This is a genomic window from Nonomuraea sp. NPDC050478 (assembly GCF_044458265.1).
GTDB lineage: Bacteria > Actinomycetota > Actinomycetes > Streptosporangiales > Streptosporangiaceae > Nonomuraea > Nonomuraea ferruginea.
The window spans coordinates 309,095-364,120 of sequence record NZ_JBITHT010000001.1 but is presented as its reverse complement, the minus strand read 5'-3'; the positions used below and the strand labels follow the sequence as shown (position 1 = coordinate 364,120).

The following is a 55,026-nucleotide window of genomic DNA, read 5'->3' as shown; positions in this document are numbered from 1 at the left end:
TGCCCTCCGCGGGCAGGCGCTAACGCGACCGCCCGAACGGACTCTCCGGAATCGAGTCATTACTCTGCGCATAAGGTTTCGATCGGTTGCTCACGGTCACCGTTGGTAGATACACGACATGGTCAACGAGCGAACGGCCGAGGAGCCCAAGGAGGGAGCCACCGGGGCCCTCCTGCGGATCGGAGACTTCTTCAGCCGGGGCGTCTATTCGGGCGACCTGAGGGACGTGTCCTATCGGGGCGGACGGGCGGGCGAGGTCTTCTACCGCGACCGCTGGTCGCACGACAAGATCGTGCGGTCGACCCACGGGGTGAACTGCACGGGCTCCTGCTCCTGGAAGGTGTACGTCAAGGACGGCATCATCACCTGGGAGACCCAGGAGATCGACTATCCGACGGCCGGCCCCGACCGCCCCGAGTACGAACCCCGGGGCTGCCCGCGCGGAGCGGCGTTCTCCTGGTACACCTACCACCCGACCCGGGTGCGCTACCCGTACGCGCGTGGCGTCCTCGTGGAGATGTACCGCGAGGCCCGCAGGCGGCTCGGCGACCCGGTCCTGGCCTGGGCGGACGTCGTGGGCGACCCGGAGCGGCGGCGCCGCTACCAGCAGGCGCGCGGCAAGGGCGGGCTGGTGCGCACCACCTGGGACGAGGCGCTGGAGATGATCGCCGCCGCCCACGTGCACACCATCAAGGAGCACGGCCCCGACCGGATCGCCGGGTTCACCCCCATCCCCGGACAGTCGATGCTGTCCCACGCGATCGGCACCCGGTTCCTGTCGCTGATCGGCGGCCAGGCGCTGTCGTTCTACGACTGGTACGCCGACCTGCCGGTGGCCTCCCCGCAGGTGTTCGGCGACCAGACCGACGTGCCGGTGTCCGGCGACTGGTGGGACGCGGCCTACCTGATCATGTGGGGCTCCAACGTCCCCGTCACCCGCACGCCCGACGCGCACTGGATGGTCGAGGCACGCTACAACGGCCAGAAGGTGGTCGTGGTCTCCCCCGACTACGCCGACAACAGCAAGTTCGCCGACGACTGGCTGCACCCCCATCCCGGCACCGACGGCGCGCTGGCCCACGCGATGGGCCAGGTGATCCTGCGCGAGTGCTTCGTCGAGCGGCAGGTGCCGTACTTCCTCGACTACGTGCGCCGCTTCACCGACATGCCGTTCCTGGTCCGGCTGGAGGAGAAGGACGGCGCGTACGTACCGGGCCGGTTCCTGCGCGCCGCCGACCTCGGCGGGGAGCACGCCGCGGCCGAGAACGCCGAATGGCGCACCGTGCTGCTGGACGAGGCCACCGGCGACGTGGTCGTCCCCTCCGGCACCGTCGCCGACCGCTGGTCGCACGAGGACGGACGCTGGAACCTCGACCTCGGCGACGTCCTGCCCCGGCTCACCCTGCACGGCCTGCCCGACGCCGTGGGCGCCGAGGTGCTGCTTCCCCGGTTCGACACCGCCGACGGCTCGGGGGCGGTGCTCAAGCGCGGCGTCCCGGCCAGACGGCTGACGCCCGGCGGGCCGCTGGTCACGACCGTATACGACCTGATGCTGGCGCGCTACGGCGTCGGCCGGGACGGCATGCCAGGCGACTGGCCGACCGGCTACGACGACGCGGCCTCGCCCGGAACCCCGGCCTGGCAGGAGACGATCACCTCGGTGCCGGCCGCCGCGGCCATCCGGATCGCCCGCGAGTTCGCCATGACCGCCGAGAGCACCGACGGCCGCTGCATGATCCTCATGGGCGCCGGCACCAACCACTGGTTCCATTCGGAGACCACGTACCGCAACTTCATCACGCTGTTGCTGATCACCGGCTGCATCGGACGCAACGGCGGCGGCTGGGCCCACTACGTCGGCCAGGAGAAGTGCCGCCCGCTCACCGGCTGGACCACGCTGGCCACCGCGAACGACTGGAAACGGCCGAGCCGGCAGATGATCGGCACCGGCTTCTTCTTCCTCAACACCGACCAGTGGCGCTACGACCACTTCCGCGCCGACGCCCTGGCCTCGCCGCTCGGCGAGGGACGCTTCGAAGGGATGACGGCGGTCGACATCCTGGCCCAGTCGGCCCGGCTCGGCTGGATGCCCTCCTATCCCACCTTCGACCGCAACCCGCTGGACCTGGCCGACGAGGCCCGCGCCTCCGGCCGGGACCCTGGCGAGCACGTCGCAGGTGAGCTGGCGGCGGGCCGGCTCAAGTTCTGCGCCGAGGACCCGGACCATCCGGGCAACTGGCCGCGCATCCTCATCGCGTGGCGGGCCAACCTGCTCGGCTCGTCCGCCAAAGGCGCCGAGTACTTCCAGCGCCACCTGCTGGGCACGCTCAGCAACCTGCGGGCCACCGAGGCGCCGGAGGACGTCCGGCCAAGGGACGTGCGCTGGCGCGACCCCGCGCCCGAGGGCAAACTCGACCTGCTGCTCTCGCTGGACTTCCGGATGACGTCCACGACCCTGCTGTCCGACATCGTGCTCCCGGCCGCGACCTGGTACGAGAAGCACGATCTGAACTCGACCGACATGCACCCGTACGTGCACTCGTTCAACCCGGCGGTGGAGCCGCCCTGGCAGGCCCGCACCGACTTCGAGATCTTCAACGACATCGCCGACGGCGTGTCCGAGCTGGCCGGCGAGCATCTGGGCACCCGGTACGACCTGGTGGCCACGCCCTTCCAGCACGACACACCAGGCGAACTGGGCAACCCCACGGGCGCCGCGCGGGACTGGCGGGCCGACGGATCGACCCCGGTCCCCGGCCGGACCATGCCGAGCGTGACCCTCGTCGAGCGGGACTACACGGCGATCGCCGCCCAGCTGCGCGCCCTAGGCCCGCTCGCCGCGTCCGAGGGCGTGCCCTGCAAGGGCGTCACCTATCAGGTGGATCACGAGATCAGGCTGCTGGGTCAGGTGAACGGCGTCGCGCGCGGCGGCCCCGCCGACGGCCTGCCGCTGATCGACACCGGCAAGAAGGCGTGCGAGGCGATCCTGACGCTGTCCGGCTCGACCAACGGACGCCTCGCCGACCAGGGCTTCCGCACCCTGGCCCGGAAGGTGGGCGCCGGCGAAGAGCTGGCAGGCCTGGCCCGCGCCGACGCCGACCGCCGCATCACCTACGCCGCCACCCAGGCGCACCCGCAGACCACCATCACCAGCCCCGAATGGGCGGGCATCGAGACCGCCGAACGCCAGTACAGCGCCTTCACCATCAACACCGAGCACGGCAAGCCCTGGCACACCCTGACCGGGCGCATGCACTTCTTCCTGGACCACGACTGGATCGCCGAGCTCGGCGAGAACCTGCCGACGTACCGGCCGCCGCTGAACATGCACCGGCTGTTCGGCGAGCCCGTCCTCGGCCCGGACGGCGCGCGCGAGGTGACCGTGCGCTACCTCACCCCGCACAACAAGTGGTCCATCCACTCGGAGTACCAGGACAACCTGATCATGCTGTCGCTGTCGCGGGGCGGTCAGGTCATCTGGATCAGCCCGCAGGACGCCGATGCCATCGGCGTCGCCGACAACGACTGGATCGAGGCGGTCAACCGCAACGGCGTGGTGGTCGCCCGCGCCATCGTGTCCTACCGGATGCCGGCCGGGACGGTCTACATGCACCACGCCCAGGACCGCGTCATCGCCGTACCCAAGAGCGAGACCACCGGACGGCGGGGCGGCATCCACAACTCGCTGACCCGCGTGCTCGTCAAACCCACCCATTTCATCGGGGGGTACGCCCAGCTCTCCTTCTTCCCCAACTACATGGGCCCGGTCGGCACCCAGCGTGACGAGATCACGGTGATCCGGCGGCGGGCGCAGAAGGTGGAGTACTGATGCGCGTCATGGCCCAGATCTGCATGGTGATGAACCTGGACAAGTGCATCGGGTGCCACACCTGCTCGGTCACCTGCAAGCAGACGTGGACGAGCCGGCCCGGCGTCGAGTACGTGTGGTTCAACAACGTGGAGACGCGCCCGGGGCAGGGCTATCCGCGCCGCTACGAGGACCAGGAACGCTGGCGGGGCGGCTGGAAGCTGACCGCGCGGGGCCGGCTGGTGCCCAAGGCGGGCGGCCGGATGCGCCGGCTGGCGAGCATCTTCGCCAACCCGCTGCTGCCCAACATCCGCGACTACTACGAGCCGTGGACCTACGACTACAACGCCCTGTTCGACACCCCCGCAGGTGACGACTTCCCGGTGGCGGCGCCCCGCTCGCTCATCAGCGGCCGGCGGATGGACAACATCACCTGGTCGGCCAACTGGGACGACAACCTGGGCGGCATGCCGCAGCACGAGGGCGACGACGTCGTCCTGCAGCGGATCCAGGACAAGGTGCGGATGGAGCTCGAACAGACCTTCATGTTCTACCTGCCGCGCATCTGCGAGCACTGCATCAACCCGTCGTGCGTGGCGTCCTGCCCGTCGGGCGCGCTCTACAAGCGCGTGGAGGACGGGATCGTGCTGGTCGACCAGGACCGCTGCCGCGGCTGGCGGATGTGCGTCACGGGCTGCCCGTACAAGAAGATGTACTTCAACCACCGCACCGGCAAGGCCGAGAAGTGCACCTTCTGCTTCCCGCGCATCGAGGTCGGCCAGCCCACCGTCTGCTCCGAGACCTGCGTCGGCCGGTTGCGCTACATCGGCGTGCTGCTGTACGACGCCGACCGGGCCCCGGCGGCCGCCGCGACCCCGCGCGAGCAGGACCTCTACCCCGCGCAGCTCGACCTGTTCCTGAACCCGCACGACCCGGACGTCCGGCGGGCCGCCGAGGCGGCGGGCATCCCGCACGACTGGATCCAGGCGGCCCGCCGCTCGCCCGTCTACGACCTGATCGCCACCTACGGCGTGGCGCTGCCGCTGCATCCGGAGTACCGCACGCTGCCGATGGTCTGGTACGTGCCTCCGCTGTCGCCCGTGGTGGAGGCGATCACCGCCTCGGGCCACGACGGCGAGGACTACCGGAACCTGTTCGGCGCCATCGACACGCTCCGCATCCCGGTCTCCTACCTGGCCGAGCTCTTCACCGCGGGCGACCCGGCCCCCGTCGAGCTGGCGCTGCGGCGGCTGGCCGCGATGCGCTCCCACCGGCGGCGGATCAACCTCGGCGAGCCGGTCGACCCGGAGATCGCCGCCTCGGTCGGCTTCGACGTCGAGAAACTGGACGCCATGTTCCGGCTGCTCTCCCTGGCGAAGTACGAGGAACGCTACGTCATCCCGACGGCCGCCGCCGGAGACGTACGGAGCCTGGAGGAGACCGCGCTGAGCGGATGCAGCCTCGACTACGAGGGCGGTCCGGGGATGGGCGGCACCGAGTCGTCGGGGCCGTTCGGCGAGGCGTCCGGCCGGCCGGCGCCGCAGGCCGTGGAGACCTTCCACGTCCTGCGGCAGCGCCAGACCTCGGAGTCGGCCGCCGACACCTCCGGCCACGAGGGCCGGATCAACCTGCTCAACTGGGACGGCCGCGGCCTCCCCGAAGGGCTGTTCCCGCCCCGGGCGAAAGGCGGCGCCCGGGGCGGTCAGGTGGACAGGGGCGAGGACCTGGGCGCCGAACCCGGCGAGATCAGCGAGCGGCGCGAGCGCGGAGAGTCGTGATGAAGTCACCCTGGACCTCGCGGCGGCCCCGGCTGTCCGCCGACGGCGTGGCCGTGGTGCGGCGGGCGGCCGGGATGTGCCTGCGCTACCCCGACCGGGCCCTGTTCGACCGGCTGCCGCTGATCAGGGCCGCGCTCGCCGAGACCGGCGCGCATCCGCCGGTGTCCGCCGTCGCCGAGTTCGCCGAGCACCTGGCGGGCCTGGAGCCGCTGCGGGCCGAGGAGCACTACGTGGCGGTCTTCGACGTCCGCAACCGCCGCTCGCTGCACCTGACCTGGTGGACCGACGGCGACACCCGCCGCCGGGGGTTCTCCCTCGCCGCGATCAAGGCGCGCTACCGGGCGCACGGCCTGACGCCTCCGGGCAGGGACGAACTGCCCGACTACCTGCCCGTCGTCCTGGAGTACGCGACCCTGGAGCGCGAGGACGGCACAGAGCTGCTCCAGGAGCACCGGGCCGGGCTCGAACTGCTGAGGTTCGCCCTGGTCAAAGCCGCCACGCCGTACGCGCGACTGCTGGAGGCGGTGTGCGGCACGCTGCCCGGGGCCTCTCCCGGCACCCCCGAGGAGGCCGCCCGGATGGCCCGCCGCCCGATCGGCGGCGGACCCGAACTGGTCGGGCTGGACACCATCGGACTCCCCTCGTCGCTTCCCTTCGCCATCACCGGGGGTCTCAAGTGATCTCACCCGTCGACGTCTTCCTGTGGGGCGCGTTCCCCTACATCGCGGTGGCGATCCTCGTCACCGGCCTCGTCTGGCGATACCGCTACGACAAGTTCGGCTGGACGACCCGCTCGTCCGAGCTGTACGAGTCGCGGCTGCTGCGGTGGGGGAGCCCGATGTTCCACGTCGGGCTGCTCATCGTGCTGATGGGCCACCTGCTCGGCCTGTTCATCCCGGACAGCTGGACGGCCGCGATCGGGGTCAGCGAGACCGTCTACAGCTTCCTGGCGATGTCGCTCGGCGTCGCCGCCGGCGTGCTCACCTACGCCGGCATCGCCCTGCTCGTCTGGCGGCGGCGCACCACCGGGCCGGTCTTCCTGGCCACGACCGTCAACGACAAGTTCATGTACGTCTTCCTGGTCGCGGCGCTGACGCTCGGGCTGGCCACCACGCTGATCAACGCCTCGACGCTGCACTACAACTACCGCGTCGACGTCTCGCCCTGGGTGCGCAGCCTCTTCGTGTTCCAGCCCGAGGTGGCGCTCATGGCGCGCACGCCGATCGAGTACCGCATCCACGCGATCTCCGGGCTGGTGCTGTTCGCGATCGTGCCGTTCACCCGGCTGGTCCACGCGTTCACCGCGCCCGTGCACTACCTGTTCAGGCCGTACATCGTCTACCGGGCCCGCGACCCGCGCAACATCGGCACCGCGGCGCTCCGGCCGGGGTGGAAGCGGAGCGACGTATGACCCGCGAGGCGAAGCCCTACTATCTGGAGTCGCTGGAGGACCGGTATCCCAGGTGGGCGGTGCGTTCGGTCTACACGGGCGTCAACAGCTTCATCTCGATCTTCCTCATGGCGATCATCGCCTACAACACCCACGCCCCGTTCGTCTTCCCGTCACTCGGGCCCACGGCCTTCCTGCTGTTCTACACGCCGCTGGCCGCCGCGTCCGCCCCGCACAACACCCTGGTCGGGCACCTGATCGGCCTGCTGGCCGGGTGGTTCTCGCTGGCGGTGACCGGGCTGCTCGCCGTGCCGCCCGACCTGGAGAAGATCGACTGGCAGCGGATCCTGGCCTGCGCCATCGCGCTCGGCCTGACCTGCGGGCTGATGCCGATCTTCCAGGCGGCGCATCCGCCGGCCGGCGCCACCACCCTGATCGTCTCGCTGGGCCTGATTCGGACCCCGGAACACCTGCTGATCATGATGGTCGCGGTGTTCGTCATCGTCCTGCAGGGCTTCGTCATCAACCGGGCGGCCGGCCTGCCCTATCCGATGTGGCGCAAGCGCGCGCAGAACGCGCCGCCGGACGACTGACAGGCCGGCAGGGACAGCCCAGTCAGTGCTTCTTGTCCCTGGCCTTCCTGATGACGTCCCTGGCACGGTCCATCATCGCCATCGGGGTGCCCACGAGCACGTTCTTGGTCGCCGACTCGGTGCCGGGATGCGGGTGGGTCGGGGCCATGGCCTCGGCGGCCTTGACGCCGGCGCCCAGCGCGCGCCGCTCGGCCTGGGAGGTGTGCTGGACGACCTTCGCGAACTCGTACCGCTCCTCGGCGCGGGCGTGCGCCTCGACGGCGGCGCGCAGCGCCAGGAGGTTGCGCATGAAGTTCGGCGCGTCCGGGCCGGCCTGGTCCATCTCCTGGAGGAGCTTCTTGGCCTCGTGCTCCTCTTCGAGGCGGTCCTGGACGACGCCCGCGCCGCCGTCGAGCTTGGTGCGGGCGTAGGGGTGGAGGATCTCCTCCTCGGCCGTCTCGTGCACGGCCAGCAGCCGCACGAGGCGGGTGAAGGACTCGCCGCGCCGCTCGGGCGGCGCCTGCTCGACTTCGTCGAACAGATTCCTGATCATGCCGTGCTGGGCGATCAGAAGTTCGATGACGTCCGTCTCTTCCATCTTCTCGGGAACTGTCTTCGTCACGGTCCATCTCCTCTCGGATTACGGCGGGTGCCTACCCGTGGTCCGGCTGGTCACGCATGCGCTTGCCGTTTCTGGAGGGACCGGCGGTGAGCTGAGGAGATTGCTCCCGAAAGCCTCGGGTAGGCCCGATTCGGACGTCGCCCACCCCCCGGCGCACGCGAGTCGAGCAGCCGAAGGAGCGCGAAACACATGACCTTCAATCCCTTGCGGGAGCGGGGCATCCCGCTGGACAAGCAGATACGTAACTGGCGTGAGCTGAACGTCATGCCCATCGACCCCGATCACGCGGACCCGTACACACGCTGCCGCGTCATCGCGATGAACGGCATCGAGACCGAGGCGATCTTCTTCAGCCACCACATGGCCCGGCACTGCCCGAGCATCGACATCAAGCAGCAGCTCGCCCGGGTCCGTTACATCGAGGCCCAGCAGCAGAAGGTGGTCAACTGGCTGCTGCCGGGCGTCGCCTCGGTGCTGGAGACCACCATCGCCTACGAGCAGGTCGCCGTCGACCTGACCGCCTGGGTCGCCCGGATGGAGCCCGACCCGTACCTCAAGCAGGCCTACCAGTTCGGTGTCCTGGAGGACTTCGACCACCTCTACAGGTACTCCAACCTGTACGAGATGATCGAGCACCGCAAGGCCGAGAAGATCGTCGACAACCTGACCGAGATCATGCCGGGCAGGCCGACCCCCCTGCACCACCGCGACCCGATGGACAACGTCCGCGACCCGTACGACAGGTCGACCGCGGCGCCCATCTCCAAGCTGCACGCGCTCACCATCATGGCCGCCGAGCAGCAGACGATGAACTTCTACATGAACGTCGGCCCGACCTACATGGAGCCGATCGCCCGCCAGCTCTACCAGGAGATCGGGCTGATCGAGGAGGAGCACGTCACCCACTACGAGTCGCTGGTCGACCCGGGCGAGAGCTGGTGGGAGATGCTGCTCAACCACGAGTACAACGAGTGCTACCTCTACCACTCGTTCATGGAGACCGAGTCCGACCCGAAGGTGAAGAACATCTGGGAGCTCCACCTCAACATGGAGCTGGAGCACCTGCGCCTGGCCGCCGAGCTGTTCAAGACGCACGACGGCCGCGACCCGGAGCAGGTGCTGGCGCCGGAGCTGCCGGCCCCGGTCACGTTCGAGCCGAACAAGGACTACATCCGCGAGCTGCTCGCCACCCAGATCGACTACACCACGCTGGGCACCGGCTACGTCCAGGAGGCCCACGAGCGGTTCGAGAGGATGCAGGAGCAGATCATGGGCGGCGAGCCCGCGCCGTCGCAGGTGGCGATGCAGGAGAACGTGCACAAGTCCGGCGAGGAGTACCGGCTGGAGACCGAAGGTCTCCACCCGGTGCCGAGTCTCAGGCGCCGATGAGGAGACCAGCCACGCTCGGGGCCCGGCTGCGTCGCGGCCGGGTCCTGCACCCGAGGGGCCGCCTGCTGGCCGGCACGCTGGAGGTGACCGGCGCGGGCGAGCTCGGCGTGCCGGTCCTGGACGAGCGCGGACAGTACGAGGTGATCGCCCGGCTGTCGAAGGGCGGCTCGCTGCCCGGCCGCCTGCCCGACGTGCTCGGCCTGGCGGTGCGCCTGCCCGGCCCGGTCGACCTGTTGTTGTCCACCTGCGGGGCGGCGCCGTGGCTGCTGCGGCCCAGGGCCGGGTTCACCGCGGGCCCGTACTCCAGCGTGGTGCCGTACGGCAGCGACGCCGGGCCGGTCTGGCTGGTCGCCGTGCCCGAGGGCGAGGACGTGCCGGCCGATCCCGCCCTGCTGCCCGCGGCGCTCAGGCGCGGCCCGCTGCTGTTCCACCTGCTGGCCGCGCGCCGGGACACGCCCGCCCGGCCGCTGGCGACCCTCAGGGTACGGGCGACGCTGTCGGAGCGCGCGGACCTGTCCTTCGACCCGGTGCGGCACGGGCACCCGTCGCTGCGGATCGAGGGCTCGCTCGCCCGTCTGCGGCGCGGCGCCTACCAGGGCTCCCGGGAGGGACGCCACGCCGAGCTCTGAGCCCGTCAGCCCGGCTTGCGGCCGACTCCGGCGGCGATCCAGGTCTTGACGGCCTCGGCGTCGGACACCGGGGTGTGCGGCCGCCACTGCCTCACGTAGACGAAGCCGGGCTCGATCAGCTCCAGGCCGTCGAAGAAGCGCTTCGCCTCCGCCATGGTGCGGGGGCCGCCCGAGGGGCGCTTGAGCGCGTCGCGGTAGATGTCGGCGACCGCCTCGGCGATGTCGGGCCGCGTGTCGAACACCGCGTGGGTGATCGCGACGTAGCTGCCGGGCGGGAGCCGGTCGCACAGGGCGGCCACGCTCTCGTAAGCGCCGAAGTCGTCGGGGATGTACTGCAGCATGCCGAAGAGCAGCACCATCACCGGCTGGGAGAGGTCGATGAGCCGCCGCGTCACCGGATGGTCGAGGATCGCGTCAGGCTCCAGGATGACGCCCTCCGCCACCCCGGTGCGCTCGTTGGTGGCCAGGAGGGCGCGGGCGTGGTTGAGCGCGACCGGGTCGTCGGCGACGTAGACGGCCCTGGACTCGGGCGCCAGCTCCTGGGCGATCTGGTGGACGTTGCGCTCGACCGGCAGCCAGGCGCCGATCTGCAGGAACTGCCGCACGCCCGCCTCGACCAGGTGGGCGACCACCCGCTGGCGGAACTCCTGGACGTGCTCGCCCATGGCCTTGGCCTCGGGGGCCAGCGCGAGCACCTTCTCCGCCAGCTCGCGGTCGATGGCGAAGTTGTCCTTGCCGCCGGCGAAGTAGTTGTTGATCCGAGCGACACTGGGCGTGCTGGCCGACACGCCGGGGCTCGGCGGCTGAGTGGCATCGCTCATGAGTGATCTCCTGTTCGCGGAGCGCTACGGACAACGGTAGCGGCTTCTCAACGGACGGAAAGGACGATCCGCCCCGAAGGAGCGCCCGCCGCCTGACGTTGCCACGCTTTTTCCGCGTCGTCGAGCGGCATGATCTCATGAACGACCGACAACGCGCCGCGCGCCGCGTGTCCGGCGATCTCGGTGATGGCGGCGGCGCGCTGGGCCGGAGTCAGCTCGTTGTTGGTGTAGCCCAGCAGCCGCAGCGACTTGCCGCGCAGCGTCGAGGAGTCGATCGGGCTGGTCTCGGAGGCGGAGCCGCCGAGGTTGACCAGGCGCCCGCCGGGGCGCAGCACCCGGGTCGCCGCCGCGGCCGGCACTCCGAAGAGCGGGTCGAGCACCAGGTCGGCGGGGCCGTCGAGGGCCGCGGCCAGCCGGGCGGCCAGCTCGCCGGCGTCGTCGCCGTCGAGCGGGACCACCGCGTCGGCCCCGGCCCGCTCGGCGCGCTCCCGCGCGGCGGCGGAACGCGCGGCGGCGACCACCCGCCGGGCGCCGGCCAGCCGGGCGAGCTGCACGGCCGCCTGCCCGACGGTCCCGCCCGCGCCCAGCACGATCACCTGCTCGCCCGGCCTGAGCTCGCCGCGCCAGCCGAGCGCCATGTAGGCGGCCACGGCCGACAGGCCCAGCGCCGCCACGGCCACCGGGTCGGTGCCGGGCGGCAGCTCCACCAGGTCGCTCTCGGACACCGTGGCCAGCTCGGCCATGCTGCCGTCGCCCGGCGCCATCCCCGCCGTGGTGGGGAACCAGACGGTCCGGCCGCCGACGGTGCCCACCCCCTGGACGCCCGGCACGTACGGGGTCGGCGGGGTGCCGAAGTAGGACGTGCCGGTCGCGCAGAGCAGGTCGAGCGGTGTCACCGGGGCGGCGGACACCTCGACGAGCACCTCGCCGGGCCCGGGCGCGGGCGCGGGGCGCTCGGCCACCGCTGGCGGCTCTCCGCAGGTGTGGATCTGGGCGGCGCGCATGGTCAGGTCGCGATGTCCGGGTAGGGCAGGCTCATGTGGGCCAGCTTACGGGCGTACTCCTTCTGGAACCCGAGAGGCTCGTAGTCGCGCTCGAACATGGCGATGAAGAGCGTGAGCGTGAGGAACGGGTGCGCGCCCATCTCGAACAGCCGCACGTAGTCGTGCGCGGCCAGCGCCTCCCGCTCGGCGTCGTCGAAGCGCAGCCAGGTCGACGCCTCGCCGCCGTGGCAGTTGAGCACGAGGTTGGCCCGCGTCGACTCCCACCACTCGACCGTGCCGCGCGGGTCCTCGCGGTAGCGCTCGACCAGCTCGGGGTCGCGGTCGACGGTGAACAGGAACTTGTTCAGCAGATACTTGCTCACGACCGGCCTCCGCGCGGGTACCAGGTGAAGTACGCCTCCATGGTGTGGAACAGATCGTAGGTGTCGACGTAGTCGGCCTTCTGGCCCTCGCCCGCGACGCCCATCATCAGCATGAAGTCCATGAACCCGTGGGTGGCGTTGCCCGGCGCGTGCAGGCTGTCGAGCGTGACCTCCGCCAGGCAGCCCTCGATGTCGCCGCCCGCGATCCACTCGACGGCCTTGGCGTCGAACTCCGGGTCCGGCCCGTGCGGCCCGAACTGGCGCGGCCCGCCCAGCTCCAGCGACAGGTGGCCGGTGCCGATGACGGCGACCCGCTGGTCCGACGGCCACGACTCGACCAGCTGCCGGATCGTGCGGCCCAGGTCCACGAACCGTTTCGGCCGAGGCAGCGGCGGCGCGAAGATGTTGGTGTAGACGGGCACGATCGGCAGGTCGTTCTGCGGGCGCAGGGTGATGATCGGGCACGTGATCGAGTGGTCGATCCGCAGCTCGTTGGAGAAGGCCAGGTCGAAGCCCGCGTCGAGGCCCTCGCGCAGCACGTGGGAGGAGAGGTCCTCCTGGCCGGTGAAGAGCATCCGGGGCAGCCCGAACTCGCGCTCCTCGTTGTACCAGTTCGCGTCGTAGTAGGGCGCCTTGCCGACCAGGAACTGCGGCATGTTGTCGAGCCAGAGCTGATGGAAGTGGTCGGACCCGACCATCACCAGCACGTCGGGCCTGGCCCTGGTGAGGGTCTCACGGAACGCCTCCACCTTGCGCACCCACTCGTCGGCGAACGGCGGCCGGTCCTCACCGGTGGCCGTGCTGGCGCGGTAGTAGAACGGATGGTGGGTGGATGCGATCACGGCGACGAGTTCAGCCATGCGTGCCTCCAGGGGGGTACGGGTCGGGGGCGACGGACCGGTTGTTGAGATCGACCGACAGGAAGATGTCGTTGGCCACCGGGTGGCGCAGCTCCTCGGCGAGCTGGCCGATCAGTCCGGCGGTCCTGGCGAGCAGGGCGAAGCCGCGCAGCAGCTCCAGCGGCAGCCCGAGGTCGGCCAGCGCCGCCCCGCAGACGCCGGCCCCGTTCAGCGGGAGCGTCTTGCCGAGCACCTCGGGGTGGACGCGGCCGATGGCGGCGAACAGCGACAGGTGGGGCCCGTAGAGCCCTTCCTCGGCGGCGATCCGCAGCAGCCGTGGGGTGCGCGGGTCGCCGTTCTTGTGCACGTGGTGGCCGAGCCCGGGGACGAACCTGCCCTCCGCGCGCCGGGCGCGCACGGTCTCCAGGGCGAGCGCGTCCCACCCGGCGTCGTCCTCCGGCGGCTCGCCGGCGGACTCCAGCACGGCGTGCAGGAACCGGCCGCAGTCCTCGGTCACGCCGAGGAACCGGGACCCGCCGCCGAGCAGCCCCGCCGCCAGCGCGCCCTGGATCGAGTCGGGCGCCGACAGGTAGGTGAGCCGGGTGACGATCGCGGTGGGCGTGAACCCGTGGTCGGCCAGCGCGGCGAGCACGGCCTCGAACACGCGCGTCTCGCCGGGTGACGGCCTGCGCTGGGCGGCCAGCCAGAACGCCAGCTCGCCGAAGCCCACCTCGCCCATCACGTCCTCGGCGAGGTCGTGGCCCAGCAGGGTGATCTTCTCGGCCGAGGACGCGCCGAGCGCGGTCGGATACTCCCGGTCAGCCACGACCGCCGCCTTCCCCGCCCGGCTCGGACAGCCAGGCGCGCAGTTCCGCACCGTGCTCGTCCAGCTCGGGCGGCGGCAGCTCGTACGTGAGCGCGCTCTCGGAGAACCGGATCGGGTGCCGCGTCGTCGGCACCGCCCGCTCGCCCTCGCCGACCGCCACGACCGGGTCCAGCCCGAACCGCTCGGCCATCGCGAACCCGCCGTCGACGGTGTTGATCGGCCCGCTCGGCACCCCCGCCTCGACCAGCAGGTCGAACCACTCCACGGCGGTCTTGGCGCGCAGCCGGTCCACGAGGATCGGCCGCAGCTCCTCCCGGTTGGCGGTCCGCCCCGCGTTGCGGGCGAAGCGAGGGTCGTCGGCCACCTCGGGGATGCCGAGCACCTCGCACAGCTTGCGGAACTGGCCGTCGTTCCCGGTCGCCACGATCAGGTCGGTGTCGGCGGCCGGCAGCGGCTCGTACGGGAACACGCTCGGATGCGCGTTGCCCATCCGGAACGGCACCACGCCACCCGCCACGTAGGCGGAGCTCTGGTTGACCATCGCCGTCAGCGCCGACGACAGCAGATTGATCTCGACGTGCTGCCCCCGGCCGGTGGCGTCCCGGTGGCGCAGCGCGGCCAGGATGCCGATGACCGCGTGGTTGCCCGCCATCACGTCGAACACCGAGATGCCGGCCCGGTACGGCGGGCCCTCCGGGTCGCCGGTGAGGCTCATCAGACCGGACATGGCCTGCACCATCAGGTCGTAACCGGGCACCTTGGCCCCAAGGCCGGAGCCGAACCCGCTGATGGACGCGTACACGATGCCCGGGTTCGCCTCCAGCACCGCGTCGAAGCCGAGGCCGTACTTGTCCAGCCCGCCCGGCTTGAAGTTCTCGATCAGCACGTCGGCCCGCCGCGCCAGCTCCCTGGCCAGCCCGGCGTCCTCCTCGTCGCGCAGGTCCAGCGCGATCGACCGCTTCCCCCGGTTGACGCCCAGGTAGTAGGTGGCCGCCTCGCCACGGGCCGGCGGTGTCCACGACCGGGTGTCGTCCCCCTTGGGCCCCTCGACCTTGACCACCTCGGCCCCGAGGTCGGCCAGGAGCATCGTGGCGTACGGGCCCGCCAGCACGCGGGAGAAGTCGGCCACCAGCACACCGGACAGTGGTCCTGCTGTCATCCGGCTCCGCCCTCCATATCCGTTACACGGACAGATGTCCGTGACGCACATTCTCACCATCCAACAGGAGAAGCGTCAACCATTGACAGGCCGCCCGAGCGTCATCAGAGTGTCCCTTAACCAGCGGTGACCGTATGACGGACAGTCGTACGCAGAATTCGGGGTGAGGGAGTCCACCATGACAGAATTCGAGGCCGGACGCCCCGTGGTGCTGCGGGGCGGCACGGTGCTGCCGATGACCGACGGCCACGAGGTGCTCTCCGGCGTCGACGTGCTCGTCGAGGGCGACCGGATCGCCGCCGTGGGGCCGGAGCTCGCGGTGCCTGACGGCACGATCGAGATCGACGCCACCGACGGCATCGTCATGCCCGGCATGATCGACACCCACCGGCACATGTGGCAGACCGCCATGCGCGGCTACGGCGCCGACTGGACGCTGACCCAGTACTTCGTCTGGTACTACCTGGAACACGGCAGGCTGTTCCGCCCCGAGGACGTGCACGCGGGCAACACGCTCGCCGCCATCGAGGCGATCGACGCCGGCGTCACCACGGTCGTCGACTGGTCGCACGGCCTGCAGACCGTCGACCACGCCGACGCCGCCGTGGACGCGCTCCGGTCGGTGCCCGGCCGGTTCGTGCTCGCGTACGGCAACATCCAGGCGCCGCCCGCCGAGTGGACCGCCGCGCCGGAGTTCCGCGACTTCGTGAGCCGCCGCATCACCGGCGACGACATGCTCGGCTTCCAGCTCGCCTTCGACGTGGTGGGCGACCCCGCCTTCCCGGAGAAGCCCGCCTTCGAGGTGGCCCGCGACCTGGGCGTCTCCGTCACCACCCACGCGGGCGTCTGGGGCGCCACCAGTGACGAGGGCATCAGGCAGATGTACGAGCACGGGTTCATGACCCCGGGCACCGTCTACGTGCACGCCGCCACGCTGGAGCCCGACTCCTACCACCGCATCGCCGCCACCGGCGGTTCCATCTCGGTGTCCACCGAGAGCGAGCAGAGCGCCGGCCAGGGCTACCCGCCCACCTGGGCGATCCGCCTGCACGGCATCCCGGTCTCGCTGTCCATGGACACCAGCGTCTGGTGGAGCGGCGACCTGTTCTCCGCCATGCGCACCACGCTCGGCGCCGACCGCTCCCGCGCCCACCTGGAGGCGCACGCCAAGGGCGACACCGTCACGCACTGCGCGCTCCGCGCCGACCAGGTCGTCGAGTGGGCGACCAGGGGCGGCGCGCGGGCGCTCGGCCGCGACGACCTCGGCAGCCTGGAGCCCGGCAAGAAGGCCGACCTGGTGCTCATCAAGAACGACCGGTCGCCGGTGTCGTTCCCGCTGCTCAACCCGTACGGGCACGTCGCCTTCCAGGCGCAGCGCGGCGACGTGCACACGGTGGTCGTCAACGGCCGGGTGGTCAAGCACGAGCACGAGCTGGTCGGCGTCGACCTGGCCGCGGCCCGCCGCCAGGTGGAGTCGACGGTCGAGTACCTGCGCTCCACCATGGGGGAGGAAACCTGGCTGAAGGGCATGAACCCCGACATCCCGGAAACGAAGATCCTCGACAACCCGTACACGTACACCGACTACCGAAGCTCCGCCACGCGCGACCGTTAAAGTCCTACCCGTGAGACCTGCTGAGCGAGGCGTCGATGGCACGCGCTGACACCGGACCCGATTTCATCGAGGCGCTGGCCCGCGGCCTCGACGTGATCAAGGCGTTCCAGCCCGGCCGGCCCGTCATGACGCTGACCGAGGTGGCGACCGCGACCGGGCTGGCCCGGCCGACGGCCCGCCGCATCCTGCTGACGCTGAGCGAGCTCGGCTACGCGCGGGCCGAGCAGGGCGGGTTCGCGCTCACGCCGCGGGTGCTGGAGCTGGGCGTGTCGTACGTGCGCTCGATGGGGCTCTGGGAGGTCGCCAGGCCCCACCTGGAGTGGCTGGTCGCGCGGACGCACGAGTCGTCGTCGATCGCCCAGCTCGACGGGTCCGACATCGTGTACGTGGCGAGGGTGGCGGTCCCCAAGATCGTCACCCTCTCGGTGCAGATCGGCACCCGGTTCCCGGCGCTGCAGACCTCGCTGGGCAAGGTGCTGCTGGCCGCGCTGCCGCCCGCCGAGGTGGAGCGGGTGCTGGCCGAGCCGAGCCGGTCGGGCATCACGCCGCGCTGGCGGCCCGGCCGCGAGGAGCGCGAGAGCGCGCTGCGCGCGGTGCGGGCCAAGGGCTGGGCGCTCACCGACGAGGAGCTGGCGCTCGGCATCAGGTCGGTGGCCGCCCCGCTGCGCGACGGCATGGGCAACGTGATCGCCGCCGTCAACGTCAACGCGCACGCCGCCGAGACCTCGGTGGAGAAGCTCACCGAGGAGCATCTCCCGCTGCTGCTCAAGACCGCCGGCGCGATCAGCGCCGACTGGTCGCAGTATGCGGCGGTGCCGCAGGTCACCGCGTCTTGACGACACCCTCCCCGACCAGCCGGTCGACCGACTCGCGGATCGCCTCGAAGGGCGAGTAGCGCGGCCGGAACCCGAGCAGCCGCGCCGCCTTCTCCATGCCGCAGTGGGGGCTGTGCGCGATGTGGTCCCAGGTGGCGTCGGCGTCCTCGGCCGAAACGGTCTCCTTCCACCGCTCCCACGGCAGGAACGACAGCCGCGCCTCCCGCCCGAACCAGCCGGCCGCCGTCTCGGCGTAGCCACGCAGCGTGACCGCGGAGTCGGCGACGCAGTGGAACGCCTCGCCGAGCGTGACCGAGCGGCCCGCGAGCGCGGCCATGAACAGCCGGGCCACGTCGTCGGCGTGGACGTGCTGGAGGGTCTCCAGGCCCAGGTTGGGCAGCGCCAGCTCGCCGCCGTCGGCGAGGATCTGGAAGGTGACCGGGTTGACGTTGCCCGCCGGCGTGACCGGCACCCAGCCGGGCCCGACGATGTGGCCCGGGTGGATCACCGTGGCGGGGAAGCCGTCGCGCTGCGCCCGGTCGAGCAGGTAGGCCTCGATCGCGGCCTTCTTGACGCCGTAGTCGCCGAAGGGCCGGCGCGGGGCGTCCTCGGTGGTGGGCACGTGGACGCTGGGGCCGTGGACCCAGACCGTGCCGCAGTGGAGGAAGTGGCGGATCCGGCCCGCCAGCGCGTCGGCCAGGTGGCGGGCGCTGGACTCCTCGAAGCAGATGAGGTCGATGACCGCGTCGGGCTCCAGCCCGGCGACGCGGTCGCCGAACGTGCCGGCCGCCTCCTCGGCCGCCCGGTCGGCGGTCACCGTGGTGACCCGCTGCCAGGCGCCGTGGGGGGTGTAGGGCCGCCGCGTGCCGCGGCTCACGGCGACCACGTCGTGACCCGCCTCGACGAGCCGGGGAACCAGGTAGGTGCCGATGTGGCCGCTGGCACCGATCACCACTACGCGCATGGCGCAAGCTTAGAACGCCGCCCGGTTTGCCGACATCCCGCGAGGGCAGCCGCGGGAACATGGCCGAAAGGAGCAGCCGCCGGGCCGACGCCGTCCGGCTGGCGCGTGCGCAAGGACTGTTCAACATGGCGTGCGGGCTCTGGCCCTCACTGTCCATGTCCAGCTACGAGAAGGTGTACGGGGCCAAGACCGACCGGTTCCTGGTCCGTACCGTCGGGAGTCTGCTCGTCGGAGTCGGGCTCAACCAGTTGCGGGCCGCCGCCCGCCCGGAGGGGCTGCCGTACGCCAAGCGCCTCGGCACCTCGGCGGCCCTGACCCAGCTGCGCCTGGACCTGATCAACGTGTTCACCGGCCGGGTCCCGCCCACGTACCTGATCGACGCCGCCGCCCAGGCGGGCTGGCTCTACGCGTGGCGGCGGACCGCCGAGCCGCCGCCGGCCCGTACCGGGACGAAGATCGCCACCCAGCTCGGCGTGGCGCTCGCGGGTGCCGCGATCGGCGGCGGCGCGGCGTGGGCCGGCGACGCGCTGGGACGGCGTGCCGCTCGGCCCGCGGGCGAGGGGGCGGTCACCGTGCCGAGTCCGGAGGTGCAGCCCGTCTGAGGTGACCCGCCCGGGGTCAGGGGACGGGGGACAAGGGGGAGAACATGAGCGAGCAACCAGGTCATGAGGTCGAGCGCGACATCAGGGAGGCGGCGGAGACCTCGCCCCGCCCGGCGGGCGCCACTCCCGGGATCGAGGACAGCATCGACGAGCACGAGCTGCGCCGGCTCACCGAGCTCAACCCGGACGACTTCGAGTGACGGCCGGCGGGCCGCCTTCACCGGCCGCCCGAGAACCGCGCTGAACCGCCGCCCCGGCGTTCGCCTCGGGAACCGCCCGACCGGTTCTTGCCACGCTGCCTGCGAGGACGGACGATCACGCGTGCCGCCAGGTGTGAAAGCCGCGTAAAACGGCATGTTCCTGGCAGATCGTAGGCGGAGACGCACGCGGGAGGGTCCATGACGACGGGAAAGAAGGCGGAGCCCGCGCCGGCGGCGACCGTCCGGGTGCTGTTCTCGCCGGGGAACGTCTGGCGGGCCGCGCTCGTCGTCGTCGGCGTCCTGGCCCTGGCGATGTTCCTGCGGTTCGTGCTGACCGACGCGGGCTCGTTCCTCTTCCTCGTCGTGATCGCCTGGTTCCTGTCGCTGGCGATGGAGCCGGCGGTGGGCAGGCTCGCGCGGCACATGCGGCGTGGCGCCGCGGCCGCGGTGGTGATGGCCGGGCTCGGCCTGTTCGCCGCGATCTTCCTGGTGCTGTTCGGGCAGCTCTTCGTGGAGCAGGTGGCGCTGCTGGTCAAGGGCCTGCCGGACGTGCTGGCCGCCGCGACGGAGTGGGTCAACCGGCAGTTCGGGACGAACTACAACGTCTCCGACATCCTGGAATCGGTCAAGCTGACGCCCCAGGAGGCCGCCGGATACGCGCAGGGGGTCCTGGCGGGCGTGCTCGGCGTGCTGGGCACCGTGGCCGGGATGGTGTTCAACATCTTCGCGCTCATGCTGCTGACCTTCTACCTGTCGGCCGACGGGCCGCGCGCCCGCCAGTGGCTGGCGCGGCGGCTGCCCGGCCGCTTCCAGCAGGTCTTCACCAGCGTGTGGGACATCTCGCTGGCCAAGACCGGCGGCTACGTGGCCGCCCGGGTGATCCTGTCACTGATCAACAGCACCGCCTCGACCATCGTGTTCCTGGCGCTCGGCATGCCGTCGTGGCTCGCGCTGGGCGTGTGGACCGGGGTGGTGGCCCAGTTCGTGCCCACCATCGGCACGTACATCGCGATCGCGCTGCCCGTCGTGGTCGGGCTGGTCTCGGACCGGCCGTGGATCGGGCTCGCGGCGCTCGCCTGGGGCATCCTCTACCAGCAGGTGGAGAACCTCACCCTGGAGCCCAGGATCAGCGCGTGGGGGGTGGACATCCATCCCGGGGTCTCGTTCTCGGCCGCGATCACCGGAGCGCTGCTGTTCGGCGTGACGGGGGCGCTGCTGGCGATCCCGACGGTGGCGATGCTCCTGGCGCTGCTGGACACCTTCGGCACCCGCCACAAGCTCGAACCACCGGTCCAGGCCCCCCAGCCCGAAGAACCGCCGAAGGAACCGCCCGCCGGCCAGAAGCAACCGGGCTGACCAGGCCGGGTACGCTTCGGCGGAGATGCTGAAGCTCGATCGGTTGGTGAACGTCCTCGGTGGATACGGGACGCGCCTGGTGTGCGCGCCCGCCTCCCGGGACGTGCCGCTGCGCAGCGTGGTGGTCCACGACCCGGCCGATCCGCGACCGGCGACCGGCGACGTCTTCCTGGCCGTCGGGGTCGGGTCCGCGCCGGAGGCGGTGCGGTTGGGCGCCGCCGCGCGGGCCGCCGCGGTGCTGGTGCGCGACAGCGACAGCGACAGCGGCAGCGACGGCGGCGACGGCGACGACGCGGCGGCCGAGGGCCGGGCCGCGGGGGTCGCGGTGCTGCTGGTCGACCCGGCCGTGTCATGGAGCCAGTTGCTCGGGATCGTGTACGGGCTGGTGCTCGAAGGGCGTGAGACCGAGGCGGGCCGGGGCCCGACCGACCTGTTCGCGTTCGCCGACACGCTGGCCGGAGAGCTGGGCTACCCGGTCACCGTCGAGGACCAGATGTCGCGGGTGCTCGCCTACTCCGGCTCGCAGCAGACCGCCGACCCGGTGCGGCTGGAGACGATCCTCGGCCGGCGGGTGCCCGAGGAGATGCGCGGGCTGCTGGAAGGCAAGGGCGTCTTCTCCCACCTGGCCGCCTCCGACGAGCCGCTGTTCGTGGAGCCGTCGCCCGAACACGGGCTGCGCGGCCGCATGGTGGTGGCGGTGCGGGCCGGGCGCGAGCTGCTCGGGTCCATCTGGGTCGAGTGCCAGCGTCCCCTCGCCGGGCGGCAGCGCGACCGGCTGGCCGACGGGGCCAGGGCCGTGGCGCTCCACCTGCTGCGCTCCCGGGTGAGCGCCGACCTCGAACGCCAGGTGGAGTCCGACCTGGTGATCCAGCTCGTGGAGGGCACCACCGACGCCCCGGCGCTGATCAGCAGGCTCGGGCTGCCCGGCGGCCAGTTCCGGGTGATCGCGCTGCAGGCGCACGTCGGCGCGGAGCGGCACGCGGCGGTGCTCACCGCGTTCGAGCGGGCGACCACCGGGTTCGGCTGGTCGCGGCCGGGCCGCAGCGCGCTGTTCGGCAACACGCTCTACACGGTGCTGCCGTGCGGGAACGACGCCGCCCCGGCCCGCGACTGGGTGCGCGCCATCGTGTCCGTGCTGCCGCGCGGCGTCATCGTGCCCGCCGGGGTGGGCGGGCCGGCCGAGCCGGCGCAGCTGCCCGCGAGCAGGCAGGAGGCCGACGAGAGCCTGGCCCTGCGCGCGGCCGTGCCCGCGGGGCCCGTCGTGTACGACGAGTCGTGGGACGAGATCCTGCTCCAGCGGCTGCGCGCCGCCGCCTCCTCCGGCCGCACCCCGGCCCGCGGTCCCGTCGCCGACCTGACCCGCCACGACACCGAACACGGCACCCGCTACGTCGAGACCCTGCGGGCCTGGCTGGAGGCGCAGGGCGACCTCGCGGCCGTGGCCACCCGGCTCGGCGTGCACCCGAACACGGTGCGCTACCGGCTGCGGAAGATGGCCGCCGTCACCAGCCTGGAGCTCGACCGGCCGGAGAAGCGCCTGGCCATGATCATCGGGCTCGCGCTCCACCAGGGCTGAGCCTTTGTCGCCGATGGACAAAGAGGCGTTGGGCGGTTGTTCTCCCAGCACAGCGCCTTTTGCTCGCGTACCGGTAATCCTTCCCTTATCTGAGGAAGGGGATGGCAGCAATGGGCATCGACGGTGGGCCGCGTACGGCTGTGGTGATCGGCGCCGGTGTGGTGGGTCTGTCCACCGCCTGGTTCCTGCAGGAACGCGGCGTGGAGGTCACCGTGGTCGACCGCGACGGGGTCGCCGCGGGCGCGTCATGGGGCAACGCGGGCTGGCTGTCCCCGGGGCTGGCCATTCCGCTCAACGAGCCCGGCGTGCTCCGTTACGGGCTGCGCTCGCTGCTCGACAAGAACGCTCCGCTGCACGTCCCGGTGACCCCCGACGTGGGGCTGTGGTCGTTCCTGACCCGGTTCGCGCTGCACTGCAACTGGCGCTCGTGGGGCCGCGCCGTGCGGGCCAACCTCCCGTTCAACGAGGAGTGCCTGGAAGCGTTCGACGTGCTCACCGGCAACGGCGTCGAGGCTCCCACCATCGAGGCGCCGATCATGGCGGCGTTCGAGACCCAGAAGCAGGCGGTCTCGTTGCTGCACGAGCTGCGCCGCATCAACGACTCCGGCCTGGAGATCCGCTACGCCGCGTTCGAGGGTGACGAGCTGCGCGCGCAGATGCCGCAGCTCTCGGCCGGCGCCACCGCCGGTGTCCGGCTCGACGGCCAGCGCTACATCGACCCCGGCGCGTTCACGCACGCCCTGGCCGCCGCCGTCACCGCGCGCGGCGGCGAGATCCGGCCGGGCTTCCGGGTCACCGGTGTGACGTCCGAGGCCGGCGGGCACGTGGTCCGGTCCGGCGCGGGCGACGAGGTCAAGGCCGACGCCGTGGTGCTCGCCACCGGCGCCTGGCTGAACAAGCTCGGCGCGGAGTGGGGCGTGCGGACGCGCGTCCAGGCCGGGCGCGGCTACTCGTTCACGGTGCCGACCGACGAGCCGGTGCCGAGCCCCCTCTACCTGGCGGCCGTGCGCGTCGCCTGCACCCCGTACCAGGGCAAGCTGCGGGTGGCGGGCACGATGGAGTTCCGCGACGCGGACGCGCCGCTGTTCGAGCGCCGGGTCGAGGCGATCATCAAGTCGGCCCGGCCGCTCATGACCGGCGTGCGCTGGGAGGAGCGGACCGACACCTGGGTCGGCGCGCGTCCCGTCACCCCCGACGGCAAGCCGCTGGTCGGCGCGACCCGGGTGCCCGGCGTCTACGTGGCGGGCGGGCACGGCATGTGGGGCGTCACGCACGGCCCGGCCACCGGCCGCATGCTGGCCGAGCAGATCACCACGGGCAAGACCTCCGCGATCCTGCGCGAGTTCGATCCCACCCGCTGACACACGCGAAAGGCCACCGCCCCTGGAGGCGGTGGCCTTTCCTGCTTCGGCTCAGAAGCCGATGGACTGGTTCCTCAGCCGGTAGCCGTTCGGGCAGTCGAGCACGTGGCGGCGACCGGTGAACTCCTCCCTGACCTCCACGATCCGGGTGCCGCTGTCGCACCGGATCCAGTGGACGTAGTCGCCCCGGTTGCGGCAGGTGGCCAGCGAGGCGTTGCCGTTGTCGACGGTGCGCAGCTGGCACTCGAAGCGCTCGCCGGTGGCGGCGCTCGCGCTCCCGCCCATCGCGAGGAGCCCGGTGGCGAGCATGGCGGGAACGGCAAGCGAGATGAGGGTCCGCTTGAGCATGAAAACCTCCTGAACGAGGCGATACTTGGCTGTATCGCACCTTTCGTTACGGCGCGTTCACGCCGCGTAGCCATGCTGTCCCCCTGGGCGCGCGAAGCGGGGGACTGGCAGGGCCGAAGAGGTTCAAATCTCCGTCACGTCGGCGGGGCTTCTCGGGCATAGCGGTGTGAACCCCACGGGAACGGGAAGACGGCCCGAACACCATGATCCACCCTGTCCACGGACGTTACGCATCCACACATCACCAGTTGGCGGGCAGGCCGGGCGTGGTCGCGGGCAGGTCGTGGCCCGGCGGGTGGATGACGTAGACCACGCCGCCGCTGCTGGAGCCGCGCAGCCAGACGTTCTCGAAGGCGGCCCGAGGATAGACGCGGCGGACGGCGGCGTTGGTGGCCGAGGCCGGGTCGTTGGCGATGACGTCGCCATCGGCGGTGAAGCCGACCACGACCATGATGTGGCCGTTCGTGCCGTAGCCCGCGCCGGGCAGCTCGTTCTTCTTGAACGACTGCGAGGTGATGACCGGGATGCCCGCGGTGATCAGCTTCTCCAGCTCGGTGAGCGTGCGCAGCCGGGTGACGAAGCCGTCCATGCCGTAGCGGCCCGCGTAGGCGGTGTTGAACGGCCAGTTGCCGGCGCCCTGGTAGGCGTGGTCGTAGGTGTGGCGGGCGGCGTGGTCGACCTCCGGATCGGGATCGGACGGGTCGACCCAGGCGGTGTCCTCCGCGCTCGGCCAGCGGCCCCAGTAGCCGAGCACCATCGTGGTCGAGGTGGGGCTGCACCAGGCCTGGCCGCCGCCGTCCCACTCGGGGTAGTGGCCGGAGTGGACGCTCTGCGAGCGGCGCGGCACGTCCAGCTCGGAGCCCCAGGCGCCGCCGCCGGGGCTCACCGGCACGGTCTTGCGGTCGGGCACGTTGGAGGCCATGGCGCCGAGCGTGCGCACCCGAGGCACGACGGACGAGCCGGGCGCGCGGTAGAGGGTGACGCGCAGCTGGTAGGCCGAGATCTGCCTGCCCTCCGCCGCGACCAGCGTGTCGACGGCCACCCGGGCGTCGTCGTCGCCCTGGCCCGGCACCGACGTGCGGTCGATGTCGCCCTCGCCGTAGGCCCACCGGCCGAGCACGTACCACTTCGTCAGCCCGGAGGAGTTACGGGCGCGCGCCTCGACCTGCACCCAGCTGCCCGCGGGGACGTCGGCCGTCCAGGACGCGATCAGCTCGGTGGCGGTGAACTCCAGCGGCCGCTCGGGGCCGGTCCAGCGGGCGTACTCCCACGTCCTGGTGCCGAGGCGGTCGGTGTAGGAGGTGGTGCCGGCGGCGGTGGCGAAGGCGAGCCCGTCGCCCGCGCTGGTTCCCTCGGGCGTGCCGGCGGCGAAGTCGGCCCGGTCGAACACCACGTCGGCGGCGCCCGCGGCGGGCTTCTTCGGGGCGGCCTCGGCGGGCGCCGTGAGCGCGGTCGCAAGGAGGACGGTGGAGAGGAACGCGGTCAGCGTGCGCATGGACCCACCTTCGTCGGACGCGGCCTGGTCAGCCGACAGTAGGCGCGCCGCCCGGGTCACGCATCGGGGAATCTACGTAGTCACTTGTAGTGACCCTTGGCCTTCCCCTGGGGCTGTGAGTTGCCGGGCGTCTTCGTACGGGCCCGGCCGGAACCGTCGGCCGCCCGTCTGGCGGGGGACGTGGTGTGTCCGGTGACGGCGGTGCGCTGCGTGTGCTCCGTGCGGACCTGGACGCCCTGCTCGCGGGCTTCTCCGGCGCGCGGCCGCGACGAGGGCTCGGCCCTCATGACACCGCTGGGCGCGTCGGCCGTCGGCTGCGGCATCGGGTGGGCGTGCCGGCGCGGCGCGGACGCCGAGTTCAGCGACACGGTGGCGATGACGGTGGTGACCAGGGCCGCGACCGCGGCGGCCTCCCGCCACCGCGAGGCCATCAGCCGCCCGGCCCTGGCGGCCCTCGGCGCCGTCGCCGCGGTCAACGGCCGGGTCCTGGCACGCTTGGACCGGCCGGGCACCTGCCGCAGCAGCTCCTGCGCCCGCGCGGCGTCGGCGCGCTCGGACGGGTCCTTGGTCAGCATCGCCGTGATGACCGGCGCCAGCTCGCCCGCCTGCTCGAAGGGCGCCGGGTCGCGGGTGAGCACGGCGTTGAGCGTGTCGGCCCGGCTGCCGCCCTGGGCGAACGGCGCCCGCCCCTCCACGGCGGTGTAGAGCGTGGCGCCCAGGGACCACACGTCGGACAGCGCGGTCGCCCGCTCGCCGGAGGCGCGCTCGGGGGCGAGGTAGGCGGGCGTGCCCATCACCATGCCCTGCTGGGTGAGCGTGGAGTCGTCGTCGAGCGTGGTGGCCAGCCCGAAGTCGGTGAGCACGGCGTGGCCGTCGGCGGTGAGCAGGATGTTGGCCGGCTTGACGTCGCGGTGCAGCACCCCGGCGGCGTGCGCGGCGCGCAGCGCGGCCAGCACCTCCAGCCCGATCCGGGTGACGGTCGGCACCGCCAGCGCGCCGCGGTCGTAGATCTCGTCGGCCAGGCTCCGCGACCGGACCAGCTGCATGACGATCCACGGCCGGTCGTTGGCCAGCACCACGTCGTACACGGCGGCGATGTGCGGGTGGTGGAGCCGGGCGGCGATGCGCGCCTCCCGCATGGTGCGCTCGATCAGGACGTCGCGGTGCTCGGGCGGCGAGGCCGGGATGGACAGCTCCTTGATCGCCACCTCTCGGTCGAGCAGCTCGTCGTAGGCCCGCCAGACCGTGCCCATGCCGCCCCGGCCCAGCTCGGACCGCAGCCGGTAGCGTCCGGTCAGTAACCGTCCCTCGTCGCGCGCGTCGAGCATGGCAGCAGACTTACCCGACCGTCGCCGCCCCACACAACGCGTCCTCCGGACTCCGTTTGAATATCGTTGTCATGGACGCCCTGGACGGGCCCTCCGACCCGTACGCCCCGACTCTGCCGGAATCGGCCCCGGGCCGCGCTGATCCATGCATACCATTAACCGCATACTGTCCCTTGTCCTGCTTGATAATCATCCCTATGATTCGCCTAAAGACGGGCCTGTGGCACGGTTGTCTACCCTGCCCGCCAGGCTGACGAGCAGAGGATTTGGATCAGTGGGAAGAACCACCCGAGTGGGCATCGCAGTGGTCGCGGCGGCACTGCTGGCGGCGTGCGGCGGCCAGGCGGCCGCCCCTGGCGGGGGCGGCATGTCGACGGCGGCCTCGACCTGGGACGAGGTCCTGAAGAAGGCGTCTGAAGAGGGCACGGTGTCGCTGTACTCGGCCCTGCTCCCCGAGGTGAACAAGGAGCTCGAGACCCGCTTCGAGAAGACGTACCCGGACATCGACCTCAAGATCACGCGCATCGTCGGACCTGAGGTCAGCGCCAAGCTCGACGCCGAGCTCAAGTCCGGGTCGCTCGGGGCCGACATCGTCAACCACGTCAACTACGAGTGGGCGAAGACCAAGGCGGACGAGGGGCTCTTCGCCGAGCCGGTCGGCCCCAACGGCGCCGGTCCCGAATGGAAGGGCACCCCTTACCTGATCGACGATGTCCTGCAGACGTCCGCGCTCACCGCGCTCGGCATCGCGTGGAACACGGAGAAGGTGACCGACCCGCCGGCCACCTACGAGGGTCTCGTCGACCCGAAGTACGGCGGCGGCCAGCTCGGGCTCGTGGACAACCTGGCCGCTCCCATGGCCGACCTGTACGCCTGGCTCGAGGACACCTACGGCGCCGACTACCTGACGAAGCTGGCGGCGCTCAAGCCGAAGTTCTACCCGAGCGCCGTCCCGCTGCAGGAGGCGCTGCTGTCCGGCGAGATCTCCATCGCCCTGTGGGGCGCCAACTCGACGGTCAAGCCGATCAAGGCCTCGGGCGGTCCCATCGACTGGCTCATGCCCGACCCCGGCTGGGCGCCGATGAACCTGGGCTACATGTTCAAGGAGTCGAACAACCCGAACGCGGCCCAGGTGCTGTTCGACTTCATGGCGTCCGCGGAGGGCCAGGAGTCGCTGGCCAAGGACAACCTCAGCGTCCTGCCGAACGTCGCCGGCGCGGTCGAGGCCCCGAAGGAGCTCACCCTGCTCGACCTCACCCGGGCGACCAAGCCCGGCTGGCTCGGGTCGGCGCAGAGCGAGTGGAAGCAGACCTTCGGTCGCTGACGCCCGTCTCTCCCTTCTCCACCAGTCCGCTCCATCGGAGGCCGTAGTAGTGAAAAGCATCAGTGAGGCGCCGCCGGCGGCGGCCCGGCGCGGCACGGACCCGAAGGGTGGGACCAGGTCCGGCCTCTCCCGCCGGAGAGCGCTGCGCCGCCATGCCCTGCCGATCGCCGCGATCATCGTGATCGGGTACCTCGTGCTGGCGCCCCTCGTCCGCCTGCAGCTTCTCGCGCTGGCGGACGGCGGCGCCGGCTACGCCCGCGGCTTCGGCACCGCCGACATCGCGCGCACGATCCTCACGACGCTGCTGCTCGGCCTCGGCTCCCTCGTCATCGGGCTGGTGTTCGGGGCGGTGCTGGCGTGGTACTCGATCCAGCTGCCGCCCCGGGCGCGCTGGATGGCGTCGCTCCCGATCCTGCCCATCGTGGTGCCGCCGGTCGCCAGCATGATCGGGTGGGGGCTGCTCCTCGCCCCGAACTCCGGCACGGTCAACCGGTTCATCCGGTCGCTGCCCTTCTGGACCGGCGGCGACACCGGGCCGATCGACGTCTTCACCGTCCCGTGGATCGTGTTCCTGACCGCGCTCGGGCTGACGTCGTTCGTGTACGTGTTCCTGCGGGCGGGCCTGCTGCGGGTCAACTACGAGCTGGTCGAGGCCGGGCGCACGGCCGGGGACGGGCCGGTGGGCGTCTTCTTCCGCATCCTGCTGCCCGTCGTGCGGCCCTCGCTCATCTACGGCGGCGCGGTGGCGCTGCTGCTCGGCCTGGGCCAGTTCACGGCGCCCCTGCTGCTCGGCTCGATCAAGAACGTCAAGGTCCTGACGACCGAGGTGTACTTCTTCGCCAACGCCGGCCTGGCGGACTACGGCGCCGCCGCCGCGGTCGCGTCCCCGCTCCTGCTGGTCGGGTTCGGCATCGTCGCCCTGCAGCGGATGCTCCTCGGCGAGGAGCGGCGGTTCGTCACCGACGGGGGGAAGACCTCCCGCTACTCCGCGCGGCGCAGCCCGGCCGCGGTCGTCGTCATCGGGCTGTTCTCCGCCGTCGTGGCGCTGCTGCCGCTGCTGGCGCTGATCGCCGCCTCCCTGTCGCCGTTCTGGACCGGCCAGATCGACGTGAGCACGTGGAGCCTCAAGAACTTCCGCGAGCTGTGGGACACGCCGACGGCGGTCAGCGCCGTCCAGACGAGCCTCGTCGCCTCGGGCATCTCCGTGCTCGTGTCGCTGCCGATCGGGTACGTGCTGGCGGACATCCTGCACCGCCGCTCGCTCGACGCCCGCGTCCGCGCGATCGTCGACATCCTGGTCTCGCTGCCGCTGGGGGTGCCCGCGGTGGTGTTCGGCGCCGGGTTCCTGTTCACCTACACCGCGCCGCCGTTCGTCCTGTACGGCACGCCGTGGGTCCTCGTGGTGGTCTACGTGACGCTGATGCTGCCGTTCGCCACCCGCATGCAGCTCGCGGCCCGCATGTCGCTCGGCGACAGCTACCAGGAGGCCGCCCGGGTCAGCGGGGCCGGGCCGGTGCGCACGCACCTCCAGGTCGTCATCCCGATGATCCGCGGCTCGCTCGGCGGCGCGGCCGCGCTCATCTTCGTCCTGCTCACCCACGAGTTCGCCGCGTCGCTGCTGGTGCGGTCGACCCGGACCCAGGTCATGGGCACGACCCTGTACGACCTGTGGCTCAACGTTTCCTACCCTCTGGTCGCCGCCATGGGACTGGTGATGTGCCTGGTGACGGCCGCGGGCGTCATCCTCGCGGTACGGCTCGGGGGCTCCAAAGCATTGGAGAGTTTGTGATGTTCGGTATCGAGAACCTGACGAAGACCTTCGGGTCCGGAGCGGGCCGTTTCACCGCGATCGACGGGCTGAACCTCGACATCCAGGAGGGCGAGCTGGTCGTGCTCCTCGGGCAGAGCGGTTGCGGGAAGACCACGGCGCTGCGCTGCGTGGCGGGCCTGGAGAGCGCCGACGAGGGCGTGATCCGCTTCGGGGACACCGTGGTGTTCGACTCCGGCAGGGGCGTCGACGTCGCCCCGGAGAAGCGCGAGCTGGGCATGGTCTTCCAGTCGTACGCGCTGTGGCCGCACAGGACGGTGCGTCAGAACATCAGCTACCCGCTCAAGGTGCGCAAGCTGACCAAGGCGCTCAAGGAGGAGAAGTGGGTCGAGCAGGCGGCCGACCTGGTCGACTGCGGGCCCCTGCTCGACCGCTACCCGCACCAGCTGTCCGGCGGCCAGCAGCAGCGGGTGGCGCTGGCGCGCGGCCTCGTGTCACGGCCCCGCCTGGTGCTCATGGACGAGCCCCTCAGCAACCTGGACGCCCTCCTGCGGGTCCGCGTCCGCAACGAGCTGCACGAACTGCACCAGCGCCTGGGCTTCGCGGGCCTGTACGTGACCCACGACCAGTCCGAGGCGATGGCCCTCGGTGACCGGGTCGCCGTCATGAACAAGGGCCGGATCGAGCAGATCGGCACACCCCAGGACGTCTTCGAACGTCCCGAGACGTCCTACGTCGCCAACTTCGTCGGTATCACGAACGTCCTGGACCTGGTCCGCGAGGACGGCCGGTGGCGGCTCAAGGCGGCGCCCGACGAGCCCGTGGAGCCGGCGTCGCTCCCGGAGGAGCTCGGGGCGGGGTGCCAGGTGCGGTTCCGGCAGTCCGACGCCGTGATCGTGCCCGCCCCCACGTCCCGGTCGTGCCTGCGTTTCCAGGCCACCGTGGCCGACTCCGTGTACGTCGGCCGCAGCTACGACGTCAGCGTCAGCCTGGGCGACGTCCGGCTCAACGCGCGCGCGGACGCGGCCGTCGCGGCGGGTCTCGACAGGGGCAAGCCGGTCACCGTCGAGGTGCCGTGGCCGGCCTGCGTCTGGTTCGGGACCGACGACCTGCGGGTGCCGGTGGGTGACCTCGTCTCGTCATGAGGGCCGCCGGGCCGGCACGCCGGCCCGGCCGCTCTCACGCGACGATCGCGCCGATGGCCGTCGCGTCGAAGGCCGTGTTCACGTGCGGCCGGCACCGGTTGAGAGCCAGGGGCATGTCCAGCGCGGCGACGCCGGTCACGATCCCGTCCCTGGTGTAGACCGCGAGGAAGCCGTGCTCGTCGTCGCGCATGACGCGCAGGTCGTCCGAGGGGTCAGGGGTGCCCAGGCACTGCAGCTTGGAGCCGTGCTGATCGCTCCAGAAGTACGGGACGTCGGAGAGGCGCCGGGGCGGCGCGTCCGGCCGGGCGATGTTGTGGCCGACGACCACCGCCGTCGCGACCGCGTGGTTCCAGTGTTCGGTGCGCCCGTGGCCGGCGATGCTCGCCACGTCGCCGACGGCGTGGACTCCCTCGACGGGCGTGGCCCCGGTCTCTTCGCACGGCACCCCGGCGGCCGCGTCCAGCCCCGAACCGGCGAGCCACTCGACGTTGGGTACGCCGCCGATCGCGCCGACCACGACGTCCGTCGGCAGGGCTTCGCCGTCGTCGAGCGTGACCGTGAAGCGGCCGGCCTCCGGCTCGGCGCCTGTGATGCGACGCCCGAGACGGAGGCCGACGCCGTGCCGGCGGTGCAGCGCGGTGACGCGTTCCGCCACGGTGGGCCCCAGCGCCCAGAGCGGTGCGGACCCGGCCTCGACGACGGTTACGGACCGCCCGAGGCTCCTGGCCGCCGAGGCGATCTCCAGGCCGAGGAAGCCGGCGCCCACCACGGTGACGTGCGCCGCGGCGAGGACGGCGTCCCGTACCTTGCGGGAGTCCTCCCAGGTGCGCAGGGTCAGCACGGGCAGCGCGGGGTGGATGGCGGGCAGCGCCCGCGCCCGTACGCCCGTCGCGACCACCAGGTGCTCGAACGGCAGGCGGGCGCCGTCGGAGAGGACGAGCCGTTTGTTCTCTCCGTCCAGCCGGGTCGCGCGGACGCCGCGGATCACCTCGATGCCCTGGTCGGCGAGGGCCTCGCCGGACCGCAGCGGCGCCGGCTCCGCCGAGTCGCCGACGAGCGCCGCCTTCGACAGGGGCGGCCGGTCGTAGGGCAGCCAGGGCTCGTCACCCACGATCGTGATCGGCCCGGCATGCCCGAACCGCCGCAGGTTCTCCGCGGTGCGAAGCGCCGCGAGACCACCACCGGCGATGACGACGGGTCCTGGCATCTGCTCTCCTCGGGTGCTGTCTTGACTTTACGCCCATATCAAGGATAACAATTCCTACCATAATCATAGTTGGAGCCCAGGCGTCCGGGCTCTGGTCGTAAGCAGTGCGGAGGGGCAGGCATGACACGCTCATCTATCCTCGATCCGGAGGTCGCGGCGGATCCCCACGCCTTCTATCGGGAACTCCGCGCCGACGCCCCCGTCCTCCAGGACGCGCGGCTCGGATCGTTCCTGGTGAGCACGTACCGCGGCGTCTCCTCGGTCTACAAGGACGCGCGCTTCTCGACCCGCGCCTACACCGGGACCCTTGAGGCCATCCACGGCCGGACGGTCCTGTCGATGGACGGGCTCCTGCACGCGAAGAACCGCGCCCTGCTCACCCCGCACTTCCGCGGCCAGGGCCTCGACCGCGTGCACGCCCTCATCCACCGCACGGCCGGCAAGATCCTGGAGCAGATCGTCCCGCGCCGCGCCCAGCGGCTGGCCGACGAGATGCGCGACAGCGCGGACGGCTCGCGCGTCGACCTCGTGGCGGGGTTCGCGCATCGGTACCCGATCGCGGTGATCGCCGACATGCTCGGGCTGCCGGAGTCCGACCACGAGCTGTTCGCGGGGTGGTACGGCAAGATCATGGCGTTCGTCAGCAACCTCTCCGGCGACGAGGAGGTGCACCGTCAGGGCCTCCAGGCCAGGGCGGACCTGGCCGGCTACATGGCCCCGCTGATCGCGTACCGTCGCGAGCACCCCGGCGACGACCTGATATCGATGCTCGTCCAGTCCCAGGTGGACGACTACCGCATGACCGACGACGAGGTGCGCGCGTACATCAGCCTCCTGCTGACCGCCGGTGGCGAGACGACCGACAAGGCGTTCGGGAGCCTGTGCAAGAACCTGCTGGTCGGCGGCGAGTGGGCCCGGGTGCGCGACAACCGCGCCCTGGTGGACGCGGCGATCGCCGAGACGCTGCGCTTCTCCCCGCCCAGCCAGATCACCACCCGCATGTGCGAGGAGGACGTCGAGCTGGAGGGCGTCCAGGTGCCCGCCGGGTCGACCATGCTGCTGATCGCGGCCTCGGCCAACCGGGACGAGTCGCGCTTCGAGAGGTCCGAGGAGTTCGTCATCGGCCGCCCCGACCTCGACCCGGGCCGGGCCTTCAGCGGAGCGGCGGGCCACCTCTCCTTCGGCACGGGCCGCCACTTCTGCCTCGGCGCGATGCTCGCCAAGACGGAGATGGAGGTCGGGCTCAACCTGCTCCTCGACTCGTTCCCCGGCATGCGGCTGGCCGACGACGCCGAGCCGGTCGACGTCGGCCTGCGCACCCGCGGCCCGCGCGACCTCTACGTGAACCTGGCCGCATGAGCAGGCTCGACGGCAAGGTGGCGCTCGTGTCGGGCGGCGCGGCGGGCCTCGGCGCGGCCTACTGCCGGGCTCTTGCCGCCGAAGGCGCGCGGGTCGTGGTGACCGACGTGGCCGCCGAGGCGGCGCGGGCGGTCGCCGGGGACTGCGGGCCGCACGCCTCGTCCGTGGCGCTCGACGTCGTGGACGAGTCCGCGTGGGCTGCCGCGACCGACCACTGCCGCCGGCGCTACGGGCGCCTCGACGTGCTGGTCAACAACGCCGGCATCGTGCACAGGACCGCCCTCATGGAGACGGACGCGGCATCCTTCCAGCGGGTGCTGGAGGTGAACGCGTTCGGCACATTCCTGGGTATGAAGGCGGTCGTCCCCCTCATGCGCGAAGGCGGCGGCGGCTCCATCGTCAACGTGTCGAGCACGGCCGGGGTGACCGGCTTCCCCGGCATCATCGGCTACACGGCAGGCAAGTGGGCGGTGCGCGGGATGACCAAGGCCGCCGCCGTCGAGCTCGCCCCGTACGGGGTGCGCGTGAACACGATCGTGCCCGGCCTCGTCGAGACCCCCATGACCGCCGGCTTCGCCGGCCCGGGCGGCAGCCTGCGGCGGAAGAAGGGGTCGGTGGACGAGGTCGCGCCGTTGGTCGTGTTCCTCGCCTCGGACGAGTCGGCTTTCTGCACGGGCGCCGACTTCGTCGTTGACGGCGGCGAGACCGCGGCGACACCCGCCGTGCGGAGTTCCCCATGAGGTTCGGCAGGAAGGGACGCTGATGAGCGCCTACAAGATAGAAGTGGACCTGGACCAGTGCCAGGCGCACGGGATGTGCGTCGCCACGGCGCCCGGGCTGTTCGGGATGAGGCCCGACGACTCGAAGGCGATGCCGCTGGCCGACGTCGTGAGCGGTCCGGAGGCCGAGGAGGCGGGCCTGGCGGCCGAAGGGTGCCCCGAGCTCGCGATCACGCTCAGACCGCTCGGCGACTGACAGAGGGAGGAGCCATGCCCGACTGGGCCGCACTCAACACCCTCCTCGGTGACTTCGCCTGGGGTCTCGACACGAAGGACCCGGACGCGGTCCTGGCCTGCTACTGGCCGGGGGCGCGCTACAGCGTCCAGGCCGCCGACGGCACGCTCCACGGCCCCCACGAGGGCCACGACGCGATCCGCGCGCACTTCGGCGGGACGATCGGCCGGCAGACGGACACCCGGCGGCACGTGATCACCAATGTCCGCGTCGCCTCCGTCGCGGGTGCCACCTCGACGGTCGCCGCCTACCTGACGCTCATGGTCACCGTCGACGGGGTGCTGCGGCCGAGGTGCACCGGGACCTACCGCTTCGTCGTCCGGGAGGAGGGCGGCGAGCTCAGGTTCGACGAGAGCTCCGTCACCCTCGACGGCGCGTTCTGACGCCTTCAGCCGGGGTGCTCCAGCAGGTAGTCGCGGAGCACCACGGCCTGGTTGTGCTCGGTGTCCTTGGCCGAGTAGAGCAGGGTCACCGGCCCTTCGGCGGCGGCGTCGAGCAGCGGGCGCAGCGACTCGCGGCCGGCGTCCAGCTCGGCCCGGTAGCGTACGGCGAACTCGGCGAACCGCTCGGGCCGGTGGCCGAACCACTGGCGCAGTTCCTTCGACGGCGCGGCGTCCCGCAGCCAGCCGTCGAGCCGCAGGTCGTCCTTGCGCACGCCGCGCGGCCACACCCGGTCCACCAGGAACACGGCGCCCTCGGCCGGCCGGTCTTCGTACACGCGCTGGATGGTGATGGATCCCACGTCTGCTCGCCTACCCTCTTCCGGCCAGGACACCACGCGGTGGCCGGGAGAAGGTAGGGGCGGACGGCGTACGGACGGGTGCCGAAGGTCCCATCGAGCCGGGGTCGTACGGCTCTGCCCGCGTGATCGCCGGTGCGGTGAACTGTAACCAGCAGCAGGCACCCCTGAAAGGACAGGAGCCATGGCCACCACGTACGACCGCCCCACGGCACGCAGGATCCCGGTGCAGATTCCCGAGGCGCACACCCGCCGCCCCGTCGACTACGTGTGGGCCATCGCCCGGATCGCACTGGGCTGGACCTTCCTGTGGGCCTTCCTCGACAAGACCTTCGGCCTGGGCTTCGCCACCACGGCCGAGAAGGCCTGGCTGGCGGGCGGCAGCCCGACCACCGGCTTCCTGAAGGGCACCGAGGAGAACGCGCTCGGCGGCTTCTTCACCGCACTCGCCGGACACGCCTGGGTCGACTGGCTGTTCATGCTCGGCCTCCTCGGCATCGGCCTCGCGCTCATGCTCGGCATCGGCACCCGGGTCGCGGCGGTCGCCGGCGGCCTGATGATGGTGATGATGTGGGCGGCGGCGCTGCCCCTGACCACCAACCCCTTCATGGACGAGCACCTCATCTACACCGTCGTCCTGGCCGGTCTGGCCATGGCCAACGCGGGCGAAACCCTCGGCCTCGGCAAGACGGCCATCGTCCAGCGGTACCCGATACTCAGGTAACCCCTTCCCCACCGGAGCCCGGTCCTCGTCAGAGGGCCGGGCTTCCGCCTTGACGTTTCCCGGTGGCGGCCTCGGATAGAGGAAGCCCGGAGTTCTTTCATCGAGAAGGATGGGGGCCGGCCATGGGCGCCGACGACAAGATTTCCAACAAGGCCGAAGAGATGAAGGGCCGTGCCAAGGAAGGCATGGGCCGCGCCACGGACGACGAGCGTCTTGAGGCGGAGGGCCGCGCCGACCAGAGCAAGAGCAAGGTCAAGCAGGCCGGTGAGAAGGCCAAGGACGCCGCCAAGCACGTCAAGGACGCCTTCAAGCACTGACCGCACGGCACTGAGGACACGCGGGCCGCCGCCGGATCGACCGGGGCGGCCCTGCCCATGACCGGATTCTGTCGGTGCGGCAGGCTACGTTGCCAGTGTCATGAACGGGACGGCACGCGATCTCATCGGCAGGGACCACCCCGCCGGGCTGCTGCGTGCCGAGATCGGCCGGGTGATCGACAGCCACGGGGGGCTGGTGCTGGTCACCGGCGAGGCCGGCATCGGCAAGACCACGCTCGTCAGCAGCGCGGCGGCGCAGGCCCGCGGCAGGGGAGCGCTGGTCGCGGCGGGTTCCTGCTGGGAGGCCGGCAGCGCGCCGGGCTACTGGCCGTGGGTGCAGGCGCTGCGCGCCCTGCGCCGCGCCGCCGGGCCCGAGCGGTGGGCGGAGGCCAGGCAGTCCGCCGGCGACGTGCTGGCCGTGCTGCTCGGCGAGGCGGCGGCGGGGGAGACGGCGCCCGACGGCTTCCAGGTCTACGACGCCGTCACCGACGCCCTGGTGGTGCTGGCGCAGCGGCAGCCGGTGGTCGTCGTCCTCGACGACCTCCACTTCGCCGACCCCGCCTCGCTGCGGCTGCTCGCGTTCGCGGCCCAGCAGACCTGGTTCGAGCGGCTGCTGCTGATCGGCACCTACCGCGACACCGAGGTCGAGGCCGCCGACCACCCGCTGCGCGAGCTGTTGTCACCGCTCGCGCTCAAGGCCACCACCATCACCCTCACCGGTCTCGACGCGGCCGGCGTGGCCGCGCTCATGACCCGCACCGTCGGCGCCGACCCGCCGCCCGACCTGGTCTCCGAGGTCCACGTCCGCACGGGCGGCAACCCGTTCTTCGTCGAGCAGACCGCCCGCCTGTGGCACAGCGGCGGCTCGGCCGGCGCCGTCCCCCCGGGCGTGCGCGACGCCCTGCTGCGGCGGCTCTCCCTGCTGCCCGAGCCCGTCTCGCGGCTGCTGCCGATCGCCGCCGTGCTCGGCAGGCGCTTCCCCCGGCAGCTGCTGGCCGCCGCCGCCCGGCAGCCGACCGCGCACGTCGACCGGCTCCTGGAGCTGGCGGTCGTCGCCAAGCTGGTGACCGCCGAAGGCGGCGGGGTCTTCGCCTTCGCCCACGACCTCGTCCGCGAGACCCTGTACGACTCGCTCGACGACCCGGGCGCCCTGCACGGCGCCGTCGTCGACGCCGTCGACCGCGACCCCGGCCTGGCCGCCCGGATGCTGCCGGGCCACCTGGCCCGCCACGCCCACCTGGCCGGTGACCGGGTCGACCCCGAGCGGGTGGTCGAGCTCCAGCTCGCCGCCGCCCGCGACGCCGGCCGCCGCATCGCGGCCGAGGAGCATCTCGGCCACCTGCGCCGTGCTCACCAGCTGAGCCGCGCCACCTCCCCCCGCACCCGCGCCAAGGCCGCGCTCAGCCTCGGCTTCGAGCTGTCCCACGTCGGCGAGCGCGAGACCGCGCGGCGGCTGTTCGGCGAGGCCTGGGCCATCGCCCGCGAGCTGGACGACCGCGAGCTGCTCACCCGCGTCGCGCTCACCTGGCTGCGCAAGTTCGGGCTGTCCGACGCGCTGCCGCACCTCCGCGAGGCGCACGCCGCGCTCGTCGGCGGCGCCGCGCCCGACGACCGGCTCGCGCTCGACCTCGTCTTCCACCTCGCGGCCCGGGCACGCGCCGGCGGCGACGACGACGCGCTGGTCTTCAGCCTCTGGGCACACCACGACATCCTCAAGGGGCCCGACACCGCCGGAGAGCGGATGCGGCTGGTGGAGGAGCTGATCGGCCTGGCCCGGCGCACCGGCGACCCCGAGCTCGAACACTTCGCCTCCGCGCTGCGCTGGGTCGCCATGATCGAGCAGGGCGACCCGCGCTACCTCGACCGGTTCCACGACTACCAGACTCTGGGGCGGCGCAGCGAGCTGCCCAGCGTCGACCTCAACACCGCCGTCGACGCCAGCATCGTCGCCGCGCTCGGCGGCCGCCTGGCCGAGGCAGAGAAGCTGCTGGCCGAGGTGCGCGACAGCGACGCCAGGAAACACCCCCACTACATCGACATGCTCCTCCACCACCAGTGGTCGATCCTGTCGTTGCAGGGCCGGTTCGGCGAGCAGGAGGAGGTCGTCCGGCTGCTCCGGGGCAGCGGCCACCTCTGCCCCGGCCTGCTGGAAGGCCTGACCGCGCTCCACACCGGCGACCTCGACACGGCGCTGCGCCGGCTGGCCGAGGGCGAGCCGCGCAACCGCATCGCCCAGCCGCTGTGGCTGCGCTTCCTGGCGGAGACGGCGGCCGCGGCCCACGACCCCGACCTGTGCGCGCGGGCCCGCGCCGCGCTGGAGCCGCACCGCGGGCGGTGGGCGGTCTCGCTCATGGGCTGGGACGTCAGCGGGCCGTTCGACCTGTGGCTGGCGCTCATCGACGCGGCCGACGAGCGCTGGGACGAGGCGATCGCCGGCTTCACCGCCGCCCAGCGGTCGGCCGACCGCATGCGCGCCCGCCCGTGGTCGGTGCTGGCCCGCGTCCACCTGGCCGACGCTCTCTTGTCCCGCGCCGCCCCGGGCGACCTCCCCGCGGCCCGCGCCCTCCTGGAACACGCGGGCCAGGAGGCGACGACCCTGGGCATGCGCCACCTGACGGCCCGCGTCCATGACCTCCTCCCGGACACCACCCCTGCTTCCCCGGCACCGCCGGGCACCGACGAATCCGACGGCGCTGGCCGGTCGGGGGATGCCGGTGGGGTGTTGGGCGCCGGCTGGTCGGGGGCTGGTGAGGTGGTGGGCGCTGGCCGGTCAGGGGATGTCGGTGAGCTGCTGGGCGCAAGCCTGTCCGGGGATGCCGATGTAGTGAGGGGCGCTGGTCAGTCAAGGGGCGCCGGTGAGGTAACCGGCGCTGGTCGGTCGGGGGATGACGGTGAGGTGACCGGCGCTGGCCGGTCAGGGGGTGCCAGTGAGGTGACGGGCGCGAGTCTGTCCGGGGGTGCCGGTGTAGTGAGGGGCGCTGGCCGGTCGGGGGATACCGGTGAAGTGATGGGCGCGGGTCAATCCGGGGGTGCCGGTGAAGACACGGGCGCGGGTCTGTCTGGGAGTGCCGGTTCGGTGCTGGGCGGGCACTCGTCGGGGAGTGCCCGTTCGCGGGCGGGGCCGTCCGGGGGCTCGGGTGTGGGTCCTTCGGTGGGTGCACGCCCTGTGGCTGGGGTCGGGCCGGGTGATGCGGCTGTCGGGTTCGACGGTGCGTACGGTGCGGCGGGTCGGGGCCCAGGAGGTGGCGGTCCGAGGTTCAGCAGGGAGGGGGCCGTCTGGTCGCTGGTGTTCGCCGGGCGGGCGGTGCACGTGCCCGACGCGAAAGGGCTGCGCGACCTGCACACGCTGCTGGGCAGCCCGGGGGCCGACATGCCGGCCGTACGGTTGCTCGATCCGGAGGGCGGCGAGCTGGTGGTGGCCGCCCGGCGGATGGGCGGTGACGACGTCCTCGACGAGGAGGCCAAGGCCCGTTACCGGCACCACCTGACCCTGCTGGACGAGGAGATCGACCGCGCGACCGAGCTGGGCGACGACCGGCGGGCCGCCGAGCTCGACGGCGAGCGCGCGGCCCTGCTGGAGGAGCTGCGCCGCGCGGCCGGCCTAGGCGGGCGCTCCCGCCGCCTGGGCGACGAGGCCGAACGCGCCCGCAAAACGGTCACGGCCCGCATCCGCGACGTGCTGCGCAAGCTCGACCGCGCCCACCCCGAGCTGGCCGCCCACCTCCGCGCCACGGTCTCCACCGGCTCCACCTGCCGCTACCAACCCGACACCCCCATCACCTGGCGCCTGTGACGACGCGGCGCTCAGCTGACGCTGCGGTGCAGGTGGGTGGGGCAGGACCCCGGCACCCGCGCCTGTGACGCTGTGGGGGTCAGGTGATGCTGCGGCGGAGGTGGGTGCGGTAGGAGTAGTGCTCCGGGAGGAAGTGGCTGATCGCCAGCTCGACCGGGGTGCCTTCGGTGTCGTGGTAGAGGCGGTCGATCCGCAGGAGTGGGTGGCCGGGGGCGCAGCCGAGGTGGCGGGCCGTGGCCGGGTCGGCGGCGGCGACGGTGATGCTCTGGTCGGCCTCCGCGATGGGCGCGCCGAGCCGGGTGTCGAGCAGCCCGATGACGGTGAACGCGCTGGTGGCTCCCTCGGCCGCCAGCTCCGGCACGTCCCGTAGCAGTCCGCCCACGTGCGGCGGCAGGAACACGGTGGTGAGGCAGAACGGCACCGCGTCGTGCAGCCGCCGGAACGCCAGGCTGCTCACGGCGTCGCTGGCCAGCCGGAGCCGGCCGGCCGCCGCCACGTCCACCCGCCGGTGCAGCGGCACGGTGATGTCCATCCGCGTGTCCACCGACAGCGCCATGAGGTCCTCGACCGAGCCGAACTGGCGCAGGTAGGTGCCTTCGCGCGGGCTGGCGAACGTGCCCCGCCCGGGGACCCTGTAGACCAGGCCCTCGGCGACCAGGTCCTGGAACGCGCGTCGTACCGTCTGCCTGCTCACCCCGTGACGTTCGGCGAGCTCGGCCTCGGTGGGGAGCCGCCGCCCGTCCGCGTAGCGGCCCGACAGGATGTCGCCGCGGACCTCGCGGGCGAGCGCGCTGTAGCTGCTCTCCCTGCGCCCGGTGCTCGCCATCGCCCGACCTCCCGTCGACCCCGCGGCAGCCTACCGGCCCGCGCCGGCTTTCCGATCACGCGAGCACCGCCGCGAAACGCCAGTCGAGGACGTCGGTGGAGCGGTTGGCGCGGACCCGCGAGCGCAGGTGCGCCAGCGTGCCGGACGGCAGCGGGTCCAGCCGCTCGACCTCGACGGTGCTGGTGAGCGTGTCGTTCTCGCGCACCGGGCCGAGGTGGTCGCAGCCGTGCCAGCCGACGACGGTGACCAGCGAGGGCAGCGCCCGCACGGCCTGGTGGAGCGCGATCCCGATGGTGTGCCCGCCGTAGACCAGGCGCTCGCCCGCCGCCGCGTCGTGGTGCACCTTGGCGACGTTGAGCGTGAGCCGGGCCAGCTCGGGGGCCGACGAGACCACGTCGCCGCCCGCCACCTCGAACACGTCGCCGACGCTCAACGCCCCGCCCTGGGGGTGGGCGGACAGGTCCCAGCCGGCCGTCACCGCGGCCAGCTCGTCGTGCCCCGGCGCGGCGCCGACGGCCGACAGGTCCTCGGCGTGGCCGGTGTCGAGGTCGCCGTCGCGCAGCGGCAGCATCGCGCACCGCCAGAAGTCGAGGACCGGGCGGCCCTCCTGGTCGGTGGTGCTGATCCGGAGGGCGGCCAGCCCGGTCGGCGCGCGGCCGGGGCGGCGCGAGTTCTGCCGCAGCCCGGCCACCTCGGTCACCGTCGTGAGCGTGTCGCCGATCGCGGGCGCCCGCCGGAACACCACGCCTCGGTAGAACAGGTTGGCCACCACGGTGTGGGTGGCGACCGTGGACTGGCCGATGGCGACGTCCCAGACCAGGTGGGGCGCGGCGAGGGCCGCGCCGGCGACCCGGCGCGACAGGCCGTGGTCGAGCGCCAGCGGCAGCCGGCAGCCGACGATCGCCTGGTGGGCCGCCGCCAGCCCTTCGGTGAGCGTGATGGCCGGGGCGCCGTCGAACCGCATCCCGGCGCGCAGGTCCTCGAAGTACGGGCCGTCCACGATCGCCACCGGCTGTCTCCTGCTCTCGTGCGGAAATATACGGCCAAATCAAAACCGGCCCGCCGCGTGGCTGTCAACCCGCCCTTGTGACGCGTACCGGGCATGTGTCATAAATATGGCCGTACAAATCGACGAGGAGGTACGCATGGGACGGCTCGCGCAGACCGACGGACTCACCGACGTGCAGCGGGAGATTCTCCGCACGGTCAGGGAGTTCGCGGACAAGGAGATCCTGCCCGTGGCCCAGCGTCTCGAGCGCGAGGACGCGTACCCGCAGGAGATCGTCGAAGGCATGCGCGAGATGGGGCTGTTCGGGCTGACCATCCCGGAGGAGTACGGCGGGCTGGGCGAGTCGCTGCTGACCTACGCCCTGGCCGTGGAGGAGATCGCCCGGGGCTGGATGAGCGTGTCGGGCATCGTCAACACCCACTTCATCGTCGCGTACATGATCATGAAGCACGGCACCGAGGAGCAGCGGCGGCACTACCTGCCGCGGATGGCCACCGGCGAGGTGCGCGGCGCGTTCTCGATGTCGGAGCCCGGCTGCGGGTCGGACGTCTCGGCGATCACGACGAGGGCCGCGCGCGACGGCGACGGGTACGTGATCGACGGTCAGAAGATGTGGCTCACCAACGGCGGCACGGCCAACCTGGTCGCGGTGCTGGTGAAGACGGACGAGGGCGCGGACTCGGTCTATCGGAACATGACCACGTTCCTGGTCGAGAAGGAGCCGGGATACGGCGAGGTCGAGCCGGGGCTGACCATCCCCGGCAAGATCTCGAAGATGGGCTACAAGGGCGTCGACACCACCGAGATGGTCTTCGACGGCTACCGCGCCCCCGCCTCGCAGGTGCTGGGTGGGACCCCCGGGCGCGGCTTCTACCAGATGATGGACGGCGTCGAGGTCGGCCGGGTGAACGTCGCCGCCCGCGGCTGCGGGGTCGCGCTGCGCGCCTTCGAGCTGGCGGTCCGCTACGCGCAGGAGCGCCGGACGTTCGGCAAGCGGATCGCCGAGCACCAGGCGGTGCAGTTCAGGCTCGCCGACATGGCCACCAAGGTCGAGGCCGCGCACCAGATGATGGTCATGGCCGCGCGCAAGAAGGACGCCGGGCAGCGCAACGACCTGGAGGCGGGGATGGCGAAGTATCTCGCCTCCGAATACTGCCGGGACGTCGTGGAGGAGTCCTTCCGCATCCACGGCGGCTACGCCTACTCCACCGAGTACGAGATCGAGCGCCTCTACCGGGAGGCCCCGATGCTGCTCATCGGCGAGGGCACGGCGGACATCCAGCGCATGATCATCGGCCGCCGGCTGCTGGAGGAGTACGGGCTGCCCGGGTGATGTCGTGGACAGGGGCCCAGCTGAGACGGTATCTTAGCTATTGTTGTAATGATTCAAGTGAGGTGGCCTCCGGTGCGCTTCGTTGACAGCCACATGCACCTGTGGCATCTGACCGAGCACAAGTGGTATCCCGCCCTCGACCCGCCCGAGGACTCCGATGACTTCGGCATCGGCGACATGGCCGGCCTGCGGCGCGACTACTTGCCTGAGCACTACCTGGCCGACGCCGCGGGCTCCGGCCTCGACGTGGTCAAGGCCGTGCACGTCTCGGCCGTCACGGCCCCCGGCACCCACCTGGACGAGGCCCGCTGGCTCGACCGGGTCGCCACCGAACACGGCCTGGTCGGCGCCGTCATCGGCGCCGTCGAGCCGGGCGCGGACGCCGAGACCGTCGCCGCCGACCTCGCCGAGCAGGCCAAGAGCCCGCTGTTCAGGGGCATCAGGGTGCTGTACGGGTTCGACCCGGCCGACCCGGTCACCCGGCGGCTGGCCGAGCTGCTCGACGCCGGCGGCCACGTCTTCGACGTCGTCATCCACCCCGGCGAGGTCGACGGCTGGCTGCCGCTGCTGCGCGACTTCCCCGGCCTCGCCGTCGTGCTGGAGCACGCTGGCTGGCCCGACGGCGGCGACCCCGACCAGTTCACCGCCTGGCGCGAGGGCCTGACCCGGCTCGCCTCGCTGGCCAACGTCGACTGCAAGATCTCCGGCCTGCCCATGAGCCTGCACACGCTCGACGCCGGGACCCTGCGCCCGTGGATCCAGGCATGCCTGGACGTCTTCGGCGTCGACCGCTCCTTCTTCGGCAGCAACTTCCCCGTCGACTCGCTCTTCGGCGGCTACGACAAGGTCGCCGAGGCCTACCTGGGCGCCACCGGCGACCTGACCGCCGCCGAGCGCGACCGGGTGTTCGCCGCCAACGCCGAGCGCCGCTACCGGATCTGAGGAGAGACCGTGCACGTCGGATTCACCATGGACATGCGCAACCCGCACGGGCGGCCGTGGCGCGACCACTGGGAGGACTGCCTCCACCTCATGTGCGAGGCCGAGGCCATGGGCTTCGACTACGTCATGGTGCAGGAGCACTTCTTCCAGCCGGACGGGTACGCGCCGTCCGTGCCGATCTTCCTCACCATGCTGGCGGAGCGCACCAGGACCATCAGGATCGGCTCGTACGTCTACATCCTCCCGCTGCACCACGCGGCCATGCTGGCGCAGGAGACGGCGGTCCTCGACCACGTGTCCGAAGGCCGGCTGGACGTGACGGTCGGCTCCGGCCACAGCGCCGCCGAGTACCACGCGCTCGGCTACTCGCCCAAGACCAGGCCGTCCCGCATGCAGGAGGGCCTGGAGGTGCTCAAGCTGGCCTGGACCCAGCGGCCCTTCAGCTACAGCGGCCGCTACTACGACCTCAAGGACGTCACCGTCGCCCCCGCGCCGCTGCAGCAGCCGCACCCGCCGCTCTGGGTGGCCGCCACCGCGCCGCCCGCCGCCCGCCGGGCCGGCAGGATGGGCGCCAACCTGCACGGCGCCTCCGTGGACCCCGAGTTCCACCAGGCCTACTTCGAGGGCCTGGCCGAGGCCGGCGTCGAGCGCGACCAGGTGCGCGTGTCGAACCCGTGGGCGATCACCGTCACCGACGAGAACCCCGACGCCGTCTGGGAGCGCCGCAAGGACCTCATCTTCGAGCGCTGGGACTTCTACCGGCGCATCCGCGACGAGATGGGCGACCCCGACCTGCAGTACGGACTCGCGCCCACTCCCGAGGCCTACCGCGACTACGAGATCATCGGCGACGCCGACACCGTGATCGGGACGCTGGAGGGCCTGGTCAAGGGCCTGCCGCTGACCGACATCGTGCACTCGGGCCCGGCGGGCGGCACGCCGCCCGAGGAGGCGTACGAGGACCTCAAGCGGTTCGCCGACCGCGTGCTGCCGACGCTCAAGAGCTGGTAGCCGACGCCCGCCCCCTCCGGTTACTGCGCTCCGGAGGGGGCGGGCCCTTCTCAGCCCTTCGGGTAGTAGAGCGAGATCGTCTCGGCCACGCAGGCCGGTTTCGTCCCGCCCTCGATCTCCATCGTCGAGCCCAGCACGGCCATGACGCCGCCGTTGGACTCCTTGGCCTCCCGCAGCTCGGTGGTGACCCGCACCCGCGAGCCGACCGGCACCGGGCTGGGGAAGCGCACCTTGTTCAGCCCGTAGTTGACCGACATCCGCAGGCCCTCGATCCGGTAGATCGTGCCGACCAGGACCGGCAGCAGCGACAGCGACAGGTAGCCGTGCGCGATCGTGGTGCCGAAGGGCCCCTCCGCGGCTCGTACCGGATCGACGTGGATCCACTGGTGGTCGCCGGTGGCGTCGGCGAACGTGCCGACCCGCTCCTGCCCGATCTCCAGCCAGTCACTGGTGCCGAGCGTCTGCCCGGCCTGCGCGGTGAACTCGGCGAGGCTCTCGAAGACGCGCATCACATGTGCCTCCCGCCGGCGACCTCCACCGTGATGCCGGTGATGAACGACGACAGGTCGGAGGCCAGGAAGAGGGCGGCGTTGGCGATGTCCTCCGGCTCGCCGATGCGGCCCAGCGGGATGTTGTCGAGCATCTTCTGCAGCGCCTCGGGCGGCATGCCGGCGGTCATGGCCGTACGGATCGGGCCGGGCTGGATGGCGTTGACCCGGATCTGGTGGCGGGCGAGCTCGCGGGCGGAGGCCTTGGTGAGGCCGATCATGCCGGCCTTGGCGGAGCTGTAGTTCGTCTGCCCGAAGTTTCCGGCTTTCCCGGAAATGGAGGAGATGTTGATGATGGCGCCGCGCCGCTGCTCCCGCATGATCCGCGCCGCGGCCCGCGTGCCCAGCCAGGCCCCGGTCAGGTGGACGTCCACCACCTTCTTGAAGTCCTCCAGGGTCATCTTCGGCATCGTGGCGTCACGGGTGATGCCGGCGTTGTTGACCATGACGTCCAGCGACCCGAAGGCGTTCTTGCACGCGTCGGCCAGCGCCTCGACGGCCGCCTCGTCGGTCACGTCGCACGGCACCGCGACCGCCTTCAGACCCTGGGCCTCCAGGTCGGCGGCCGCCTGCTCGGCACCCTCCGCGTTGACGTCGCTGACCACCACGGACGCGCCGTTGCGGGCCAGGACCGTCGCGATCGCCAGGCCGATGCCCTGCGCCGAGCCGGTGACCACGGCCGCGCGGCCTTCGAGCAGGTTCATCTCCATACCCATCCTCTTCTCTCTTTCAGCCCAGCGGGTCGATCGTGCTCGTGCGTCACTCAGCCCAGCGGGGTTCGCGCTTCTCGACGAAGGCGAGGGGGCCCTCGCTCTGGTCATGATGCCCCCACATGCCCACGAGGTGCTGGGTGCCCACCTTGCAGGCGTCCGTCAGCCCCAGCTCCAGCGCCGCCCACAGGGCCTTCTTGGTGGCGGCCATCGCGGCGGGGGAGTTGCGTGCGACCTTCTCGGCCAGCTCCTGCGCGGCCTCGCGCAGTTGCTCCGGCGGGTCCACGACCTGGCTGACCAGGCCCAGTTCGAGGGCGCGCTGGGCGGACATCCGCTCGTGCGACCCGACCAGCGCCATCCGCATCACCGCCTCGAACGGGATCTTCTTGGCCAACCCGATCATCTCGATGGCGGTCACCTGGCCGACGCTCACGTGCGGGTCGAAGAACGTGGCGTCGGACGCGGCGATCACGATGTCGGCGTCGGCCACGAAGTGCAGCCCGCCGCCGGCGCAGATGCCGTTCACGGCGGCGATGACCGGTTTGGAGACGTTCTGGTGCCAGGAGGTGAAGTGCAGGTCGAAGTTCATCAGGCTGTCCTGGTAGCGCTGCATGCCCACACCGTCACCGGCTATCTCCGCGAGGTCCGCCCCCGTCTGGAAGGCGCGGCCCTCACCGGTGTGCACGATCACCCGGACCGACGGGTCCCGGTCCAGCTCCAGCCAGGCCTCGGCCAGCTCGTCGCGCATCGCGTTGTTCATCGCGTTCAGCACGCCGGGGCGGGCGTTGATCAGCCAGCCGACGCGGCCGTGCCGTTCCACCTTGATGGTCTCGTACGTCATGCTCGTGTCCCTCTCATGTCAGACGACCTCGCGCTCGAGCATCCCGGCGAGCGCGGTCACGTGCTCGCCGGCCTCCCCGAGCAGGTGAGCGCTCGTACGCGCCCGCTTGAAGTAGAGGTGGGCGTCATGCTCCCAGGTGAAGCCGACGCCGCCGTGCAGCTGGATCGTCTGGGCGGTGACCCAGGACGCGGCCTTGCCCGCCATGAGCGCGGCCACCCGCGAGTCCCGCGCGAGCGCCGGGCCCTCCGAGCGGGTCGCCGTGTAGACGGCGGAGCGCGCGGACTCGACCTTGATCAGCGCGTCGGCGAGCCGCTCCTTGATGACCTGGAACGAGCCGATCGGGCGGGCGAACTGGATGCGCGTCTTCGCGTACTCGACCGTCATGTCCAGGCACCGCTGCGCGACCCCGGTCTGCTCGGCCGCGAGCAACGCCCGCGACACGTCGGCGGCCCCGGCCAGCTCACCCGCGCACCCGACCGGTCCGACGAGCACGGCCGGCGTGCCGTCGAACGCCACCCGCGCCATCTTCCTGGTCAGATCCAGCGTCACCAGCGACTCCACGACCATCCCGGCCCCACCCGGATCCGCGTCGCGCTTCGCGGATGCGCCCGGACTGGCGTCGCGCCCGTCCGGGCCCTCGACTGGAGCCGTGGCGCGCTCGACCGCGAACACGGCTGGTCCGTCGGGTGTGTTCGCGACGACCAGCAGCAGGTCCGCCGTGGCGCCGTCGACGACGTGGGTCTTGGCGCCGTCGAGCCGCCAGCCGTCGCCGTCGCGACGGGCGGTGGTGCGGATCGCCTCGACGTCCCAGCGGGCGCCGGCCTCGGCCAGCGCGACGGTGGCGGTCAGGTCGCCGCTCGCGATGCGCGGACCGTACGCGTCGAGCGCGGCGTCGTCGCCGAGCGCGAGCAGTAGCGGCACGGCCAGCACCGACGTGCCGAACAGCGGCGAGCAGGCCAGCCAGGCGCCGCACTCCTCGGCGGCCACGGCGAACTCCGCCGCGCCGAGCCCGCTGCCGCCACACCGCTCCGGCAGCATCAGACCGGGCAGGTCGAGCTGCACCAGGGCGCGCCACGTGGGCTCGTCCCACCCACTCCCGGTCAGCATCGCCTCCCGGACCCGCCCCGAGGTGCTCACCGCCGAAAGCGCGCCCCGCACGCTCCCGCGGAACTCCTCAAGGTCCTCTTCGGACGTCACCGTCATGACCCCTCCTCACTCGTCCCCGCATCGCCGACCTCGCGGTTCCTCGGTCGTCTTCTGATCGCCGGAGGTCTACGGACGCCACGGTCACGTCTCCCGGCCCGTGGCCGAGTCGCCGCAGGCGACGGCGCCTTCCGCCAGCAGCTCCGCGATGGCCGCCGCGTCGTACCCCAGCTCCCGCAGCACCGCCTCGGTGTGCTCGCCCAGGCCCGGGACCGGGCCGGCGGGGGGTTGCCAGGCCGCGGTCACCGGAGGGGGGAGCGGGGCGGAGACCGGGCCGGCGGGGGCGGGCACGGTCAGCCAGCGGTCGCGGGCCACGAGCTGGGGGTGGTCGACGACGGCGGCCAGGTCGTTGACGAGCCCGCAGCCGATCCCGGCCGCGTGCAGGGCGGCCACGGCGCGGTCGGCGTCCATGGCCCCGATGGCGTCCGCCACCAGCCCGTCGATGACGCCGCGGTGCGCGACGCGCGCCTGGTTGGTCGCGTACCGGGGGTCGTCGGCCAGCTCCGGCCGCCCCAGCACCGACGCGGCCAGCTTGGCCCACTCGCGGTCGTTCTGCACGCTCACCGTGACCAGCCGCCCGTCGGCCGCCCGGTAGGCGTCGTACGGCGCGATGGCCGGATGGCTCATCCCCGAGGCGAGCGCGGGTTGGGTGCCGTGCCTGCGCACCACCAGCGGGTACCCCATCCAGTCCGCCATCGCGTCCAGCATGGACACCTCCAGCACGCACCCCTCGCCGGTGGCGGAACGCCGCAGCAGCGCCGCCAGCACGCTGGAGAAGGCGAACATGCCCGCCGCGATGTCGGCCACCGAGATGCCCGGCTTGACCGGCTCCTCCGGGCTGCCAGTGATCGCCGTCAGCCCGGACTCCGCCTGGACGAGCAGGTCGTACGCCTTGCGCCCGTCGTAGGGCCCGCCGGTGCCGTACCCGGAGATCTCGCACACCACCAGGCGCGGGTGGGCGGCGCGCAGCGACGCGCCGTCCAGCCCCAGCCGGGCGGCCGCCCCCGGCACCAGGTTGTGCGTGAACACGTCGGCCCTGGCAAGCAGCTCGCCGACGACCCGCCGGCCCCCGGGCGTCTTGACGTCCAGGGCCAGCGACTCCTTGTTCCTGTTGGCCCAGGCGAAGTGCGCCCCGGTGCCGTTGGCGTGGGTGTCGAAGGCGCGGGCGAAGTCGCCGCCGTCGGGCCGCTCCACCTTGATCACCCGCGCGCCCAGGTCGGCGAGCTGGCGGGTGGCGTACGGGGCGGACACGGCCTGCTCCATCGAGACGACCAGCACGCCGTCGAGCGGCCTGGTCATGTCCGGGAGAAGTGCCGGATCGCGGCCTGCAGGGTGCCGTCGAGCGTGGTCGCGCCGCCCATCGGCTCGGGCAGGGCGACGGGGCCGTGCTCGCGGCTCGGCAGCAGGATGGTGGCGGTGGCCGGCGCGGTGACCTCGCCGCGCTGGTTGGTGGCGGCCAGCTCCAGGTCCACGGCCGGGTGGACGCCGTTGCCGTCTTCCATGAGGTGCTTGCGCACCACCTTGCCGGTGATCCACTGGGCGTCGCCGACGTAGTTGAACTTGCGGAACTCCACCCGGATCCGCCACAGCCAGGCGTCGTCGCCCATCCAGTCGGTGCAGGCGTGGATCATCCACGTCTCGCGCATCCGCCCGTAGTCGAAGGTGGTCGGGTTGCCGGAGCGGCGGGCGAACTCGGGGTCCCAGTGGACCCGCTGCATCGCGTCCCACACGCCCAGGTCGTCGCGGTGGTAGAAGCGCGGGATGCGCTGCCGGTTGCGGTGGCCCAGCCGCAGCGGCGCGACCCCGTACACGCCCATCCCCATGCCGGTGTGCCAGCAGACCATGTCCGTCACCGTCAGCGGGCCCTTGACCAGCGGGGCGATCTCCTCGCCCTCCTCGACGTCCTCGAACCAGCGCGGCTCCGCGCCGCGCGCCCGCTCGGCGGCGTACTGGGCGTCGATCTCGGCGATCTTCTCCTCGGTCCACGGCTCGATCGCGACGTCGTCGTACTTCTTGCGCTTGCGCGCCTCGTCACGCTCGGTACGGATCATCAGCCGGTACTGGCCGGCCAGCGGGGTGCCGTCGGCGGTGGCGAAGACGTTGGCGTTCCACTCGTGCACGGCCCGGCCGCTGAACTCGCTGGGCTTGTCGAGCACGCCCACGAGCGCGTTGCGCCGGTGCACGGCCCGGCCTTCGTAGAGCGGGTTCCACCACTCGCGCTCGCAGGCCGAGTAGAAGGCGTGCACGCCGCGCAGCGGGTCGCCCCTGACCTCGTCCTGCCGGGCCAGGTCGGCCTCGGTGAGCACGTCCTCGCCGATCAGGCTGTCGCCGCCGACCAGCGGGAACGGGGCGATGGGCTGCCCCCAGCGGGAGCGGGCGGCGTGGTCGGGGTCGCACCACAGCGGGTTGTCGTCGCCGTACGCGCGGGCCACGATCCGGAACGCGTCGGTGCCCGGACGCAGGTAGTGGGGCGGGACGGGGTTGGGCTGGGGGATGCCGATGCGTGCCCGCAGCGCCTCCACCCCCTCGTCCGTGATCCGGGGGCGGGTCTTCTCTTCCGTCGGAGCCATGTAACCTGTCCGCCTTCTCTCGCCTTTTCTTTGCTATCTTATATATAACTATGGCAGAGGGAACAGGGGGTCGGATGGCGTACGAGACGCTGGCGGTCGAGCTCCGCGGCCCGGTCGGCTGGCTGGAGTTCGACCGGCCGCGGGCGGGCAACGCCATGGACGCCGTGATGATGGCCGAGCTGCCGCTCGCCTGGCGCGAGCTGGACGCCGACGACGACGTACGCTGCATCGTCGTCACCGGCCGCGGCCGTGCCTTCCAGACGGGGCTCGACATGGCCGCGCTCGCCCGCGATCCCGCCAGCCTGCGCGAGTCGAGCCGCCGCACCCGTGCCGGGGAGCTGGAGCTGACCGGCTGGCATCTCGGCGTCCGCACCCCCGTGGTGGCCGCGGTCAACGGCGTCTGCGCGGGCGGCGGGCTGCACTTCGTGGTCGACGCCGACATCGTCCTGGCCTCCGCTTCCGCCACCTTCCTCGACCCGCACGTCAGCGTCGGCCAGGTCAGCGCCTGGGAGGCGATCGGCCTGGTGCGCCGGATCTCCGCCACGGCCGCCGCCCGGCTCGCGCTGATCGGCGTCCACGAGCGGCTCGACGCGGCGCGCGCGTACCAGCTCGGCCTGGTCGGCGAGGTCGTCGAGCCCGACGCCCTGCGCGACGCGGCCCAGCGGGTCGCCGAGACCGTCGCCGCCGCCGACCCCGCGCACGCCCGCGCGCTCAAGCAGGCCCTCTGGCGCGCCCAGGAACTCGGCCGCACCGCCGCCCGCGCGGAGGCCGCCCGCGTGGAGGCCCGCGTGGAGGCCGCCCGCGCGGAGGCTCGCCCGGAGTCCGCCCGCACGCAGGCTCGCCCGGAGTCCGCCCGCGCGGAGGCAGGGCCTTCTGACGCCATTCGCTCTCAGGGCGCGAGCCCTCACGCTGACGGGGAGATCCACCCATGACCGCACTGCCCACCGGCCCGGACGTCACCCCAGGCGAGGCCGTGGAGGCCGCCCGTGCCTGGATCGCGGCCCACCTGCCCACCGCCTGGCGCGAGGCCGGCGAGCAGGGCGGCCCGCGCGCCGTGCGCACCGTCCGGACGCGCGAGGAGTACCGCGCGTGGTACCCCGAGCTCGGCGCGTCCGGACTGGTCGCGGCCACCTGGGAGGTCGACTACGGCGGCCTCGGCTGGTCGCGCAGGGCCGCCGTGGCCGCCGACGAGGCGCTGCGCCCCTACCACCTGCCCCGGCTCAACCCGCTCGGCCTCAACCTGGCGGCCCCCGCCCTGTTCGCCCACGGCACGGAGGAACAAAGGCGGCGCTTCCTCAAGCCGATCACCAGGGCCGAGGAGATCTGGTGCCAGCTCTTCAGCGAGCCAGGCTCCGGAAGCGACCTCGCCTCCCTCTCCACCAGGGCAGAGCTCGACGGCGACACCTGGGTCGTGCACGGCCAGAAGGTATGGACCACCTGGGCCGACCAGGCCGACTACGCGGTGCTGCTCGCCCGTACCGACCCCGACGCCCCCAAGCACCAGGGCATCACCTACTTCCTCCTGGCCATGCGCCAGCCCGGCGTCGAGGTGCGGCCGCTGCCGCACATCGGCGGCGAGGCCGAGTTCTTCGAGGTGTTCTTCGACGGCGCCCGCGTCCCCGACGCGCACCGGCTCGGCGACCCCGGCAACGGCTGGCGGGTCGCCCAGGCCACGCTCGCCGGCGAGCGCCAGATGGTGTCGGGCGGCGGCTCCGTCGGCGTCGACCGCATCGGCGGCGTCAGCGCCTCGCACCTCGTCCGCCTGGCCCGCCGCCGCACAGAGTCCGGTCTCCCGGGCGGCTGGGACGACCCGCTGGTCCGCGCCCGCATCGTGGAGCTGTGGTGCGAGGAACAGGTCCGCACCTGGACCAACCGCCGCGTCCGCGCCCGTCAGGCCGGCAACCTGCCCCCCGGCCCGGAGAGCTCGATCGGCAAGGTCCACGGCACCGACCTCAACCAGCGCATCCAGGAGACGGCCGCCACCCTGTCCGGCGAGGACGCCATCGCCTGGCCCGGCACGGCGTCGTCCCCCGCCGAGTACTGGGCCTCGATGCCCGCCGAGACCCGAGGGATGCTCCGCAGCCGCGCCAACACCATCGAGGGCGGCACCACCGAGGTCAACAAGAACGTCATCGCCGAACGCGTGCTCGGCCTCCCTAAGGACTTCGACCCGTACCGCGGCAAGCCCTGGCGCGACCTGCCCCGCAGCTGACCCGCGCCGCCCAGCCGACGGGAGAGTGGACATCCTGCCGCCCGGCAGGCTGAATGGTGGTCAGGGCAACGCATACGTGGCGAAAGGTGCGGGATGCGGCGCGAACAGGGAGCGGCGGCAACCGTCGAGCCGGTGCGGGCGCTGACCGCGCTGCTGGCCAAGGAGTTCCACTTCACCCAGGCCGACCTGGAGGAGAACCAGCTCGGCCGCCTGTCACGCCGGCAGCGCCGCCGCCTGGTCCGCCGGATCGTCTACCACGCCCTGGTGTGGACCGCCGGCGGACTGATCGCCCTGACCGTGTTCGCGCTGCCGACGGTGCTCTTCTTCGTCCGCCTGGTGCGTGGCGAGCTCGAGACGTCCACCATGGAGACGGAGGGAGGTCTGTTCCCTGGCGTGGTGTTCGCGGTGATCGTCCTCTTCATCCTGGCCGTGGGCCCGTTCGACAGCCGGATGGCGGAGTTCGTCCACGTGCTGCGCGACCCGGCCCCGGTGAAGCACGCGATCGGCGAGATGGCTCGTGAGGGCGAGAACACCCATGTCCTGAAGATGTCCGGCCTGGCGTTCGCGCTGAAGAAGGTCCCGCCGCTCCTTCCCGCCGGGGACTGCCTGCTGTATTACGTGAGCGTCTCGGCCCACCGGCCCATGGTGGTGTCGGCCGAGTTCCGGCTCTGGGACGCCGAGCCGGAGATGTCCTGATCTATCGCGGGTGCAGGGCGGTCAGCTTCTGCGCGATCCGCGCCATCCTCGCCGGATAGAACGCCGCCAGAACCGCGAGCTGCGCCGTTCCGACGCAGGTCATGGATTCGATGATCTCCGCCATCATGGGATCCCGGGACACCGCCTCCCGGTAGTCCTCCATGGCTCCCACACGGTCCTGCAGATTGGCCCTGGCCATGCATCTCATCATGTACGCGGTGGCGACCGAAGGAGACTCCGGTCGCAGCTCGATGCAGGTCGTCAGCGCGCTGACGGCGCGGGCGTCGTCGCCGCTCTGGTACGCGCAGAACCCGATCCCGAAGTGGGCATCGGGATCACCCGGATCGAGGCGGAGAGCGGTGGCGAAGCATTCGACCGCCGCGGCGATGTGCCCGGCGGCCATCAGTTCGTCGCCCCGCCGGACGTACTCGGAACCGTTCATGTCACTCCTGCGGCGGGCACGAAGACGGCGAACAGCACGTGCTCCATCGAGGCCGGCTCCAGAGCCCACAGGAACTGGTCCTGGTCCACGAGCCGGGCGTCCGCGCCGGCCTCGTTGTTCTCCGCGCAGAGCAGCGAGCGCAGCGGCCAGGGGTCCCAGTAGACGAAGCTCCCGGATGCGCGCTCGACGCCGCGGAGCAGCACGCAGTGACCGAAGCCCTTCACGCGATCGTAGACGAGGGCGGTGAAAGCCGGGGCCAGGGTGCCCCACCTTGCCAACTGCCCGCTCATCGGAGTACGCGCATCGAGCTCGATCTTCCATCGGCCGCGGACGTCCTGGACGAGGGCGGCCGGGTCGAGGGACGTGATCCGTTGGATCCTGGCCGTCGGCGCTTCCGGCATGGCCGAGTTCAGCAGGCAGCGCAACGGCCGGCC

Annotated in this window: 53 protein-coding genes (1 of these 53 running past the window's edge); 30 read left to right on the top strand and 23 right to left on the bottom strand. The window is 72.0% G+C overall.

The genetic code is table 11. From position 1 onward, the window contains the following. Positions 1 to 118: 118 nt before the first annotated feature. Genes ACIBF7_RS01760 through ACIBF7_RS01740 form a run of 5 tightly spaced genes read left to right on the top strand, consistent with a single transcriptional unit; the run spans position 119 to position 7,569 of the window. Positions 119 to 3,829, top strand: coding sequence for a nitrate reductase subunit alpha (locus tag ACIBF7_RS01760; protein WP_397196130.1), 3,711 nt, complete (start codon positions 119 to 121; stop codon positions 3,827 to 3,829). Next, complete coding sequence (narH, locus tag ACIBF7_RS01755) at positions 3,829 to 5,586, top strand: nitrate reductase subunit beta (RefSeq protein ID WP_397196129.1); 1,758 nt, start codon at positions 3,829 to 3,831, stop codon at positions 5,584 to 5,586. Before ACIBF7_RS01760 ends, narH begins: the two co-directional genes overlap by 1 nt. Next, positions 5,586 to 6,266: a nitrate reductase molybdenum cofactor assembly chaperone gene (gene narJ, locus ACIBF7_RS01750; protein WP_397196128.1), complete on the top strand. Its 681-nt coding sequence runs from the start codon at positions 5,586 to 5,588 to the stop codon at positions 6,264 to 6,266. Before narH ends, narJ begins: the two co-directional genes overlap by 1 nt. Further along, complete coding sequence (narI, locus tag ACIBF7_RS01745) at positions 6,263 to 6,997, top strand: respiratory nitrate reductase subunit gamma (RefSeq protein WP_397196127.1); 735 nt, start codon at positions 6,263 to 6,265, stop codon at positions 6,995 to 6,997. Before narJ ends, narI begins: the two co-directional genes overlap by 4 nt. Then, positions 6,994 to 7,569 (top strand): HPP family protein, encoded by a 576-nt coding sequence (locus tag ACIBF7_RS01740; protein ID WP_148035467.1) that lies wholly within the window; start codon positions 6,994 to 6,996, stop codon positions 7,567 to 7,569. The genes narI and ACIBF7_RS01740 overlap by 4 nt, the downstream gene beginning before the upstream one ends. A 22-nt stretch (positions 7,570 to 7,591) precedes the next feature. Here the strand turns inward: ACIBF7_RS01740 and ACIBF7_RS01735 are convergent, their stop codons facing one another. Then, positions 7,592 to 8,170: a hemerythrin domain-containing protein gene (locus tag ACIBF7_RS01735; protein ID WP_397196126.1), complete on the bottom strand. Its 579-nt coding sequence runs from the start codon at positions 8,168 to 8,170 to the stop codon at positions 7,592 to 7,594. Positions 8,171 to 8,359: 189 nt separating this feature from the next. Here ACIBF7_RS01735 and ACIBF7_RS01730 point away from each other — a divergent pair, with 189 nt between their 5' ends. Both ACIBF7_RS01730 and ACIBF7_RS01725 read left to right on the top strand, forming a co-directional pair. Further along, the gene (locus tag ACIBF7_RS01730) at positions 8,360 to 9,559 is read left to right on the top strand and encodes a hypothetical protein (protein WP_397196125.1); all 1,200 of its coding nucleotides are present in this window, start codon (positions 8,360 to 8,362) and stop codon (positions 9,557 to 9,559) included. Further along, positions 9,556 to 10,188, top strand: a complete 633-nt coding sequence (locus ACIBF7_RS01725; RefSeq protein ID WP_397196124.1) for a hypothetical protein — start codon at positions 9,556 to 9,558, stop codon at positions 10,186 to 10,188. The genes ACIBF7_RS01730 and ACIBF7_RS01725 overlap by 4 nt, the downstream gene beginning before the upstream one ends. Before the next feature lie 5 nt (positions 10,189 to 10,193). Here ACIBF7_RS01725 and ACIBF7_RS01720 read toward each other — a convergent pair whose 3' ends face one another. Genes ACIBF7_RS01720 through ACIBF7_RS01695 form a run of 6 tightly spaced genes read right to left on the bottom strand, consistent with a single transcriptional unit; the run spans position 10,194 to position 15,199 of the window. After that, positions 10,194 to 11,009 carry an SAM-dependent methyltransferase gene (locus tag ACIBF7_RS01720; protein ID WP_148035464.1) on the bottom strand — a complete coding sequence of 272 codons (816 nt, stop codon included), beginning with the start codon at positions 11,007 to 11,009 and terminating at the stop codon, positions 10,194 to 10,196. A gap of 47 nt (positions 11,010 to 11,056) precedes the next feature. After that, entirely contained in the window at positions 11,057 to 12,013 is a 957-nt protein-coding gene (locus ACIBF7_RS01715; RefSeq protein WP_397196123.1) for a zinc-binding alcohol dehydrogenase family protein, read from the bottom strand. Positions 12,014 to 12,015: 2 nt separating this feature from the next. Further along, a complete protein-coding gene (locus ACIBF7_RS01710; protein ID WP_148035462.1) occupies positions 12,016 to 12,375 on the bottom strand; it encodes a hypothetical protein in 360 nt (119 codons plus the stop codon). Next, positions 12,372 to 13,235, bottom strand: a complete 864-nt coding sequence (locus tag ACIBF7_RS01705; RefSeq protein WP_271276790.1) for an extradiol ring-cleavage dioxygenase — start codon at positions 13,233 to 13,235, stop codon at positions 12,372 to 12,374. The genes ACIBF7_RS01710 and ACIBF7_RS01705 overlap by 4 nt, the downstream gene beginning before the upstream one ends. Next, positions 13,228 to 14,040 carry a citryl-CoA lyase gene (locus tag ACIBF7_RS01700; RefSeq protein WP_364229361.1) on the bottom strand — a complete coding sequence of 271 codons (813 nt, stop codon included), beginning with the start codon at positions 14,038 to 14,040 and terminating at the stop codon, positions 13,228 to 13,230. Before ACIBF7_RS01700 ends, ACIBF7_RS01705 begins: the two co-directional genes overlap by 8 nt. Beyond that, on the bottom strand, positions 14,033 to 15,199 hold the full coding sequence (locus ACIBF7_RS01695) for a CaiB/BaiF CoA transferase family protein (protein ID WP_397196122.1): 1,167 nt from the start codon (positions 15,197 to 15,199) through the stop codon (positions 14,033 to 14,035). Before ACIBF7_RS01695 ends, ACIBF7_RS01700 begins: the two co-directional genes overlap by 8 nt. A gap of 178 nt (positions 15,200 to 15,377) precedes the next feature. Here ACIBF7_RS01695 and ACIBF7_RS01690 point away from each other — a divergent pair, with 178 nt between their 5' ends. Continuing rightward, a complete protein-coding gene (locus ACIBF7_RS01690; protein ID WP_397196121.1) occupies positions 15,378 to 16,814 on the top strand; it encodes an amidohydrolase family protein in 1,437 nt (478 codons plus the stop codon). A 35-nt stretch (positions 16,815 to 16,849) separates the two neighbouring features. Then, positions 16,850 to 17,650 carry an IclR family transcriptional regulator C-terminal domain-containing protein gene (locus ACIBF7_RS01685; RefSeq protein ID WP_219542879.1) on the top strand — a complete coding sequence of 267 codons (801 nt, stop codon included), beginning with the start codon at positions 16,850 to 16,852 and terminating at the stop codon, positions 17,648 to 17,650. Here the strand turns inward: ACIBF7_RS01685 and ACIBF7_RS01680 are convergent. Continuing rightward, the gene (locus ACIBF7_RS01680) at positions 17,637 to 18,593 is read right to left on the bottom strand and encodes an NAD(P)-dependent oxidoreductase (protein ID WP_148035456.1); all 957 of its coding nucleotides are present in this window, start codon (positions 18,591 to 18,593) and stop codon (positions 17,637 to 17,639) included. The two genes, ACIBF7_RS01685 and ACIBF7_RS01680, sit on opposite strands and share 14 nt — an antisense overlap. A gap of 59 nt (positions 18,594 to 18,652) precedes the next feature. Between ACIBF7_RS01680 and ACIBF7_RS01675 the strand changes: the two genes are divergently transcribed. From ACIBF7_RS01675 to ACIBF7_RS01655, 5 genes are all read left to right on the top strand, one after another. Next, complete coding sequence (locus tag ACIBF7_RS01675) at positions 18,653 to 19,195, top strand: hypothetical protein (protein ID WP_271276794.1); 543 nt, start codon at positions 18,653 to 18,655, stop codon at positions 19,193 to 19,195. Positions 19,196 to 19,239: 44 nt separating this feature from the next. Next, positions 19,240 to 19,395 carry a hypothetical protein gene (locus ACIBF7_RS01670; protein ID WP_271276795.1) on the top strand — a complete coding sequence of 52 codons (156 nt, stop codon included), beginning with the start codon at positions 19,240 to 19,242 and terminating at the stop codon, positions 19,393 to 19,395. A 198-nt stretch (positions 19,396 to 19,593) separates the two neighbouring features. Further along, on the top strand, positions 19,594 to 20,751 hold the full coding sequence (locus tag ACIBF7_RS01665; RefSeq protein ID WP_148035455.1) for an AI-2E family transporter: 1,158 nt from the start codon (positions 19,594 to 19,596) through the stop codon (positions 20,749 to 20,751). Positions 20,752 to 20,776: 25 nt separating this feature from the next. Continuing rightward, a complete protein-coding gene (locus ACIBF7_RS01660) occupies positions 20,777 to 22,327 on the top strand; it encodes a CdaR family transcriptional regulator (protein WP_271276796.1) in 1,551 nt (516 codons plus the stop codon). Positions 22,328 to 22,428: 101 nt separating this feature from the next. Further along, on the top strand, positions 22,429 to 23,688 hold the full coding sequence (locus tag ACIBF7_RS01655) for an NAD(P)/FAD-dependent oxidoreductase (protein WP_372452394.1): 1,260 nt from the start codon (positions 22,429 to 22,431) through the stop codon (positions 23,686 to 23,688). 51 nt (positions 23,689 to 23,739) lie between these two features. On the opposite strand, the gene ACIBF7_RS01650 is transcribed toward ACIBF7_RS01655, so the two are convergent. The 3 genes from ACIBF7_RS01650 to ACIBF7_RS01640 form a co-directional block, all read right to left on the bottom strand. After that, positions 23,740 to 24,036, bottom strand: coding sequence for a hypothetical protein (locus ACIBF7_RS01650; RefSeq protein ID WP_271276797.1), 297 nt, complete (start codon positions 24,034 to 24,036; stop codon positions 23,740 to 23,742). 241 nt (positions 24,037 to 24,277) lie between these two features. After that, the gene (locus ACIBF7_RS01645) at positions 24,278 to 25,531 is read right to left on the bottom strand and encodes a C39 family peptidase (protein ID WP_271276798.1); all 1,254 of its coding nucleotides are present in this window, start codon (positions 25,529 to 25,531) and stop codon (positions 24,278 to 24,280) included. A gap of 80 nt (positions 25,532 to 25,611) precedes the next feature. Beyond that, positions 25,612 to 26,859: a serine/threonine-protein kinase gene (locus ACIBF7_RS01640; RefSeq protein ID WP_271276799.1), complete on the bottom strand. Its 1,248-nt coding sequence runs from the start codon at positions 26,857 to 26,859 to the stop codon at positions 25,612 to 25,614. 292 nt (positions 26,860 to 27,151) lie between these two features. On the opposite strand from ACIBF7_RS01640, the gene ACIBF7_RS01635 reads away from it, so the two are divergent. The 3 genes from ACIBF7_RS01635 to ACIBF7_RS01625 are packed head-to-tail and all read left to right on the top strand — an operon-like array spanning position 27,152 to position 31,096. Further along, a complete protein-coding gene (locus tag ACIBF7_RS01635) occupies positions 27,152 to 28,183 on the top strand; it encodes an ABC transporter substrate-binding protein (RefSeq protein WP_271276800.1) in 1,032 nt (343 codons plus the stop codon). 49 nt (positions 28,184 to 28,232) lie between these two features. Continuing rightward, positions 28,233 to 29,972, top strand: a complete 1,740-nt coding sequence (locus ACIBF7_RS01630; RefSeq protein ID WP_271276801.1) for an iron ABC transporter permease — start codon at positions 28,233 to 28,235, stop codon at positions 29,970 to 29,972. Further along, positions 29,972 to 31,096, top strand: coding sequence for an ABC transporter ATP-binding protein (locus ACIBF7_RS01625; protein ID WP_397196120.1), 1,125 nt, complete (start codon positions 29,972 to 29,974; stop codon positions 31,094 to 31,096). Before ACIBF7_RS01630 ends, ACIBF7_RS01625 begins: the two co-directional genes overlap by 1 nt. A gap of 34 nt (positions 31,097 to 31,130) precedes the next feature. On the opposite strand, the gene ACIBF7_RS01620 is transcribed toward ACIBF7_RS01625, so the two are convergent. Next, entirely contained in the window at positions 31,131 to 32,303 is a 1,173-nt protein-coding gene (locus ACIBF7_RS01620; protein ID WP_397196119.1) for an NAD(P)/FAD-dependent oxidoreductase, read from the bottom strand. Between the two features lie 120 nt (positions 32,304 to 32,423). Here ACIBF7_RS01620 and ACIBF7_RS01615 point away from each other — a divergent pair, with 120 nt between their 5' ends. From ACIBF7_RS01615 to ACIBF7_RS01600, 4 genes are read left to right on the top strand one after another with little or no spacing between them, the layout of a single operon-like run. Beyond that, entirely contained in the window at positions 32,424 to 33,662 is a 1,239-nt protein-coding gene (locus ACIBF7_RS01615; RefSeq protein ID WP_271276804.1) for a cytochrome P450, read from the top strand. After that, entirely contained in the window at positions 33,659 to 34,402 is a 744-nt protein-coding gene (locus ACIBF7_RS01610; protein ID WP_397196118.1) for an SDR family NAD(P)-dependent oxidoreductase, read from the top strand. The genes ACIBF7_RS01615 and ACIBF7_RS01610 overlap by 4 nt, the downstream gene beginning before the upstream one ends. A gap of 22 nt (positions 34,403 to 34,424) precedes the next feature. After that, entirely contained in the window at positions 34,425 to 34,637 is a 213-nt protein-coding gene (locus ACIBF7_RS01605; protein ID WP_148035443.1) for a ferredoxin, read from the top strand. A 14-nt stretch (positions 34,638 to 34,651) separates the two neighbouring features. Next, entirely contained in the window at positions 34,652 to 35,059 is a 408-nt protein-coding gene (locus ACIBF7_RS01600; RefSeq protein ID WP_271276806.1) for a nuclear transport factor 2 family protein, read from the top strand. A gap of 5 nt (positions 35,060 to 35,064) precedes the next feature. Here the strand turns inward: ACIBF7_RS01600 and ACIBF7_RS01595 are convergent, their stop codons facing one another. Further along, a complete protein-coding gene (locus tag ACIBF7_RS01595) occupies positions 35,065 to 35,418 on the bottom strand; it encodes a DUF488 domain-containing protein (RefSeq protein WP_261808945.1) in 354 nt (117 codons plus the stop codon). 181 nt (positions 35,419 to 35,599) lie between these two features. Here ACIBF7_RS01595 and ACIBF7_RS01590 point away from each other — a divergent pair, with 181 nt between their 5' ends. From ACIBF7_RS01590 to ACIBF7_RS01580, 3 genes are all read left to right on the top strand, one after another. After that, positions 35,600 to 36,139, top strand: a complete 540-nt coding sequence (locus ACIBF7_RS01590) for a DoxX family membrane protein (RefSeq protein WP_271276807.1) — start codon at positions 35,600 to 35,602, stop codon at positions 36,137 to 36,139. 122 nt (positions 36,140 to 36,261) lie between these two features. Beyond that, a complete protein-coding gene (locus tag ACIBF7_RS01585; RefSeq protein ID WP_271276808.1) occupies positions 36,262 to 36,456 on the top strand; it encodes a CsbD family protein in 195 nt (64 codons plus the stop codon). Positions 36,457 to 36,556: 100 nt separating this feature from the next. After that, complete coding sequence (locus tag ACIBF7_RS01580; RefSeq protein ID WP_397196117.1) at positions 36,557 to 40,249, top strand: AAA family ATPase; 3,693 nt, start codon at positions 36,557 to 36,559, stop codon at positions 40,247 to 40,249. Positions 40,250 to 40,328: 79 nt separating this feature from the next. On the opposite strand, the gene ACIBF7_RS01575 is transcribed toward ACIBF7_RS01580, so the two are convergent. Together ACIBF7_RS01575 and ACIBF7_RS01570 are read right to left on the bottom strand one after the other, a co-directional pair. Next, positions 40,329 to 41,075 (bottom strand): GntR family transcriptional regulator, encoded by a 747-nt coding sequence (locus ACIBF7_RS01575; protein ID WP_271276810.1) that lies wholly within the window; start codon positions 41,073 to 41,075, stop codon positions 40,329 to 40,331. A 55-nt stretch (positions 41,076 to 41,130) separates the two neighbouring features. Further along, the gene (locus ACIBF7_RS01570; protein ID WP_397196116.1) at positions 41,131 to 42,084 is read right to left on the bottom strand and encodes a MaoC family dehydratase; all 954 of its coding nucleotides are present in this window, start codon (positions 42,082 to 42,084) and stop codon (positions 41,131 to 41,133) included. Positions 42,085 to 42,220: 136 nt separating this feature from the next. On the opposite strand from ACIBF7_RS01570, the gene ACIBF7_RS01565 reads away from it, so the two are divergent. From ACIBF7_RS01565 to ACIBF7_RS01555, 3 genes are all read left to right on the top strand, one after another. Continuing rightward, the gene (locus tag ACIBF7_RS01565; RefSeq protein WP_148035436.1) at positions 42,221 to 43,417 is read left to right on the top strand and encodes an acyl-CoA dehydrogenase family protein; all 1,197 of its coding nucleotides are present in this window, start codon (positions 42,221 to 42,223) and stop codon (positions 43,415 to 43,417) included. Positions 43,418 to 43,489: 72 nt separating this feature from the next. After that, entirely contained in the window at positions 43,490 to 44,359 is an 870-nt protein-coding gene (locus ACIBF7_RS01560) for an amidohydrolase (protein ID WP_271276811.1), read from the top strand. A 9-nt stretch (positions 44,360 to 44,368) separates the two neighbouring features. Next, complete coding sequence (locus tag ACIBF7_RS01555) at positions 44,369 to 45,370, top strand: LLM class flavin-dependent oxidoreductase (RefSeq protein WP_219542896.1); 1,002 nt, start codon at positions 44,369 to 44,371, stop codon at positions 45,368 to 45,370. Positions 45,371 to 45,420: 50 nt separating this feature from the next. Here the strand turns inward: ACIBF7_RS01555 and ACIBF7_RS01550 are convergent, their stop codons facing one another. The 6 genes from ACIBF7_RS01550 to ACIBF7_RS01525 form a co-directional block, all read right to left on the bottom strand. Then, positions 45,421 to 45,879, bottom strand: a complete 459-nt coding sequence (locus ACIBF7_RS01550) for a MaoC family dehydratase (RefSeq protein ID WP_397196115.1) — start codon at positions 45,877 to 45,879, stop codon at positions 45,421 to 45,423. Next, positions 45,879 to 46,634, bottom strand: a complete 756-nt coding sequence (gene fabG / locus ACIBF7_RS01545; protein ID WP_397196114.1) for a 3-oxoacyl-ACP reductase FabG — start codon at positions 46,632 to 46,634, stop codon at positions 45,879 to 45,881. The genes ACIBF7_RS01550 and fabG overlap by 1 nt, the downstream gene beginning before the upstream one ends. 43 nt (positions 46,635 to 46,677) lie before the next feature. After that, positions 46,678 to 47,469, bottom strand: a complete 792-nt coding sequence (locus tag ACIBF7_RS01540; RefSeq protein ID WP_148035432.1) for an enoyl-CoA hydratase/isomerase family protein — start codon at positions 47,467 to 47,469, stop codon at positions 46,678 to 46,680. An 18-nt stretch (positions 47,470 to 47,487) separates the two neighbouring features. Then, a complete protein-coding gene (locus ACIBF7_RS01535; RefSeq protein WP_397196113.1) occupies positions 47,488 to 48,672 on the bottom strand; it encodes an acyl-CoA dehydrogenase family protein in 1,185 nt (394 codons plus the stop codon). Between the two features lie 84 nt (positions 48,673 to 48,756). After that, positions 48,757 to 49,971 (bottom strand): CaiB/BaiF CoA transferase family protein, encoded by a 1,215-nt coding sequence (locus ACIBF7_RS01530; RefSeq protein ID WP_397196112.1) that lies wholly within the window; start codon positions 49,969 to 49,971, stop codon positions 48,757 to 48,759. Then, positions 49,968 to 51,242, bottom strand: coding sequence for a hypothetical protein (locus ACIBF7_RS01525; protein ID WP_219542899.1), 1,275 nt, complete (start codon positions 51,240 to 51,242; stop codon positions 49,968 to 49,970). Before ACIBF7_RS01525 ends, ACIBF7_RS01530 begins: the two co-directional genes overlap by 4 nt. Before the next feature lie 74 nt (positions 51,243 to 51,316). On the opposite strand from ACIBF7_RS01525, the gene ACIBF7_RS01520 reads away from it, so the two are divergent. The 3 genes from ACIBF7_RS01520 (at position 51,317) to ACIBF7_RS01510 (ending at position 54,150) form a co-directional block, all read left to right on the top strand. Beyond that, positions 51,317 to 52,174 (top strand): enoyl-CoA hydratase/isomerase family protein, encoded by an 858-nt coding sequence (locus tag ACIBF7_RS01520; RefSeq protein WP_397196111.1) that lies wholly within the window; start codon positions 51,317 to 51,319, stop codon positions 52,172 to 52,174. Continuing rightward, positions 52,171 to 53,454, top strand: a complete 1,284-nt coding sequence (locus ACIBF7_RS01515) for an acyl-CoA dehydrogenase family protein (protein WP_148035427.1) — start codon at positions 52,171 to 52,173, stop codon at positions 53,452 to 53,454. Before ACIBF7_RS01520 ends, ACIBF7_RS01515 begins: the two co-directional genes overlap by 4 nt. Before the next feature lie 93 nt (positions 53,455 to 53,547). Further along, on the top strand, positions 53,548 to 54,150 hold the full coding sequence (locus ACIBF7_RS01510; protein ID WP_397196110.1) for a hypothetical protein: 603 nt from the start codon (positions 53,548 to 53,550) through the stop codon (positions 54,148 to 54,150). A 1-nt stretch (position 54,151) separates the two neighbouring features. On the opposite strand, the gene ACIBF7_RS01505 is transcribed toward ACIBF7_RS01510, so the two are convergent. Further along, on the bottom strand, positions 54,152 to 54,592 hold the full coding sequence (locus ACIBF7_RS01505) for a tetratricopeptide repeat protein (RefSeq protein ID WP_271276820.1): 441 nt from the start codon (positions 54,590 to 54,592) through the stop codon (positions 54,152 to 54,154). After that, positions 54,589 to 55,026, bottom strand: partial view of a hypothetical protein gene (locus ACIBF7_RS01500; protein WP_397196109.1) — the 3' portion only. The gene runs 279 nt beyond the window's last position; 438 of the gene's 717 nt are visible here — the last part of the coding sequence; the start codon falls outside the window, past its right edge; the stop codon is at positions 54,589 to 54,591. The genes ACIBF7_RS01505 and ACIBF7_RS01500 overlap by 4 nt, the downstream gene beginning before the upstream one ends.

Coding starts and splice junctions, on each gene's coding strand:
- ACIBF7_RS01760 (WP_397196130.1), top strand. CDS start 119: ATGGTCAACGAGCGAACGGCCGAGGAGCCCAAGGAGGGAGCCACCGGG.
- narH (WP_397196129.1), top strand. CDS start 3,829: ATGCGCGTCATGGCCCAGATCTGCATGGTGATGAACCTGGACAAGTGC.
- narJ (WP_397196128.1), top strand. CDS start 5,586: ATGAAGTCACCCTGGACCTCGCGGCGGCCCCGGCTGTCCGCCGACGGC.
- ACIBF7_RS01740 (WP_148035467.1), top strand. CDS start 6,994: ATGACCCGCGAGGCGAAGCCCTACTATCTGGAGTCGCTGGAGGACCGG.
- ACIBF7_RS01730 (WP_397196125.1), top strand. CDS start 8,360: ATGACCTTCAATCCCTTGCGGGAGCGGGGCATCCCGCTGGACAAGCAG.
- ACIBF7_RS01725 (WP_397196124.1), top strand. CDS start 9,556: ATGAGGAGACCAGCCACGCTCGGGGCCCGGCTGCGTCGCGGCCGGGTC.
- ACIBF7_RS01720 (WP_148035464.1), bottom strand. CDS start 11,009: ATGAGCGATGCCACTCAGCCGCCGAGCCCCGGCGTGTCGGCCAGCACG.
- ACIBF7_RS01715 (WP_397196123.1), bottom strand. CDS start 12,013: ATGCGCGCCGCCCAGATCCACACCTGCGGAGAGCCGCCAGCGGTGGCC.
- ACIBF7_RS01705 (WP_271276790.1), bottom strand. CDS start 13,235: ATGGCTGAACTCGTCGCCGTGATCGCATCCACCCACCATCCGTTCTAC.
- ACIBF7_RS01695 (WP_397196122.1), bottom strand. CDS start 15,199: ATGACAGCAGGACCACTGTCCGGTGTGCTGGTGGCCGACTTCTCCCGC.
- ACIBF7_RS01690 (WP_397196121.1), top strand. CDS start 15,378: ATGACAGAATTCGAGGCCGGACGCCCCGTGGTGCTGCGGGGCGGCACG.
- ACIBF7_RS01685 (WP_219542879.1), top strand. CDS start 16,850: ATGGCACGCGCTGACACCGGACCCGATTTCATCGAGGCGCTGGCCCGC.
- ACIBF7_RS01680 (WP_148035456.1), bottom strand. CDS start 18,593: ATGCGCGTAGTGGTGATCGGTGCCAGCGGCCACATCGGCACCTACCTG.
- ACIBF7_RS01675 (WP_271276794.1), top strand. CDS start 18,653: ATGGCCGAAAGGAGCAGCCGCCGGGCCGACGCCGTCCGGCTGGCGCGT.
- ACIBF7_RS01670 (WP_271276795.1), top strand. CDS start 19,240: ATGAGCGAGCAACCAGGTCATGAGGTCGAGCGCGACATCAGGGAGGCG.
- ACIBF7_RS01665 (WP_148035455.1), top strand. CDS start 19,594: ATGACGACGGGAAAGAAGGCGGAGCCCGCGCCGGCGGCGACCGTCCGG.
- ACIBF7_RS01660 (WP_271276796.1), top strand. CDS start 20,777: ATGCTGAAGCTCGATCGGTTGGTGAACGTCCTCGGTGGATACGGGACG.
- ACIBF7_RS01655 (WP_372452394.1), top strand. CDS start 22,429: ATGGCAGCAATGGGCATCGACGGTGGGCCGCGTACGGCTGTGGTGATC.
- ACIBF7_RS01650 (WP_271276797.1), bottom strand. CDS start 24,036: ATGCTCAAGCGGACCCTCATCTCGCTTGCCGTTCCCGCCATGCTCGCC.
- ACIBF7_RS01645 (WP_271276798.1), bottom strand. CDS start 25,531: ATGCGCACGCTGACCGCGTTCCTCTCCACCGTCCTCCTTGCGACCGCG.
- ACIBF7_RS01640 (WP_271276799.1), bottom strand. CDS start 26,859: ATGCTCGACGCGCGCGACGAGGGACGGTTACTGACCGGACGCTACCGG.
- ACIBF7_RS01625 (WP_397196120.1), top strand. CDS start 29,972: ATGTTCGGTATCGAGAACCTGACGAAGACCTTCGGGTCCGGAGCGGGC.
- ACIBF7_RS01620 (WP_397196119.1), bottom strand. CDS start 32,303: ATGCCAGGACCCGTCGTCATCGCCGGTGGTGGTCTCGCGGCGCTTCGC.
- ACIBF7_RS01615 (WP_271276804.1), top strand. CDS start 32,424: ATGACACGCTCATCTATCCTCGATCCGGAGGTCGCGGCGGATCCCCAC.
- ACIBF7_RS01610 (WP_397196118.1), top strand. CDS start 33,659: ATGAGCAGGCTCGACGGCAAGGTGGCGCTCGTGTCGGGCGGCGCGGCG.
- ACIBF7_RS01605 (WP_148035443.1), top strand. CDS start 34,425: ATGAGCGCCTACAAGATAGAAGTGGACCTGGACCAGTGCCAGGCGCAC.
- ACIBF7_RS01600 (WP_271276806.1), top strand. CDS start 34,652: ATGCCCGACTGGGCCGCACTCAACACCCTCCTCGGTGACTTCGCCTGG.
- ACIBF7_RS01590 (WP_271276807.1), top strand. CDS start 35,600: ATGGCCACCACGTACGACCGCCCCACGGCACGCAGGATCCCGGTGCAG.
- ACIBF7_RS01585 (WP_271276808.1), top strand. CDS start 36,262: ATGGGCGCCGACGACAAGATTTCCAACAAGGCCGAAGAGATGAAGGGC.
- ACIBF7_RS01580 (WP_397196117.1), top strand. CDS start 36,557: ATGAACGGGACGGCACGCGATCTCATCGGCAGGGACCACCCCGCCGGG.
- ACIBF7_RS01575 (WP_271276810.1), bottom strand. CDS start 41,075: ATGGCGAGCACCGGGCGCAGGGAGAGCAGCTACAGCGCGCTCGCCCGC.
- ACIBF7_RS01565 (WP_148035436.1), top strand. CDS start 42,221: ATGGGACGGCTCGCGCAGACCGACGGACTCACCGACGTGCAGCGGGAG.
- ACIBF7_RS01550 (WP_397196115.1), bottom strand. CDS start 45,879: ATGCGCGTCTTCGAGAGCCTCGCCGAGTTCACCGCGCAGGCCGGGCAG.
- fabG (WP_397196114.1), bottom strand. CDS start 46,634: ATGGGTATGGAGATGAACCTGCTCGAAGGCCGCGCGGCCGTGGTCACC.
- ACIBF7_RS01540 (WP_148035432.1), bottom strand. CDS start 47,469: ATGACGTACGAGACCATCAAGGTGGAACGGCACGGCCGCGTCGGCTGG.
- ACIBF7_RS01535 (WP_397196113.1), bottom strand. CDS start 48,672: ATGACGGTGACGTCCGAAGAGGACCTTGAGGAGTTCCGCGGGAGCGTG.
- ACIBF7_RS01530 (WP_397196112.1), bottom strand. CDS start 49,971: ATGACCAGGCCGCTCGACGGCGTGCTGGTCGTCTCGATGGAGCAGGCC.
- ACIBF7_RS01525 (WP_219542899.1), bottom strand. CDS start 51,242: ATGGCTCCGACGGAAGAGAAGACCCGCCCCCGGATCACGGACGAGGGG.
- ACIBF7_RS01520 (WP_397196111.1), top strand. CDS start 51,317: ATGGCGTACGAGACGCTGGCGGTCGAGCTCCGCGGCCCGGTCGGCTGG.
- ACIBF7_RS01515 (WP_148035427.1), top strand. CDS start 52,171: ATGACCGCACTGCCCACCGGCCCGGACGTCACCCCAGGCGAGGCCGTG.
- ACIBF7_RS01510 (WP_397196110.1), top strand. CDS start 53,548: ATGCGGCGCGAACAGGGAGCGGCGGCAACCGTCGAGCCGGTGCGGGCG.
- ACIBF7_RS01505 (WP_271276820.1), bottom strand. CDS start 54,592: ATGAACGGTTCCGAGTACGTCCGGCGGGGCGACGAACTGATGGCCGCC.